The organism is Flavonifractor porci (assembly GCF_037572415.1).
Taxonomy (GTDB): Bacteria; Bacillota; Clostridia; order Oscillospirales; family Oscillospiraceae; genus Flavonifractor; species Flavonifractor porci.
Window position 1 is genome coordinate 1 of the sequence record NZ_JBBHLB010000004.1, and the last position, 54160, is coordinate 54160.

General features: G+C 57.4%; 75 protein-coding genes, 1 tRNA gene and 1 other RNA gene (1 of these 77 cut by a window edge). 67 read left to right on the plus strand and 10 right to left on the minus strand.

Annotation, left to right across the window (positions count from 1 at the left end; translation table 11 throughout):
- Both rsgA and WHJ28_RS03870 read left to right on the plus strand, forming a co-directional pair.
- Window positions 1-495 (plus strand): ribosome small subunit-dependent GTPase A (gene rsgA / locus WHJ28_RS03865; RefSeq protein ID WP_340039839.1); only part of this gene is annotated, 495 nt, incomplete at its 5' end.
- A gap of 4 nt (window positions 496-499) precedes the next feature.
- A complete protein-coding gene (locus WHJ28_RS03870; RefSeq protein ID WP_340039840.1) occupies window positions 500-1189 on the plus strand; it encodes an SAM-dependent methyltransferase in 690 nt (229 codons plus the stop codon).
- Between the two features lie 205 nt (window positions 1190-1394).
- Here WHJ28_RS03870 and WHJ28_RS03875 read toward each other — a convergent pair.
- Window positions 1395-1470: transfer RNA gene (locus tag WHJ28_RS03875), tRNA-Ala, on the minus strand.
- A gap of 444 nt (window positions 1471-1914) precedes the next feature.
- Between WHJ28_RS03875 and WHJ28_RS03880 the strand changes: the two genes are divergently transcribed.
- The 29 genes from WHJ28_RS03880 (at window position 1915) to WHJ28_RS04020 (ending at window position 21678) form a co-directional block, all read left to right on the plus strand.
- Window positions 1915-2175, plus strand: a complete 261-nt coding sequence (locus WHJ28_RS03880; protein WP_340039842.1) for a helix-turn-helix domain-containing protein — start codon at window positions 1915-1917, stop codon at window positions 2173-2175.
- Window positions 2176-2222: 47 nt separating this feature from the next.
- Window positions 2223-2855: a DUF6273 domain-containing protein gene (locus WHJ28_RS03885; RefSeq protein ID WP_340039843.1), complete on the plus strand. Its 633-nt coding sequence runs from the start codon at window positions 2223-2225 to the stop codon at window positions 2853-2855.
- Window positions 2856-2982: 127 nt separating this feature from the next.
- Window positions 2983-3231 (plus strand): hypothetical protein, encoded by a 249-nt coding sequence (locus tag WHJ28_RS03890; protein ID WP_340039844.1) that lies wholly within the window; start codon window positions 2983-2985, stop codon window positions 3229-3231.
- A 30-nt stretch (window positions 3232-3261) separates the two neighbouring features.
- Window positions 3262-3588: a hypothetical protein gene (locus WHJ28_RS03895; RefSeq protein ID WP_340039845.1), complete on the plus strand. Its 327-nt coding sequence runs from the start codon at window positions 3262-3264 to the stop codon at window positions 3586-3588.
- Complete coding sequence (locus WHJ28_RS03900) at window positions 3589-3954, plus strand: hypothetical protein (protein ID WP_340039847.1); 366 nt, start codon at window positions 3589-3591, stop codon at window positions 3952-3954.
- Window positions 3955-4119: 165 nt separating this feature from the next.
- Window positions 4120-4503, plus strand: coding sequence for an MT-A70 family methyltransferase (locus WHJ28_RS03905; RefSeq protein ID WP_425461097.1), 384 nt, complete (start codon window positions 4120-4122; stop codon window positions 4501-4503).
- Between the two features lie 9 nt (window positions 4504-4512).
- Window positions 4513-4758 carry a hypothetical protein gene (locus WHJ28_RS03910; RefSeq protein WP_340039848.1) on the plus strand — a complete coding sequence of 82 codons (246 nt, stop codon included), beginning with the start codon at window positions 4513-4515 and terminating at the stop codon, window positions 4756-4758.
- Window positions 4755-5372, plus strand: coding sequence for an HD domain-containing protein (locus WHJ28_RS03915; RefSeq protein ID WP_340039851.1), 618 nt, complete (start codon window positions 4755-4757; stop codon window positions 5370-5372). Before WHJ28_RS03910 ends, WHJ28_RS03915 begins: the two co-directional genes overlap by 4 nt.
- Window positions 5369-5548 carry a hypothetical protein gene (locus WHJ28_RS03920; RefSeq protein ID WP_340039852.1) on the plus strand — a complete coding sequence of 60 codons (180 nt, stop codon included), beginning with the start codon at window positions 5369-5371 and terminating at the stop codon, window positions 5546-5548. The genes WHJ28_RS03915 and WHJ28_RS03920 overlap by 4 nt, the downstream gene beginning before the upstream one ends.
- Window positions 5545-6471: a transglycosylase SLT domain-containing protein gene (locus WHJ28_RS03925; RefSeq protein WP_340039854.1), complete on the plus strand. Its 927-nt coding sequence runs from the start codon at window positions 5545-5547 to the stop codon at window positions 6469-6471. Before WHJ28_RS03920 ends, WHJ28_RS03925 begins: the two co-directional genes overlap by 4 nt.
- Window positions 6468-6725, plus strand: coding sequence for a hypothetical protein (locus WHJ28_RS03930; protein WP_340039855.1), 258 nt, complete (start codon window positions 6468-6470; stop codon window positions 6723-6725). The genes WHJ28_RS03925 and WHJ28_RS03930 overlap by 4 nt, the downstream gene beginning before the upstream one ends.
- A gap of 16 nt (window positions 6726-6741) precedes the next feature.
- Window positions 6742-7323, plus strand: coding sequence for a hypothetical protein (locus tag WHJ28_RS03935; RefSeq protein ID WP_340039856.1), 582 nt, complete (start codon window positions 6742-6744; stop codon window positions 7321-7323).
- A gap of 4 nt (window positions 7324-7327) precedes the next feature.
- The gene (locus tag WHJ28_RS03940) at window positions 7328-7543 is read left to right on the plus strand and encodes a hypothetical protein (RefSeq protein WP_340039858.1); all 216 of its coding nucleotides are present in this window, start codon (window positions 7328-7330) and stop codon (window positions 7541-7543) included.
- Window positions 7544-7586: 43 nt separating this feature from the next.
- Complete coding sequence (locus WHJ28_RS03945; protein WP_340039859.1) at window positions 7587-8255, plus strand: DUF6273 domain-containing protein; 669 nt, start codon at window positions 7587-7589, stop codon at window positions 8253-8255.
- A 254-nt stretch (window positions 8256-8509) separates the two neighbouring features.
- Window positions 8510-9259, plus strand: coding sequence for a rolling circle replication-associated protein (locus WHJ28_RS03950; protein ID WP_340039860.1), 750 nt, complete (start codon window positions 8510-8512; stop codon window positions 9257-9259).
- A 13-nt stretch (window positions 9260-9272) separates the two neighbouring features.
- Window positions 9273-9575, plus strand: a complete 303-nt coding sequence (locus WHJ28_RS03955; protein WP_340039861.1) for a DUF4406 domain-containing protein — start codon at window positions 9273-9275, stop codon at window positions 9573-9575.
- Complete coding sequence (locus WHJ28_RS03960) at window positions 9572-9949, plus strand: hypothetical protein (protein WP_340039862.1); 378 nt, start codon at window positions 9572-9574, stop codon at window positions 9947-9949. The genes WHJ28_RS03955 and WHJ28_RS03960 overlap by 4 nt, the downstream gene beginning before the upstream one ends.
- The gene (locus tag WHJ28_RS03965; RefSeq protein WP_340039863.1) at window positions 9946-11871 is read left to right on the plus strand and encodes a DNA cytosine methyltransferase; all 1926 of its coding nucleotides are present in this window, start codon (window positions 9946-9948) and stop codon (window positions 11869-11871) included. The genes WHJ28_RS03960 and WHJ28_RS03965 overlap by 4 nt, the downstream gene beginning before the upstream one ends.
- Window positions 11868-12728, plus strand: a complete 861-nt coding sequence (locus WHJ28_RS03970) for a DNA-3-methyladenine glycosylase family protein (RefSeq protein ID WP_340039864.1) — start codon at window positions 11868-11870, stop codon at window positions 12726-12728. The genes WHJ28_RS03965 and WHJ28_RS03970 overlap by 4 nt, the downstream gene beginning before the upstream one ends.
- The gene (locus tag WHJ28_RS03975) at window positions 12709-13503 is read left to right on the plus strand and encodes a DUF5131 family protein (protein ID WP_340039865.1); all 795 of its coding nucleotides are present in this window, start codon (window positions 12709-12711) and stop codon (window positions 13501-13503) included. The genes WHJ28_RS03970 and WHJ28_RS03975 overlap by 20 nt, the downstream gene beginning before the upstream one ends.
- Window position 13504: 1 nt before the next feature.
- A complete protein-coding gene (locus tag WHJ28_RS03980; protein ID WP_340039866.1) occupies window positions 13505-14026 on the plus strand; it encodes a DUF1064 domain-containing protein in 522 nt (173 codons plus the stop codon).
- Between the two features lie 2 nt (window positions 14027-14028).
- Complete coding sequence (locus tag WHJ28_RS03985; RefSeq protein WP_340039867.1) at window positions 14029-14559, plus strand: RNA polymerase sigma factor sigma-70 region 4 domain-containing protein; 531 nt, start codon at window positions 14029-14031, stop codon at window positions 14557-14559.
- A 543-nt stretch (window positions 14560-15102) separates the two neighbouring features.
- The gene (locus WHJ28_RS03990) at window positions 15103-15735 is read left to right on the plus strand and encodes a hypothetical protein (RefSeq protein WP_340039868.1); all 633 of its coding nucleotides are present in this window, start codon (window positions 15103-15105) and stop codon (window positions 15733-15735) included.
- Window positions 15732-17576, plus strand: a complete 1845-nt coding sequence (locus WHJ28_RS03995; RefSeq protein ID WP_340039869.1) for a terminase gpA endonuclease subunit — start codon at window positions 15732-15734, stop codon at window positions 17574-17576. The genes WHJ28_RS03990 and WHJ28_RS03995 overlap by 4 nt, the downstream gene beginning before the upstream one ends.
- A 14-nt stretch (window positions 17577-17590) precedes the next feature.
- Entirely contained in the window at window positions 17591-17818 is a 228-nt protein-coding gene (locus WHJ28_RS04000) for a DUF6148 family protein (protein WP_340039871.1), read from the plus strand.
- Between the two features lie 4 nt (window positions 17819-17822).
- On the plus strand, window positions 17823-19319 hold the full coding sequence (locus WHJ28_RS04005; protein ID WP_340039872.1) for a phage portal protein: 1497 nt from the start codon (window positions 17823-17825) through the stop codon (window positions 19317-19319).
- Entirely contained in the window at window positions 19264-19884 is a 621-nt protein-coding gene (locus WHJ28_RS04010) for an HK97 family phage prohead protease (protein WP_340040438.1), read from the plus strand. The genes WHJ28_RS04005 and WHJ28_RS04010 overlap by 56 nt, the downstream gene beginning before the upstream one ends.
- Window positions 19885-19899: 15 nt before the next feature.
- Window positions 19900-21456, plus strand: coding sequence for a phage major capsid protein (locus WHJ28_RS04015; RefSeq protein ID WP_340039873.1), 1557 nt, complete (start codon window positions 19900-19902; stop codon window positions 21454-21456).
- Window positions 21457-21468: 12 nt separating this feature from the next.
- The gene (locus WHJ28_RS04020) at window positions 21469-21678 is read left to right on the plus strand and encodes a capsid cement protein (RefSeq protein ID WP_340039875.1); all 210 of its coding nucleotides are present in this window, start codon (window positions 21469-21471) and stop codon (window positions 21676-21678) included.
- 18 nt (window positions 21679-21696) lie between these two features.
- Here WHJ28_RS04020 and WHJ28_RS04025 read toward each other — a convergent pair whose 3' ends face one another.
- The 5 genes from WHJ28_RS04025 to WHJ28_RS04045 form a co-directional block, all read right to left on the minus strand.
- Complete coding sequence (locus WHJ28_RS04025) at window positions 21697-23208, minus strand: recombinase family protein (protein WP_002575864.1); 1512 nt, start codon at window positions 23206-23208, stop codon at window positions 21697-21699.
- 94 nt (window positions 23209-23302) lie between these two features.
- Window positions 23303-23494 (minus strand): hypothetical protein, encoded by a 192-nt coding sequence (locus tag WHJ28_RS04030; RefSeq protein WP_321118048.1) that lies wholly within the window; start codon window positions 23492-23494, stop codon window positions 23303-23305.
- A gap of 4 nt (window positions 23495-23498) precedes the next feature.
- Window positions 23499-24443 carry a MobV family relaxase gene (mobV, locus tag WHJ28_RS04035; RefSeq protein WP_002575862.1) on the minus strand — a complete coding sequence of 315 codons (945 nt, stop codon included), beginning with the start codon at window positions 24441-24443 and terminating at the stop codon, window positions 23499-23501.
- Between the two features lie 173 nt (window positions 24444-24616).
- Window positions 24617-25012 (minus strand): replication initiator protein A, encoded by a 396-nt coding sequence (locus WHJ28_RS04040; RefSeq protein WP_340039879.1) that lies wholly within the window; start codon window positions 25010-25012, stop codon window positions 24617-24619.
- Window positions 25013-25123: 111 nt separating this feature from the next.
- Window positions 25124-25537, minus strand: a complete 414-nt coding sequence (locus WHJ28_RS04045) for a cysteine-rich VLP domain-containing protein (RefSeq protein WP_002575860.1) — start codon at window positions 25535-25537, stop codon at window positions 25124-25126.
- A gap of 228 nt (window positions 25538-25765) precedes the next feature.
- Here WHJ28_RS04045 and WHJ28_RS04050 point away from each other — a divergent pair, with 228 nt between their 5' ends.
- Both WHJ28_RS04050 and WHJ28_RS04055 read left to right on the plus strand, forming a co-directional pair.
- Entirely contained in the window at window positions 25766-26029 is a 264-nt protein-coding gene (locus WHJ28_RS04050; RefSeq protein WP_002575859.1) for a hypothetical protein, read from the plus strand.
- Window positions 26030-26107: 78 nt separating this feature from the next.
- Entirely contained in the window at window positions 26108-26908 is an 801-nt protein-coding gene (locus tag WHJ28_RS04055; protein WP_002575858.1) for a helix-turn-helix domain-containing protein, read from the plus strand.
- Window positions 26909-26988: 80 nt separating this feature from the next.
- Here the strand turns inward: WHJ28_RS04055 and WHJ28_RS04060 are convergent, their stop codons facing one another.
- The gene (locus WHJ28_RS04060) at window positions 26989-28209 is read right to left on the minus strand and encodes an MFS transporter (RefSeq protein ID WP_002584949.1); all 1221 of its coding nucleotides are present in this window, start codon (window positions 28207-28209) and stop codon (window positions 26989-26991) included.
- A 1066-nt stretch (window positions 28210-29275) separates the two neighbouring features.
- Between WHJ28_RS04060 and WHJ28_RS16480 the strand changes: the two genes are divergently transcribed.
- The 4 genes from WHJ28_RS16480 to WHJ28_RS04075 are packed head-to-tail and all read left to right on the plus strand — an operon-like array spanning window position 29276 to window position 30870.
- Window positions 29276-29416, plus strand: a complete 141-nt coding sequence (locus WHJ28_RS16480; protein WP_425461101.1) for a capsid cement protein — start codon at window positions 29276-29278, stop codon at window positions 29414-29416.
- Window positions 29417-29432: 16 nt separating this feature from the next.
- Complete coding sequence (locus WHJ28_RS04065; protein WP_340039882.1) at window positions 29433-29936, plus strand: hypothetical protein; 504 nt, start codon at window positions 29433-29435, stop codon at window positions 29934-29936.
- Window positions 29936-30271 carry a hypothetical protein gene (locus WHJ28_RS04070; RefSeq protein ID WP_340039883.1) on the plus strand — a complete coding sequence of 112 codons (336 nt, stop codon included), beginning with the start codon at window positions 29936-29938 and terminating at the stop codon, window positions 30269-30271. The genes WHJ28_RS04065 and WHJ28_RS04070 overlap by 1 nt, the downstream gene beginning before the upstream one ends.
- Window positions 30268-30870 (plus strand): hypothetical protein, encoded by a 603-nt coding sequence (locus tag WHJ28_RS04075; protein ID WP_340039884.1) that lies wholly within the window; start codon window positions 30268-30270, stop codon window positions 30868-30870. Before WHJ28_RS04070 ends, WHJ28_RS04075 begins: the two co-directional genes overlap by 4 nt.
- 34 nt (window positions 30871-30904) lie before the next feature.
- Here the strand turns inward: WHJ28_RS04075 and WHJ28_RS04080 are convergent, their stop codons facing one another.
- Entirely contained in the window at window positions 30905-31564 is a 660-nt protein-coding gene (locus WHJ28_RS04080; protein WP_340039886.1) for an SWIM zinc finger family protein, read from the minus strand.
- Between the two features lie 98 nt (window positions 31565-31662).
- On the opposite strand from WHJ28_RS04080, the gene WHJ28_RS04085 reads away from it, so the two are divergent.
- The 25 genes from WHJ28_RS04085 (at window position 31663) to WHJ28_RS04200 (ending at window position 49874) form a co-directional block, all read left to right on the plus strand.
- Window positions 31663-32142, plus strand: coding sequence for a hypothetical protein (locus WHJ28_RS04085; protein WP_340039888.1), 480 nt, complete (start codon window positions 31663-31665; stop codon window positions 32140-32142).
- Window positions 32142-32399 carry a hypothetical protein gene (locus tag WHJ28_RS04090; RefSeq protein WP_340039890.1) on the plus strand — a complete coding sequence of 86 codons (258 nt, stop codon included), beginning with the start codon at window positions 32142-32144 and terminating at the stop codon, window positions 32397-32399. Before WHJ28_RS04085 ends, WHJ28_RS04090 begins: the two co-directional genes overlap by 1 nt.
- Window positions 32400-32416: 17 nt before the next feature.
- Window positions 32417-33877, plus strand: coding sequence for a phage tail sheath family protein (locus WHJ28_RS04095; protein ID WP_340039892.1), 1461 nt, complete (start codon window positions 32417-32419; stop codon window positions 33875-33877).
- Between the two features lie 2 nt (window positions 33878-33879).
- Window positions 33880-34395, plus strand: coding sequence for a phage major tail tube protein (locus tag WHJ28_RS04100; RefSeq protein WP_340039894.1), 516 nt, complete (start codon window positions 33880-33882; stop codon window positions 34393-34395).
- 1 nt (window position 34396) lies between these two features.
- A complete protein-coding gene (locus tag WHJ28_RS04105) occupies window positions 34397-34804 on the plus strand; it encodes a hypothetical protein (RefSeq protein ID WP_340039897.1) in 408 nt (135 codons plus the stop codon).
- Between the two features lie 11 nt (window positions 34805-34815).
- Window positions 34816-34959 (plus strand): hypothetical protein, encoded by a 144-nt coding sequence (locus tag WHJ28_RS04110; protein ID WP_340039899.1) that lies wholly within the window; start codon window positions 34816-34818, stop codon window positions 34957-34959.
- Window positions 34946-37153 carry a phage tail tape measure protein gene (locus WHJ28_RS04115; protein WP_340039901.1) on the plus strand — a complete coding sequence of 736 codons (2208 nt, stop codon included), beginning with the start codon at window positions 34946-34948 and terminating at the stop codon, window positions 37151-37153. Before WHJ28_RS04110 ends, WHJ28_RS04115 begins: the two co-directional genes overlap by 14 nt.
- A gap of 11 nt (window positions 37154-37164) precedes the next feature.
- Window positions 37165-37377 carry a tail protein X gene (locus WHJ28_RS04120; RefSeq protein ID WP_340039904.1) on the plus strand — a complete coding sequence of 71 codons (213 nt, stop codon included), beginning with the start codon at window positions 37165-37167 and terminating at the stop codon, window positions 37375-37377.
- The gene (locus WHJ28_RS04125; RefSeq protein ID WP_340039906.1) at window positions 37374-38672 is read left to right on the plus strand and encodes a phage late control D family protein; all 1299 of its coding nucleotides are present in this window, start codon (window positions 37374-37376) and stop codon (window positions 38670-38672) included. The genes WHJ28_RS04120 and WHJ28_RS04125 overlap by 4 nt, the downstream gene beginning before the upstream one ends.
- Before the next feature lie 10 nt (window positions 38673-38682).
- Window positions 38683-39186: a hypothetical protein gene (locus tag WHJ28_RS04130; RefSeq protein WP_340039909.1), complete on the plus strand. Its 504-nt coding sequence runs from the start codon at window positions 38683-38685 to the stop codon at window positions 39184-39186.
- 12 nt (window positions 39187-39198) lie between these two features.
- Window positions 39199-39591, plus strand: coding sequence for a phage tail protein (locus tag WHJ28_RS04135; protein ID WP_340039911.1), 393 nt, complete (start codon window positions 39199-39201; stop codon window positions 39589-39591).
- Window positions 39588-39785 carry a hypothetical protein gene (locus tag WHJ28_RS04140; protein WP_340039913.1) on the plus strand — a complete coding sequence of 66 codons (198 nt, stop codon included), beginning with the start codon at window positions 39588-39590 and terminating at the stop codon, window positions 39783-39785. Before WHJ28_RS04135 ends, WHJ28_RS04140 begins: the two co-directional genes overlap by 4 nt.
- 94 nt (window positions 39786-39879) lie before the next feature.
- On the plus strand, window positions 39880-41034 hold the full coding sequence (locus tag WHJ28_RS04145; protein WP_340039915.1) for a baseplate J/gp47 family protein: 1155 nt from the start codon (window positions 39880-39882) through the stop codon (window positions 41032-41034).
- Window positions 41027-41596 carry a phage tail protein I gene (locus WHJ28_RS04150; protein ID WP_340039917.1) on the plus strand — a complete coding sequence of 190 codons (570 nt, stop codon included), beginning with the start codon at window positions 41027-41029 and terminating at the stop codon, window positions 41594-41596. The genes WHJ28_RS04145 and WHJ28_RS04150 overlap by 8 nt, the downstream gene beginning before the upstream one ends.
- Before the next feature lie 17 nt (window positions 41597-41613).
- Window positions 41614-44307, plus strand: coding sequence for a bacterial Ig-like domain-containing protein (locus tag WHJ28_RS04155; protein ID WP_340039919.1), 2694 nt, complete (start codon window positions 41614-41616; stop codon window positions 44305-44307).
- An 87-nt stretch (window positions 44308-44394) separates the two neighbouring features.
- Window positions 44395-44850: a hypothetical protein gene (locus tag WHJ28_RS04160; protein ID WP_340039921.1), complete on the plus strand. Its 456-nt coding sequence runs from the start codon at window positions 44395-44397 to the stop codon at window positions 44848-44850.
- 18 nt (window positions 44851-44868) lie between these two features.
- The gene (locus WHJ28_RS16580) at window positions 44869-45045 is read left to right on the plus strand and encodes a DUF6273 domain-containing protein (protein ID WP_490374918.1); all 177 of its coding nucleotides are present in this window, start codon (window positions 44869-44871) and stop codon (window positions 45043-45045) included.
- A gap of 213 nt (window positions 45046-45258) precedes the next feature.
- Window positions 45259-46398, plus strand: a complete 1140-nt coding sequence (locus tag WHJ28_RS04165) for a reverse transcriptase domain-containing protein (RefSeq protein ID WP_340039923.1) — start codon at window positions 45259-45261, stop codon at window positions 46396-46398.
- A complete protein-coding gene (locus WHJ28_RS04170; RefSeq protein ID WP_340039925.1) occupies window positions 46391-47080 on the plus strand; it encodes a hypothetical protein in 690 nt (229 codons plus the stop codon). Before WHJ28_RS04165 ends, WHJ28_RS04170 begins: the two co-directional genes overlap by 8 nt.
- A 3-nt stretch (window positions 47081-47083) precedes the next feature.
- A complete protein-coding gene (locus WHJ28_RS04175; RefSeq protein ID WP_340039927.1) occupies window positions 47084-47479 on the plus strand; it encodes an isoaspartyl peptidase in 396 nt (131 codons plus the stop codon).
- A 5-nt stretch (window positions 47480-47484) separates the two neighbouring features.
- Window positions 47485-47658 carry a hypothetical protein gene (locus tag WHJ28_RS04180; RefSeq protein ID WP_340039929.1) on the plus strand — a complete coding sequence of 58 codons (174 nt, stop codon included), beginning with the start codon at window positions 47485-47487 and terminating at the stop codon, window positions 47656-47658.
- Window positions 47655-48098 carry a hypothetical protein gene (locus tag WHJ28_RS04185; RefSeq protein WP_340039931.1) on the plus strand — a complete coding sequence of 148 codons (444 nt, stop codon included), beginning with the start codon at window positions 47655-47657 and terminating at the stop codon, window positions 48096-48098. Before WHJ28_RS04180 ends, WHJ28_RS04185 begins: the two co-directional genes overlap by 4 nt.
- A gap of 16 nt (window positions 48099-48114) precedes the next feature.
- Window positions 48115-48522, plus strand: a complete 408-nt coding sequence (locus WHJ28_RS04190) for a hypothetical protein (RefSeq protein WP_340039933.1) — start codon at window positions 48115-48117, stop codon at window positions 48520-48522.
- A 13-nt stretch (window positions 48523-48535) separates the two neighbouring features.
- Window positions 48536-49516 (plus strand): LysM peptidoglycan-binding domain-containing protein, encoded by a 981-nt coding sequence (locus WHJ28_RS04195; protein ID WP_340039936.1) that lies wholly within the window; start codon window positions 48536-48538, stop codon window positions 49514-49516.
- 19 nt (window positions 49517-49535) lie between these two features.
- The gene (locus WHJ28_RS04200) at window positions 49536-49874 is read left to right on the plus strand and encodes a hypothetical protein (RefSeq protein ID WP_340039938.1); all 339 of its coding nucleotides are present in this window, start codon (window positions 49536-49538) and stop codon (window positions 49872-49874) included.
- Between the two features lie 43 nt (window positions 49875-49917).
- Here the strand turns inward: WHJ28_RS04200 and WHJ28_RS04205 are convergent, their stop codons facing one another.
- Together WHJ28_RS04205 and WHJ28_RS04210 are read right to left on the minus strand one after the other, a co-directional pair.
- A complete protein-coding gene (locus WHJ28_RS04205; protein ID WP_340039940.1) occupies window positions 49918-50139 on the minus strand; it encodes a hypothetical protein in 222 nt (73 codons plus the stop codon).
- A gap of 172 nt (window positions 50140-50311) precedes the next feature.
- The gene (locus WHJ28_RS04210) at window positions 50312-50446 is read right to left on the minus strand and encodes a hypothetical protein (RefSeq protein WP_340039941.1); all 135 of its coding nucleotides are present in this window, start codon (window positions 50444-50446) and stop codon (window positions 50312-50314) included.
- Between the two features lie 176 nt (window positions 50447-50622).
- Between WHJ28_RS04210 and WHJ28_RS04215 the strand changes: the two genes are divergently transcribed.
- The 5 genes from WHJ28_RS04215 to dnaX all read left to right on the plus strand — a co-directional run.
- Window positions 50623-50823 (plus strand): helix-turn-helix domain-containing protein, encoded by a 201-nt coding sequence (locus WHJ28_RS04215; RefSeq protein WP_340039943.1) that lies wholly within the window; start codon window positions 50623-50625, stop codon window positions 50821-50823.
- Window positions 50824-50947: 124 nt separating this feature from the next.
- Window positions 50948-51223: a helix-turn-helix domain-containing protein gene (locus WHJ28_RS04220; protein ID WP_340040439.1), complete on the plus strand. Its 276-nt coding sequence runs from the start codon at window positions 50948-50950 to the stop codon at window positions 51221-51223.
- 64 nt (window positions 51224-51287) lie between these two features.
- The gene (locus tag WHJ28_RS04225; RefSeq protein WP_340039945.1) at window positions 51288-52334 is read left to right on the plus strand and encodes an IS30 family transposase; all 1047 of its coding nucleotides are present in this window, start codon (window positions 51288-51290) and stop codon (window positions 52332-52334) included.
- A gap of 143 nt (window positions 52335-52477) precedes the next feature.
- Window positions 52478-52742, plus strand: an RNA gene (gene ffs / locus WHJ28_RS04230) — signal recognition particle sRNA large type.
- A gap of 96 nt (window positions 52743-52838) precedes the next feature.
- Window positions 52839-54160, plus strand: the 5' portion of a protein-coding gene (dnaX, locus tag WHJ28_RS04235) for a DNA polymerase III subunit gamma/tau (RefSeq protein ID WP_340039947.1). Its footprint extends 379 nt past the window's final position; the window shows 1322 of its 1701 coding nt (coding positions 1-1322); its start codon is at window positions 52839-52841; the stop codon falls past the right edge of the window.

Consider the following 54160-nt stretch of genomic DNA (forward strand, 5'->3'; position numbering starts at 1 on the left):
TGCGCGTTTATCGGCTCCTCCGGTGTGGGAAAATCCACCCTGATCAACTGCCTGCTGGGCGCACAAGCCATTTCCACTCAGGTGATTGGCAAGGGCGACAAAGGTCGGCACACCACCACCGGGCGGGAAATGTTCCCCTGCCCGTTGGGCGGCGTGGTGATCGACACTCCTGGTATGCGGGAGATGGGGGCTGAGAGCGCGGACCTCTCCCAGACCTTTGGGGAGATCGAGGACTTGGCCCAACATTGCCGGTTCCGGGACTGCACCCATACCAATGAACCAGGGTGTGCTGTCCTGGCAGCGGTAGAACAGGGACGGTTGGATCAGAGACGGCTGGACAGCTATCGCAAACTGGAGCATGAGAGCAGTTATGACGGACTGAGTAGCAGGGAAGTTGAGGTCAAAAAGGCGGAGCGTATGTTTAAGGAAGTGGGCGGCATAAAGCAGGCCCGGCGGTATGCAAAAGAACAGAACCAGAGGAAAGGAAGGAGATGAGCATATGAAACTGGATAGCTGCTTTTTACAAGAAAATATGATGGGACCAAACGCATGGCGGATCGCAGAAGAGCTCACCAAGAATTTGCCCTTGCGGCCTGGGATGCGCGTACTGGATCTGGGATGCGGCCGAGGGCTGACAACGGTGTTTCTTGCCCAGACCTTCGGTGTGGAGGTGTTTGCGGTCGATCTTTGGACCTCGGCTACAGAAAATTTGGTCCGCTTCCAGCAGGCTGGTGTGTCTCATCTGACTGCTCCTCTGCAGTTTGATGCACTGCAGCTTCCGTTTGCGGAAGAATTTTTTGATGCGGTGGTCAGTGTGGATGCATACCACTACTTTGGGAATAACGATGTATACTTCAAAGATGTACTGAAACCTGTTTTGAAACCGGGCGGAATCGTGGCCATCGCATTTCCTGGGATGAAGTATGAAGTGCAGGAAAAATTACCGGAGGAGATGAAACCTTTCTGGGAGCCTGAGGCACTGGAAATGTGGCACTCCATCAACTGGTGGAGGCCAAAGTTTGAACCATATCTCCATTCATTTCAAATCTCAGAGATGGATTGTTTTGACCAAGCATGGCAGGACTGGCTTTCTTGTGACAACCCATATGCAGTGGAGGATCGAGAGATGATGAAAACAGATCATGGGCGGTTCATGAATTTGATTAAACTTGCCGGGACGGTCAAATAATTAATTTCATGACGAAGGGATTCTGGTGACCAGTTTGTTGTTTCTGGATTAAAACGCGACTCAGGATCTGGGGCGCTGTAAACAAAAAAGACGGGCACTCCCGAAAGGGGGTGCCCGTCAAGTGGTCAAAACAGAAATCCATCTGTGGTATTTCTGTGGTCAAATGAGAAATCGCCGCAGTTTTTACTGCGGCGATTTCCAGTTTTGGTGGACCTAATCGGGATCGAACCGACGACCTTACGGATGCGAACCGTACGCTCTCCCAGCTGAGCTATAGGCCCATATTGACCATTTTTCAATCAAAAAAGTTATGAAAAACGGATTTTTGAGATATTCAATTTTGAGGGGCAAGTCCGGAAAATTGGACTGCTGAATTGGAAGGGAACCTAAGCCGTGGGATGTGGTTTCATATGGATGCGAACCGTACGCTCTCCCAGACTGAGCTACGGGCCCAAATCAATAGTTCTAAAAGCGGAACAGAAGAATAAAGCAATATGAAATTATAGATGTGGCAGTAAACCGAACCCTTTGCGCTCCCAGCTGAGCTATGGGCCCATATTATAAGGTACATTCACTCAACACTCCAGTATTATAGCATAATTCAACTGGATGTAAAGAGGTTTTTGAAAAAAACTAAAAAGTTGAAAATGCTACTAATAAGAGTAACAAAGGGTAATTCCCTTGTTGCTCTTATTTTTTTGCGGAAAGACGGAGGTGAAAGGAACATGAACAACAAATATTTGGGGCCTGCGGAGCGGCGACTGATCGCAGAGAAGTGGGCCGCCTATGCGTCAGTGCGTGAGATTGCGGATCTGGTAGGCGTGGCACCAAAGACCATTTATCAGGAACTGCGGCGCGGCGAAAACGGAAAGCTGGACGAAAACAGCCGCCAAGCGTATGACCCGGATCTGGCCCAGCGTCGTTTCCAGGAAAGCCTCCGACGGCGCGGCAAGCCCCTGAACAGAACGCGGGCGGCCAATGAATGAGTGACCCAACCGCCATGGAGGCGGATAAAACAAAGGAGGAAATGACAATGGCAACCATCATCAAGCAGACGAAAGAGGAAATCAACTGGACGGAGATCGCCGGGGCCAGAGAACTGGGCGCACTGGACAAGCTGCTGGCGGAGCGGGATGTGATCCGCTTCAACCTGCGGAGCGGGTCAGAGGTTGCCATCATGGTGGAAAAGGTAGAACCGAGCCGGGCATGGATGGGATTTGTGGACGGCGTGGCAGAGCGGCCCATGTATAACCGCCTGGCGCGTCCTGTGTCATGGAAAGAGAGCGACGCCCGGAAATGGTGCAACACCGATCTGATCCAGGATCTCCCGGAGGATCTGGTGTCCATCATCACCCCCCGCACCATCCGCCAGACCATCAAGGGCGAGGAGCTGGTGACCACGGATCTGCTGTGGCTGCACAGCGTAACGGAGTTTTTTGGGCGAAAGCCCTGGGCAGATGGGGACGATCCAACGGAGGAGCAACTGCCGGTCTACAAGACCGAGCGGGACCGCGTGAAGATGTGGAACGGGGAAACCTGGCCGCACCACACCCGTTCCGCCCATGCGGGCGACGGCGCCACTTTCTGCCTTGTCAACACGGACGGCGCGCCCACCGCCACCATCGCGGACCTTTCCTGGGCGCTTGCCCCCGGCTTTTGGATCTAATCGGCGGAGCGTATCAACGGAAATCCAGCCCCGCAAGGGGCGGAGAAAGGAACCGGACATGGCAGAGAAAAAGGTAATCAAAGGGCGCGGGATTGCCAGGAAGCTCATAGAGGAGCAGAACGAGAAAATGAGGCGCTTATTGATCAAATTGGAGGCGGAGGAAGCCAAGAGGGCGGCGGCGGACGCCGAAAGGGAGCAAAAAGAAATCCGGGCCGCCGTGGAAGAGGCCAAGGAGTTCCGGGGCAACCTGGAGCGGGCGGGAATTTCATACACCACACTGCTGCACCTTGTAGAATTGCAAGAAAGCGTGAGCGACCTGGCCCATAATATGCTCCTGGGATATGAACAAGGGGAGGGCTGGCCGGATGGGACCTGACGAAAAGGCATGGAGACAATAACGGCCTATGTGGATGGGGAACCAATAGCGGCGGAAGCCGCTATTGGCCCGGAAATCGCGATAGACCTGGAACAGATTGAAAAAGCAACAGCAGACATTCAAGCGGTATGGGAAAGTGTGTGCCGGGTGGCTGATATTGTGACGGAGGCTTTCGGAAAGTGGATCCGTTCAGTGGTAGCGCAGATTGAGGGAAAGCACGAACTGGAAACCGCCCTACGCTGGGCGTCATGCTATTACCGGCCAGCGTTCAACCGATACCGACACACCAAGAAAAAGAGGACCCGCAAGAAGTACGAAAAGAAGATCCTGGCCTGGTATCGGGAGGAGGTCCTGTAAATGTTGCGGCTGACGGCAAGCAAAACCAAGTTATACACACTTGTTCAGAAATATGTGGACAACCTCCCACCCATGCGGAGCGGGACACAGTTCACCAAGTACCCGCGCACCCCGGACTATGCCCTGGACTGGATCACCCCGAAATGGGACAAGGCCCACGCCTTTTTCTCCACCTGCATGGGGCGCCCTCTCCTCTCCATCGAAATCAAGGACGGGGGAACCGGGAAAACGGTGAGCCGGGAGGTCTACAACCTGGACCTGCAGGATCTCCGAGATCGCGGAATGGTAGAGGAATTTGTGACGGCTGCGGAGCGCCGGAGGCTGGAAAGGGGTGGCGACAATGGCGGACTTTCTCCCACTACCTGATCGGCAATACACCGTGATTTATGCGGATCCCCCGTGGGAGTACAGACAGCACGGAACCACGGACAAAAGCCGGGGGAACGCGGCCAAGCATTACCCCACAATGTCCACCGAGGATATATGCAAATTGCCGGTGCAGAAAATTTGCGGGGGGGGGCAGCTTGTTTCATGTGGGCAACTTTCCCAAACATTACCGAGGCCGTCAAGGTTCTGGAGGCGTGGGGGTTCACTTACAAAACCGCGGCTTTCGTGTGGATCAAGAAGAACCGCAAGAACGGCGGAAACTTTTGGGGCATGGGCGCATATACCCGCGCAAATGCGGAGGTTTGCCTGCTGGGCGTTTCCCCTGGATTCCGCGCAAAGGATCGGATCCGTAGTCACCGGGTCCACCAAGTTATTGAGGCACCTTTTGAGGGACACAGCAAAAAGCCGGACGAAACACGCCGGCGGATTGTGGAACTGCTGGGGGACGTGCCCCGGCTGGAAATGTTTGCGCGGGACCGTGCCCCAGGCTGGGACGCCTGGGGAAATGAGGCCCCGCCGGAAGAATAGGAGGACGCTATGCCATACATTCAACGGACTATAAAGGCCGGGCGCACAAAGAAACATTCCACCCGCCTGCAGGTGGGCATGGAGGTAGTCAGAACGCCGCAGACGATTTACGGAACGGACGACGATGGGAAAAACATTCACCGCCCTATGCGGGGAACCGTCGAGTACATCCACCCGCGTGGGAATTTCCATACCGTGGCCTTTGAAGTGCGCGGGAAGATCATCAAAGAAAGTTTTCAGGGGGTAGCAGTATGAACCAGAGAGCAAAAGCGGAGTTTATGAAGACCTGGACCGAGCGGGTCCGGCGGGACTATGCGGACACCATGCTGGAGTGGCTGGAGCGCGAAACGGACTTTTTCGAGGCCCCGGCCTCCACCAAGCACCACGGGGCGCACCCCGGTGGCCTGGTGGAACACTCCTTGAACGTGTACCGCCGCCTACGGAATATCGTTTGCATGGAAACCTATGGGGAAATCACTTCCGTCCTGCTGGCGGAGGACGTGGAGGAAACGGTGGCGATCCTGGGACTGCTGCACGACGTTTGCAAGGTGGGCGTGTATCACGTCGAAACCAAGCGGCGGAAGAACCAGACCACCGGATTTTGGGAGGACTACCAGGTGTATGTGTTCCGGGATCCCCTCCCCCTGGGGCACGGAGAAAAGAGCCTGTACCTGATCCAGCGGCACATGGACCTGGAACCGGAGGAGGCTATGGCCATTCGCTGGCACATGGGAGCCTATGACAGCGCGGTAAAGGGCGGCGCCCGCGACATGGGCACGGCCATGGAAATGTCGCCGTGGGTGTGGCGCCTCCAGGAGGCGGATATGTGTGCCACGTTTGTGGATGAACGGGAGGAACCGGAGGAATGAAAAAGAACCTTTGCAAGCCGTGCGCGGTGGCAACCGCCGCCCGGCGGGATCGTGAGGTCCAGCAGTTGCCGGGCCGGTGCGAAAAGATCACCTGTGACAAGTGCGGGCGGCGGCGGTTTGGCCTGCCTTATGAGGTCAAGCGGAAATTTTTCACGGGAGGAGGCGCCAAAAAGTGAGCCAGAGAAAAGCAAAAGAATACCGCCAGGCCATGGAGCAATACCACGGCGTGGTGGAGGACGTGGACGACCTGAAACGCCGGATCGGGGCCATGGAGGCCAGACACAACCGAGAGGACCAACTGGCCGCCTACCAGCGCCGCAAGGCGCGGCGGGAGTGGGAGGAGTTCCAGGCCCAGCAGGCGGAGCGAGAGGAACGGCAAAAGCGCCGGCGGCAGGAAGAACGCCGCCGCCAGATTGCCCGGCAGCGGATCGCCGTGCTGGCCCTGGCCATCCTGGCCGTGATCGTTATGCTGGCCATGGCCATCAAGGCCACATCCGACGCCAAGGCGGTGGAGTACACCCCCACGGCCACGCCGGTGGTGGATATTCAGCCGGAAACGGTGGCTGTTCTCTCGAACCTGTGGGACGGCGAGGGCGAGGGCGAGGACCCCATGGAGGCGGAGAAAATAGAGGCGGCCCTGTTGGCCCAGGGATACCTTTCTGACGCGGTGCCCCTCCCCTACTACCTCCAGGACATTATGAGGACCGCCTGCCGAGAATACGGTTGCCCCTACCCCCTGGCCCTGGCTGTTGCGGAAGTGGAAAGCCATTTTGACATGGACGCCGTGGGCGCCGCCGGTGAGGTTGGGATCATGCAGTTAAATCCGGGGCCGGAAAATACATACTGGATCAACCTGGAGGCGGAAACAAACCAGGATCCGACCACACCGGCAGGAAACATTATCTGCGGGGTTTACCTGCTGGGGACACACCTGGCGAATTATCAGGACATGGAAAAGGCCATCATGGCCTATAACATGGGGAACGCCGGAGCGGAACAAGCGTGGGAAAACGGTATCACTTCCACAGAATATTCCTCCAATGTGCTGGCCGCCGTTGAGCGGTGGGAATGTACTGTGAACGCATGGGCCGGGGAATGAATACACCCGCGCCAAACTGGACCACCCACGCCTCCGCCGTGGCCCGCTCTAGGAATGAGCGGTGGAACGCGCCGGGGGCTGACAGGGTGGTCCACCCCAGCCGGGGCACCATAGTGGTGCCATGCGGATCTCCATATGCCGCCCTACTATGCGCGGCAGAGGTGTGGGGCTGCGACTGGCTGGACATTCGGGACGCAAAAGTGTGGCGGGCTGAACCTGGGGACCAGGTAGCCACCCGTCCCTACATTATATAAAAAGGAGGCCGAGCAAATGCTGATCAATGAAAACGGCCTTGTGCGGGCCATAAAGAACGCATACAAGGCCGGGGGCTACATCGTAAACAACCTGGGCGACACCATGGCCATTTACACCGACGCATGGTTCATTAAGTGCCACCGCGCCATACTCCCCCGCAAGGCGCTGGCCGTTATCGTGGAACACATGGGCATGATCCCGGAATTGGGTGCCCCGGTTTCTGTACTCAAAGGCGAGGACCCCCAGCAGGTCATGGAGGAGATCGCAAGGACCGATTTGGACGGCTGGTGTACCGGAGAACGTAGCGACGACGTGACCATGGTGCCTGTGATTATGCAGGGGTATCAGATTTTCCAGACTGCCGGCGGCGGCCCGTGCTGGGGCTGCCCCCTGGGGCTGCTGAACATGATCGAGCGGGACGTGGCGGAGCATGGAGGGGCGGACGTCGTGGACAACAACCGCCTGCTATGGACCGGGGACGGTGAGGCCGTCGCCATTTGCACCATCCGAAAGGCCACGTCAAGCTGGGCCAAAGAATGGGAACGGGTTGTGTGGACCGCCCTGGAGGGCGTAGACCTCCACAAAGAGGAGGTTTGACCATATGACTAACTTTGACCGGATCACCGCCTCCCCGGAGGCCCTGGGCGCGTTCCTGGCTTCCCTGCCGTGCCTAGGTGGACCATGGGACGACGCTTTCCACCGCCATTTCTGCGACCATTGCGAGGCGGAGAACTGCGACGGGGAAAACTGCCACCACCCAGCGGAACGGGATAACCCCCTGTGGTGGCTGAAACAGGAGGCCGTTTCGGCCCCGTGATTATGGCGCCCGGTGGGCGTGTGAAATAAAGGAGGACAACCCCATGCTGTATATCAGACACACCGTTGAGAACACCATTACCTGGCCGCAGCTGAAAGCGGCGGTGGAGGCCGGGACCGCCCCGGCGTTGATCAACCCCTTTAATGAGATTGACATTTTACTGGAGGACGGCGAACCTGTGACCCTGGTGGCCGGCGCCCACCTACCCCCGACGGTGGACAAACCTGCCGGCCTCCGCTTCATGTTCAAGGACTGCCTGGCGGAGCCGTACAGGATGAATGACGACTGGACCAACCGGGGCGGCTATCAGGCCAGCAAGGGCCGCCGGCACGTCCTGGAGGACATCTACCCCCGCCTGCCCGCTGACCTCCGCGCCGTGATCCGCCCCCGCAAGATCGTGGAGATTATCGGCGGAAAATCTATGGAATATGAGGATCCCCTGTGGCTGCCCTCTGAAACGGATATGTTTGGCCGCGGCTCGGAAAGTTGGCAGAACGGCGCGGCGGACGGCCCGGATGACTTCCAGCTACCGATCTTCACCACCGAGCGGGACCGCGTGAAACAGCGCCAGGGGTATGGCACCACGCCGTATTGGTGCCGTTCCCCGCATTCCAGCTACTCCAACTATTTCTGCCGTGTCTACACCGACGGCAGCGCCTACGGCAGCAACGCCTACTGGTCTTATGGCGTGGCCCCCGGCTTTGACCTCTAATCTCTATATATCCAGAAATATCCAGCCGCGCAAGCGGCAGAGAAGAACCAAAGTAAAAACAAAACCACCTGCGCCTGGTGCTGACAACACGGCGCAGGTGGCGATATAAGCGACGGGAAAACCGTCCGGGATACTTATATTATACCATCCTCCCGGACGGTGTGCAACACGAAAAACTGACGGGGCCGCGGCCCCGTATAGCGTCGGTAAGACGTATTAGTAGAGTGACCAGCAGACCAAAGGAGGAGTACACCGTGGCCTATGTCCATAGGCGGGTGAAAGCTGGCCGCACCGTCGAACACAGGAAAATGCAGTCTTTCCGTATCCACACCAAGGGGGTACAGAGGGGACCAAACCACGGGACCACATCCGAAAAGCAGGCCAAGATTAACGAGCGCGTGGCAGAGGAACGCCTGCGCTGGGATCTCAACGCCAATTTCGACTATCGGGATCTCCATGCCGTCCTCCACTACTACGTCAAGGACAGCACCTTTGAGGAGGTCCTGGAGGACAAGGCGGCTTTCCTCCGCAACCTGCGGAAACTGTGCCGGCAACGGGGGGTCAAATGCAAAACCGTGGTGGTGATAGAAACCAAGCGCATGACAAACCCCCATATACACGTTATCACCAACCGGATGGACCCGGAGATCATCACCGAGGCATGGGAGAACGTCCCCAGGGGCGGCGGCGGTATCAGCTTCAAGCCGCTGGACCGACGGGGAAACCACGCAAAACTGGCGTCCTACCTGGTCAAGGAAAGCCGCTCCACCATGGAGAAATACCGGGAACTGGGGAAACGTGGCAAGAGGTACACCAAAAGCCAGAACATGGTCAAGCCCGTGGTTACATATGAGCGGGTGGCCGCGTCGTCCTGGCGGAAAGAACCCAAGGCCAGCAAGGGGGCCGTGCTGTATATGTTCGACGACGGCGCCACCAGCAGAAGTGGGTGGCATGAAATCAGCGGATACCCGTATCAAGAATATTTCGAGATTTTCAACGAATAGGAGGGGCAAGCCTATGAAAGTTTACATAGCCGGGAAAATCGCTGGAGATCAGCGGTATAAAGTGAAGTTCAGGGAAGCGGCCAAGGCCCTGGAGGCTGCGGGCCATGTGGTCCTGAACCCGGCCACGTTGCCAGACGGCCTGACCGACGCGGACTATATGCGGATCTGCATGGCCATGGTGGACGTGTCGGACGTGGCCGTGTTCTTGCCGGACTACCGGGAAAGCCGGGGCGCCATGGTGGAATGGGCATATTGTCAGAGGATTGGAAAAGACTGCGCCCTGTACCTGGATATGACGGGAGGGAAAACACGGTGAAAGATTTTGCGGAGGCATACAAAGAGGCCCACGCCAAAGAGTGGGAATACATGGAGGCAAAGCGGGCCGGATGGGCGCAGCCGGGCAAAAGAACGCGAGAAAACCACGCGATCTTGATTCCGCGAAAGGAGGCCGTGGACATGGCGCGGGACCTTGCCACGGCGCTTTACGGGAAAGAGGTTTTCCTGATCCGGGCGCTGAACCTGCAGGGGTTCATGGTGCAACTGGCAACCGGAGAGCATGACGCCGTAACGTGCCCGGAGTGCAGCCGCGTTTTCCGCGCCGGGTGGATGAAAGGACGGTGCCCATATTGCGAGGCGGAACAGGCTGCCGCCAGGTATGTGGACGAAATGAGAAAGGCGGCGAAAAAATGACCGGGGCACAAATCAACATCCTGGAGGAGATCATTGTGGACAACTTTGCCGGCGGCGGTGGCGCCTCTACCGGGATCGAGTTGGCCACGGGCCGGGTGGTAGACATTGCCGTGAACCACGACCCTGACGCCATACTTATGCACCGCACGAACCACCCCCACACCACCCACTACCAGGCCAGCGTGTGGGATGTGGACCCCGTGGAGGTGTGCGGGGGCCGCCCCGTGGGGCTGGCCTGGTTCTCCCCCGACTGTAAGCATTTCAGCAAGGCCAAAGGCGGAAAGCCCGTAGACAAGAACATACGGGGGCTAGCCTGGATCGTCCTGCGGTGGGCCGGTACGGTCCGCCCCCGCGTGATCATCCTGGAGAACGTGGAGGAGTTCCAGACCTGGGGGCCGGTCCGCAAGGGAAAGCCCGTCAAAAAGCTGTCTGGACAGACGTTCCGCAAATGGCTGGCCCAGCTGGAGGCCCTGGGGTACGTCGTAGAATGGCGGGAACTGGTGGCGGCGGACTACGGGGCGCCCACCACCAGAAAGCGGTTTTTCCTGGTGGCCAGGTGCGACGGGCGGCCCATTGTATGGCCGGAGCCGACCCACGCCCCGGCGGACAGCCCGGAGGCGGAGCGGGGCGAGAAACAGCCCTGGAGAAGCGCGGCGGAGATCATCGACTGGACCCTGCCCTGTCCCTCCATCTTCGACACACGGGAGCAGGTGCGGGAAAAGTATGGGTTGAACGCCCAGCGCCCCCTCCGCCCCAACACCATGCGGCGGGTGGCCCGCGGCGTGGACAAGTTCGTGATCAAGTCTGCCAACCCGTTCCTGGTGATCGTCAACCACGCCGGGGAGTTCCGGGGCCAGGGTATGGGTGAACCGCTCCAGACGATCACAGCGAAACACGGCTATGGCGTGGCCTCCCCGGTCATGGCGCCGCTGACCATGCACAACAACGAGAACGCCACGGGCACAGCCATCACGTCCCCAATAAACACCATCACAGGAACCGGCGCCGGCGGACACCAAATGCTGATCACCCCGACCCTGGCGGCCATCGGCCAGACTGGCGGCGGGGATCGGTGCCGGAGCGTGGAAGAACCGACCCACACCCAGGTGTCAAAGGCGGAGGAGTGCGTGGTATGCCCGGCCATGATACAGTATCACACCGAACAGACCGAGCGGGTGCGCGGCCAGGCGGTCACGGATCCAATTATGACCATTGACGCCTCCAACAGATACGGGATCGCCGCGGCCACACTGACCAAGTATTACGGCACGGACCAACACGGCCAGGCCGTCCGCGATCCGCTCCACACCATCACCGCAAAAGATCGGGAGGGCGTAACGGTGGCCAGCCTTTCGGAATTCCATGGAACAAGCGTGGGAACATCCCCCAAAAAACCACTGGGCACGGTGTTAAGCAAAGACCACCAGGCCGTACAGACTGCCCACATGGTAAAGCTGAAAGGAACCAACCTGGGCGGGCCGGTCATGGACCCGGTGCAGACCATCACCGCCGGCGGAGGCCACCATGGCGTCGTCACAACCGAGATCGTGAAAGCGGGAGCGGGTGCGGATCTCCGAAACTGGCCTAAAATCCGGGCAGCCCTAAACGAATTTTGCGGCTACCGACTGGAGGACAACGAGGTGATCCTGTTCCTGATTGGCGGGGCGTGGTATTTCATGTCGGACATTGGCCTGCGTATGTTGACACCCCGCGAACTGTACCGGGCCAACGGGTTCCCGGACGACTACCAGATCGAGCGGGACTACATGGGGCACGTCTACGGCAAAACCAAACAGGTGGCCAGGTGCGGCAACGCCGTCCCGCCTCCGTTTGCCACGGCCCTGGTGCGGGCCAACCTGCCGGAATGGTGCGACCAGGAGATCAGAACAATGGCGGAATTTGAAAAGGCGGTGGCAGTATGAACGGAAAAATTACCACATTCGAGTGGCGGGTGGACCATTTCAGCCTGGACCAGATCGCGGAGAGCGGCCGGACGTTCCGATGGAGGCGGAGAGGGCCGGAAAGCTACGCCATCCCCGCCGGGGATCACTACTGCGTGGCATACATGACCGCGCCGGACCGGCTGGCCGTCCGCTGCCGGGAGGGCCTGGCGGCCTGGTGGCGCTATTACTTCGGACTGGGCGACGAATACCCGGAATACTGGCGGGCCATTGAAACCTGGGCGGAGCGGGACGGCCCGGACGCCTACCTGACCAGGGCGGCGGAGGCCGCCAGCGGAATGGCGATCCTACATCAACCCGCCTGGGAAACCATGGCCAGTTACATGGTGAGCCAAAACAACAACATTCCCCGGATCAAGGCCACCGTGGAAAAACTGTGCCGCAGGTTCGGCAAACATATCACCACGCCTGACGGGGACGAATATTTCACATTCCCGGAGCCGGGGCTATTGTGCGACGTAAACGACCTGCAAGGCCTGGGGCTGGGGTATCGGGACAAGTACCTGGCAGGAATGGCCCAGGCCGTCGCCCACGGTGGCATAGATCCTGCCAACCTGCTGGCCATGGACTACGACAGGGCAAAGGCCGTCCTGAAAGCTGTGCCGGGGATCGGTGAGAAAGTGGCCAACTGCATTTTGCTTTATGGCATGGGACACCTGGAGGCGTTCCCGGTTGACACCTGGATCCGCCGCGTCCTGGATCGAGAGTTCCGGGACGGGTTCCCGGCGGAGAGGTACGCCGGTTTCACTGGACTGGTTCAGCAGATTATTTTCTATTACGAACGGGAGGTAATGAACAATGCACGAAACAAAAATTGACTGGGCCACCATGTCGTGGAACCCTGTGACCGGGTGCCGCCACGGGTGTCCCTATTGCTACGCCCGGAGAACGGCCCACCGCTTCGACGCCGGCATGGAGGACCCCGCGCCGCTGACGGGCGGCCTCCACGTCCTGCCGGAGAAGATCAAGGGGACGCCGTACCCATACGGGTTCGAGCCTACCCTGCACCGCTACCGCCTGAACTTGCCGGAACGCCAGGCGGAGCCGCAGACCGTGTTTGTGTGTTCCATGGCCGATCTTTTCGGGCGGTGGGTGCCAACGGACTGGATCCGGGACGTGCTGGACGCCTGCCGCCGGGCGACCCAGCACCGCTATATTTTCCTGACCAAGAACCCGGCCAGGTATTTGGAATTGGACCACCTGGCCCTCCTCCCGCATGAAAATAATTTCTGGTATGGGTCCACGGTGGCCAATGAGGACGCGGCGGCCATGTACCCCATGCCCTGGGCGAACATCAACAGCTTTTGGTCCATGGAGCCGCTGCTGGGGCCGGTAGATATGAGCGCGGCGGAGGGATTGCCCATGTGGGTGATCCTGGGCGCCGAAACCGGGAACCGGACGGAGAAAGTGGTGCCGCGGCGGGAATGGGTGGACCAGATTGCCGCATTTTGCGAGGAAAACGAGATCCCCGTGTTCTACAAGGATAACCTGCGGGCCTACTTCCCGGATCTCCCTGCCTCCAAATTTCCATGGGATGAACCCACGGAAAAATGGGCCGCGCACTACATGGGGCGGTTTGAGAGGCAGGTATAAAATGGCCATCAATGTCACCGACCTGCCGCCCAAATACCAGCGGCAGGCCATGGAGAAATACATGGCGCAGCAGGCGCGGCGGGGGCCTACACCTCCCGCCGCTGCCGTGCATGATCGGACAAAGGAAAGCAAGTATCACAACACCCCAACCGAGCGGGTGACAGCCAGCGGGGCCGTTCTACACTTCGACAGCCAGAAAGAGGCCCGGCGCTATGACGCCCTGATCCTCCGCCAACAGGCCGGGCAGATCCGGGATCTGCGCCTCCAGGTGGATTTTACCCTGCAAGAAGCATACACAGACCTGGAGGGGCGCCGGGTGAGGGCGATCCGATACAAGGCGGATTTTACATACTATCGTCCGCCGGAGGACGGGAGCCATGCCGCATACTGGGCGGATCGTGCTGGCGCCCCCTGGGTGTTGGTGGTGGAGGACGTGAAAAGCAAGGCAACCCGCACCAAATTGTATCTGACCAAGCGCAAAATGATGAAAGACCGTTTTGGGATCGACATAACCGAGGTGTAACAATGAGCAAAAAGACAACGGGCGCGACCGCCGAGCGCGAGGCCATCAAACGCTACTTGCAACAGTACCGGGTGGCACGGCAGAAAAAGCAAATACTGGAGGAGCGCCACCGCGTACTGGCCAACGAACTGAACGCGCCGGCGCCGGGTTCGGCGTTCCGAACCATGCCGACCTCCCACCCGGCAAAGACCGACGGGGCCGTGTCCGTTGTCTTTCGGATCGCAGAGGTTGAGGAACGAATTGACAAACAGCGGGAGGAAATGGCCGCCGCCGTCCTGCAGGTTATGGACCTGATCGACCTGCTGCCCCAAAATTCCATGGAGCGCACGGTGGTGGAACTGCGGCACATTGACTGCAAATCCTGGGAACGGATAGCAAGCGAATTGTATTTGAGCCGATCCGCCATTTTCAACTACTACAACAACGCCCTGGAAACCCTGCTGGAATATAAGCGCACCCGGAAGTTGGTAGCGGATTTTGTGGCCGGGGAAAAGGCGGGCAGAGAAAATCAACCGCCAAAAGCCGGGGCCTGAAAGTGTGGACACATTTGGACTTTTACCTGTGGTATAGTGATACCATGGAAAGCAAAGGGGCACGGGGAACCGGCCCGACAGAATGAGGGACACCAGGTTAAAGCCTGGTGTCCCCTTGCTTTCCAGGCCATGGCCGGGGGTGTGTTCCACGGGGGGCTTTCCTCCTTTCACCTCCGTTCGCCGCGCTGCTACCCGCGGCGCCCCGGCCCAACCCAGCCATGGGCGGCCAGCAACCAGGCCGCCCATGGCCTCCCGTAACCGACGCGACACCCCCCACCCATTAGGTACTCCCTGCGGATCCAAGGGGTGCGGGGCAAGGAAGGCCCGGCATTTTCGCCTATGAGAAGCGAAAAAAACCGGGCTGTTACGTTACGGATTTAGAAAAACGCCCCGACGTTATACCCCCCTTTAGGGGGTATAAGCCGGACCGAAAGGGAAGCCAAAAAACGAAAACGCCAAGAACCGGGAAAACGAAACCGGCGGGGCCACCCACCGCCTGCCGCGCCTGCAATCCTACGCCCCCAGCGGGCCACGCCGTAGGGCATGGTCAGGGCGGCGGAGATTGGAGCCGCCGGCCAGGAAAAGGGGGTGCTGCCGGTGGCGGGAAAGAGCGGAAAGAAAACCGAAAAGCCGGCGGTCCTGACCGGCACCGTGCCGGAATGGGCCAGCACGGCGGCCATTGCCAAGATCCTGGGCAAAACCGTCCGGCGCGTCCAGCAGTTGACCCAGGAGGGCGTCCTGGAAACCGAGATCCCGCCCGGCGGCGGGGCGCGGAAATATCGCACCTGCGAAACCATCCAAAAGTATATTGCCCACATTGAGCAGAAAGCCCAGGAAACCGGGGAAAACAGCCGCACCGCAGAACTGAACCTGAAAAAGCTGCAGGCAGAGGTTGAACTGAAAGAAAGCCAGGGCCAGCTACACCGTCTGAAAACGGCGATTGCGGAGGGAAAGTATATCCCGGCGGATCAGGCCAGCGACGAACTAGCGGAGTTCATGGCCAATTTTAAGCGGTTCGCCATGAATATCCCCCCGCGTATGGCGGGCGCAATGTCCGGCTACGCCGACGCCCTGACCGTTCGCACCCTGGAAAAAACCATGCGGAAAGAACTGGAGAACCTGCTGGCGGCCTTTACGGACGCCGGCGCCCAGGGAGAACAGGAGAGCGAACCGTGAAAAAATTTACCTGGGAGCCGTACACGGTGCCCCAATGGATCTATAAGGCCGTTCAGGCTTTACGGCCCGTGGAGCGCCTGCCGGTTTCCGTGTGGGCAGAAAAAAAGCGCACATTAACCGGCGGCGCCATGCCAGGCCCCTGGCGAAACAGTGTCACCCCCTACCTGGTGGAAATCATGGACGCCTTTTCCGACGACACGGTGGAGGAAATTATTTTTGTAAAGCCCACCCAGGTGGGCGGCACCACGGCCATGGAGAACATGATCGGGTCCCTGATCGACCAAGACCCAGCACCCACAATGGTGGTGTATCCCTCCGACGATCTGGCAGAGGCAACAGCGGAAACCCGACTGATCCCCATGATCAAGGCCAACAAAGACACCGCCGACAAGTTCCGGGAGAATGAAAGCAAAAAATTACAGCTGAAATTCCTGGATATGTGGATCTTTCTCACCGGCGCCAACAGCCCGGCAGACCTGGCCAGCAAGCCGATCAAAGATCTTTTCATGGATGAAGTGGACAAGTTCCCCGCGGCCTCCAAGCGGGAGGCCGATCCCGTTTCACTGGCGCGGGAACGCACCAAGACATTTTTCAACCGCAAGATCTTCATGGCCTCCACCCCGACCCTGAAAACCGGCCACATTTGGGTGGCAAAGGAAAAGGCGGACGTGGAAAAACACTATTTTGTACCCTGCCCCCATTGCGGGGAGTACATCGAACTTGTTTTTGCACAGATCAAGTGGCCGTCCAAGGAGGACGTGCCGGAGAACACGGACCGGGCCGACATGGCCACCTATGTCTGCCAGAAATGCGGGTGTATCATCACAGATCAGGACAAGGCCAAAATGCTCCAGGCCGGGCGGTGGCAGGTGGTCCGCCAGAAAAGCCAGCACCCCCGGAGCGTGGCGTTTTGGATGAATACCCTGTATTCCCCCTTTACCCGCTTTTCTGATATTGCGCGGGAGTTCATGCGGAGCAAGGACGACCCGGACCTGCTGCACAACTTCACGAATTCATGGCTTGCCGAACCATGGGAGGACACCAAGCTGAAAACCAACGCCGAAATGGTCATGGAGCGGCAGACGGATCTCCCGGAGTTTGCCCTGCCGCCCTGGACCAAACTGCTGACCGGCGGGATCGACGTGCAGGAAAATTGCCTGTACTGGACGATCCGGGCCTGGGGTGACTATATGACCTCCCAAAACATTGCCCACGGCCAGGCCCTTTCCATGGGTGAGGTGGAGCGGATCATGAACATGGAATTTACCATGGACAACGGGGAGCGGGTCATGGTCAACCTGGCCCTGATGGACAGCGGCGACCAGACCGACGCCGTTTATGAGTTCTGCACCATGAATTCGGACTGGGCGCTGCCGTGCAAGGGCGTCAACACCCTGCAAGGCCATTACCGCCTTTCCACTGTGGACAAGGCCGGGAGCCGCGCCAACGGCATGACCCTGGTGCTGGTGGACGGCGGCAAGTACAAGGACCAGATCGCCGCCCGCATGAAAAAACCAAACGGGAACGGATCCTGGATGGTGTATCAGGGGTGCGATCTGGACTACGCCGAACAGGTGACGGCGGAGCATAAAGTAACCGAGCGGGCCGGGGGCAAAGAGGTCCAGCGGTGGGTGCTGAAATCCTCCCACGCGGACAACCATTACCTGGACTGTGAAGTGTACGCGGCGGCAGCTGCCGACGTGCTGGGCGTTCGGTCACTATACCTGCAGAACAAAGTGGACGCCCAAGGAAATGAGATCAAGCAATCGACACCGCCCGCCAAACGCCAGGAACGTCCGGCGGAGGAAAGCTGGATTGCAAAGAACGATAACTGGATCTGATTGGAGGCCATAACATGATTGGAAACACCGAAAGCCCGGCGGAAATGCTGGCCCAGGTCAATGCGGCTATTTCGGCGGTGCTGGCTGGCGGACAGTCCTACAAGCTGGGAAGCCGCCAACTGACCCGCGCCGACCTGCCGACCCTGAACGCCATGCGGTCAAACCTGGAGGCGCAGATCAGCGCCGGCCAGTCTGAACAGTTGCTTGACCGGACGTTCGTGGCATTTTTTGACGGGAGGTAACGCCGTGAACATCTTTGACAGCATGGTAGCCGCGATCTCCCCACGCCGCGCTTGTGAGAGGGAGGCATGGCGGCAACAGCTGGAGATCCTGCGGAACTACGACGCCGCCGGTTATGGGCGCCTGAACGCCGGCTGGCGGGTCCACAACGAAAGCGCAGAAATCACAGACCGCATGAGCCGGGACGTGGTACGGGCGCGGACCCGCGACCTGGAGCGAAACAGCGACATTGCCCAGTCCATCCTCTACGCATACAAGCGCAATGTGGTGGGAAAGGGCTATACCCTGCGGGCCAGAACCGAGGACGAAACCCTGAACAAGCAGATTGAACGGACATGGAAACAATGGTGCAAGGCCCGAAACTGCGACGTGACCGGGGAGCAATCTTTTTCCGAAATGCTACGCATGGCCGTGGAGCGGAAAAAGGTGGACGGCGGGATCCTGTTCCTGTTCCGTTACACCCCCGGCGGTGTGGTGCCGTTCAAACTGCAGGCCATGGAGGTGGACGAACTGGACACCTCCCAAACTACCCCGCGCAACCGGGGCAACCGGGTGGTGGGCGGCATTGAGTACAACGCAGACCGGCGCCCGGTGGGCTACTGGATCCGGCAATATGATCTTGACGGGTGGCAACTGACAAAGCCCGTTTACATCGACGCCAAGGACGTGTATTTCATCAAGGCAAAGCACCGCCCCAGCCAACTGCGGGAAATTTCCGACATGGCGCCCGTGGTAACACGGATCCGCGACACCAACGAATTTATTACCGCCGTTTCCGTCAAGGAACGGATCGCGGCCTGCCTGTCCGTATTCATCAAGCGGGCGATCCCGTCGGGCGGATTCGGGCGCGGCGGTGTCCGCAATGAGAGCGGCGGCGTGGACTATGAGGGCAAGAAATTGGCCCCTGGTATGATCCAAAGCCTGGGCGCCGGCGACGAAATCCAAGTGGTAGATCCCAAAAGCACCGGAAGCGACGCCACCGGATTCTTGAAAATGCAGCAGGGCTTGATTGGAGCGGGACAGGGCCTTTCCTATGAGGCCGTCAGCCGCGATATGAGCAGCGCCACATATTCCTCTGCCCGGCAAAACGCCATCGAGGACGAGGAAACCTACGCAGAGGACATTGAACTGATCACGGATTTTATGTCCGAGGTCTACGAAACTTTTATAATTTCTGGTTATCTCGCCGGACTGTTTAATATGCCCGGTTTTTGGGATAAAAAGGCGGACTACATGGAACATTCCTGGGTCAAATCGCCCAAGAAATGGATTGACCCCGCAAAAGAGAGTACCGCCAACAAAACCGCCTTGCAGTCCGGGCAAAAGACTTTCCCCGACATTTGCGCGGAACAGGGCAAGGACTGGAAAGACGCCGTGGACGAAACGGCGGAGGTCCTGGAGTACGCCAGGGGAAAAGGCATAGAGATGGGAGGTGTAATTTTTGGAAATGGAACGACAGCAGCCCAGCAGAACGCAGGGGCAGCAGGCCGGCCCGAGCAATAAAAGCCAGGGCACCCGGAGCATGGGACGGATCATGTTCCGGGAAGCGGAGGGACAGGACAACCGCAGACGGACGATCAGCTTTTCCAGCGAGGAGCCATACCGACGATATTTCGGCATGGAAATCCTGGACCATGCGGACGGCGCGGTGGACCTGGAACGCCTGAACACCGTGGGCGTCCTGCTGTTCAACCACGACACGGACGAAGTGGTGGGCAAAGTGATCCGCGCCTGGGTAGAAAACCACAGAGGCATGGCAGAAGTGGAATTCGATACAGACGCAGAGGCCGAAAAGATTTTCGGCAAAGTCAAATCCGGCACCCTGAAAACCACGTCTGTCCGCTATTCGGTGGACGCCTGGGAGGAAGTGGTGGCCGGAAAAACCAGCGCCGACGGGAGATTTACCGGCCCTTGCCAGATTGCCAGGAAGTGGACGCCCCTGGAGGTGTCCATTGTGTCTGTGCCGGCAGACGCCACCGTGGGCGTAGGAAGATCTGACGGCGGAAACCTGTGCGCCCCCTTGTCTGTCTATGAACGGCAGATCGAGGCCAACAAAAATTATCTTTAGGAGGCAAGAGAAAAAATGACTATTCAGGAAATGATCGCCCGCCAGCAGGAAATTGTCAGCGGCGCCCGCGCCGCGGGCCGCGACCTGACGGCGGAGGAGCAGCGGGAATTTGATGAACTGCAGCGCAAGATCACCGAGGCCGGAAACCCCGCCGGCGGCGAGGGCGGCCAGCCCGGTGAGGGCAACCGTGGCGCTGGCAATCCCGGACAGGATGAACACCCCGGCGGCGAGGACCCCAGCGACGCCGCCCGCCAGGCCGCCGTACTCCAGGAGCGCCAGCGGATCAGCGATATTGTGTCGCTGTGCCGTCAGACTGGCATGGATCCCGGCCAGTACATCAACAACGGCGCCAGCATGGACACCGTGCGGGCCGCAGCGGTGGACCACATGATCCAGCACGGCGCCCCTGTCCGTGGCCGCATGAACGGCGACCAGGGCGACAACTTCCGCCAGGCCGCCACCGACGTCATGCTTATGCGGGCGGGTGTCCCCGTGGAGAACCCCGACCAGGGCGTGGAGGAAATGCGCGGCCTGTCCCTGCGAGATCTGGCCATTGAGTGCATGGCCCGCGACGGCGAGGGAAGCCAGGCCAGCCTGCTGCGAATGGGCCGGGACGATCTGTGGGCCATGGCCTGCCGTCAGTTCTTCAACCCCACCGCCTCTTTCCCCGCCATCCTGGACAACGCGATCAGAAAAAGCATTGTCCACCGCTACACCCACACCCCCACCACGTTCCAGCTGTGGACTACCAAGGGCAGCGTGCCCGACTTTAAGCCGACCAAGGATCACTCCTACCTGGCCGGCGGCGCCGGTGAGTTTGCCCTGGTGGGTGAGAACGGCGAATTGAAGCACGACACCCCCAAGACCGACCTGCTGCCACAGCGCAAGATTGACACCTATGGCCGCCAGTTCAGCATGAGCCGCCAGGCGTTTATCAACGATGATGTGGGCTTTATCACGGAGATCCCCGGCCTGTATGCGGCCAGCGCCAAGCGTACGATCAACAAGCAGGTCTACAAGATCCTGGTGGATAGCCCCGCCATTTTCGACGGCGTCCCCCTGTTCAACGCCAACCATGGCAACCTGATCACCAGCGGCACCGCCCCCTCCATCGAGAGCCTGCAGGACATGATGTTCAAACTGCTTCTGCAGACCGATCCTTTCGGTGAGGCTATCACCGTACAGCCCCGCTATATCATCGTGCCCGTGGGCTACGGTTTCCTGCTGTCCCAGCTGCTTGAAACCAAGGAGATCGACGTGGAGGGTATCGGCAACCACACCGCCAACGCTCTGTATAACTACCGCAACCAGCTGACCGTGATCGAGGACGGCACCCTGAACGCCCTGGCCGGAGCCTCCAAGCCTGTGCCCTGGTTCATGGTGGGCGACCCGTCCTATGCCAAGAGCCTGCAGGTGGACTATCTGAACGGCCAGGAAACCCCCACCATTCGCCGCAGCGAGGTTCCCGGCCAGTTGGGCTATGTGTGGGACATTTGGCTGGATTGGGGTATTACCGCTGTTGACTTCCGCGGTATTGCCAAGAACCCCGGCGTAGAGATCACCTTGAAGTAAGGAGGAAAGAACATGAACGCGACCTATTGGCAGAAAGGCGATACCCTGGACTACACCCCCACCGCAGAGGTGAAAAACGGCCAGGTGGTGAGCCTGGGCACCCGCGTGGGCGTGGCGGGCACCGATATTCCCGCAAACCAGCCCGGACACCTCCATGTGACTGGTGTGTTTGAAATGAAGAAAAGTACAGTTTACAAGGGACTACACAGGGTAGGTATCTGACGGGAGGGGTGCCGCCAGTCAGATTTTCCATGTGATGTTCAAGCTGTCGCTTGTGGCGGCTATGGTGGTGATCATCAAATCCACCACACGCCGCTTGTCATCAAAAGATACATTCTCCCAGGTATCGAGGTAGCCGGAAATCTGGCTGACCTGTTCCGGGCTGATGGCCTCCACAGTCAACTCCGCTATCCTTGCCAGAAGTTCCTGCTTGCGCCCGTCCAGTTCCGCTATCTTCACATTCACATAGGAGAACAGGACATTGTTTGCCCCCGTCAGACTGTCCACCAGCTTTTCAATCTCGCTGTCTACATGGGCAAGTTCCACTTGCAGGGCGGTGATTTTCGGGTTTGCCTTTGCCGCTTTCTTTTTTCCTGTCAGCGTCTTGTAGCTTGCCAGCTTCTTTACCATCTGCTGATAAACAACCGCTTCCAGTTCCGAAGTGATGATTTTCCCACAGCCAGGACAGCTTTTATTGTCCAGCCGTTTCGTGCAGCGGAGATACTGTTTGCCGGAGGGATTGTAGATACTCATAAGAGCATACCCGCAATTCCCGCACTTGATTTTTCCTGCCAGCCATGTGTGGGTGGCTTTCCGGGCAGACTGGATTTTCATGTTGTTCATCAGCTTCTTGCGGCAGGTCAGCCAGGTGTCGGAGGGGACGATACCCTCATGGGGAGCCAGTACCAGCATTTGGTCTTTTAAGTCGTTTTTCTTGCTGGCCTTTACATCTCGCCCTTGATACAGATAGCAGCCGTTCATGCCCGTAAAATCGGCAACGTCATTGACAATGACTGTACCTTGACTTTTGAAAAATTCGTACACATCAAGGTCTGCCTGCACATAGACAGGATTGCGTAACATCTGCGCCAGCGTGGGGCGTATCAGCTCTTTGCCATGGAACAAAATCCCCTGTTCGGCAAAGTACCGGGTAATGTCCCCGTAGGAAGTTGTGGGCTGGGCGTACATCTCAAACATCAGCCGGATATTGGCCGCTTCCTCCGGGTTTACCACCAGCTTCTTTGTGTTGATACCGTCCATCTTGATAGGCTCCGTATGGAAGCCGTAAGGGGCTTTCCCGCCCATCTTAAAGCCCCGCTGACTGCGGGAGTAGTAAGCGTCCGTTACCCGCTTCTGTATCGTTTCCCGTTCAAGCTGGGCGAACACGATACAGATATTCAGCATGGCCCGTCCCATCGGCGTGGAGGTATCAAACTTTTCCGTAGAGGACACAAACTCCACATTGTACTGCTGGAACAGCTCCATCATGTTGGCAAAGTCCAGAATGGAACGGCTGATACGGTCGAGCTTGTAAACCACGACCTTTGCAATCAAGCCCCGCTTGATGTCCCGCACCAGTTCTTGAAACTTCGGACGGTCTGTGTTCTTGCCGCTGTACCCTTTGTCTGTGTATTCCTTGCAGTTACCGCCTTTCAACTCGTATTTGCAAAATTCAATCTGGCTTTCAATGGAAATGCTGTCCTTTTTGTCTACCGATTGTCTTGCATAGATTGCGTCTATCCGATTGTTCATATTGTCGCTCCTTTTCTTAAAAAAGAAACGGAGCTGCTGACAGTTCTATTATACCGCCAGCAGCCCCGCAAATCAATGATGGGTTTGGAAAACCTTATGTCCCGGCTTCCTCACTCTCCCGCTTGTCGGCGTACTTGCGGAACACCTCATAAAGCTGCTGTTCCAGTTCCCGGCGTTTGGCTGCTTCCTGTTCCGGCGTGAACACCGGGGAGAGATTTTCCAGTGTGATTTCCTTTCCCTGAAAAGTCACGATTTCGATTTCCTTTTTGTATCTGATATTACTTATAAGATCACCTTTCCTTTCCATGCTGCCGCTGTTGCCGTTTCAGTTCCGCTAAAATCTCCGGCGGGATACGGTCAACCAGCCGCCGCATATCGTCCAGTTCGCTTTTTAACTTCGCCCGTTCCATCGTGTCATTCATCTTGCCTTTTTCGCTGGCCTTTGCCCTGACTTCCAGCTTTTCATTTTCCGCTAACAAGTCATTGATTGTGACCTTGTATTTTTTCAGTTGCCCGGAGAAGTTCTCCATCTGCGGAAACCACTTTTTCAGCATGGAGAGGGCTTCCTCTTTCTTCTTTCCGGCGTTCAGCGGGGTAATGCCGGAGAGAACCGCTTCAATGGCCCTCGCCTGTTTGGAGAGGTTGACCGCCTGTTTGAACAGCCGGGTGGGGATATGCTTCCGGCCCGTCTTGCTGGCGCTTTCCCCACGCTCCAGGTCGGGGTACTGCTCCACCATACAGGCGTGAAAATCGTCCTGCCACTTCGTCAGATTGGCCCGGTTGCCGATAATTTCTTTGGCGCACAGGCGGTTGTCCTTTGTCAGCGGCACAAAGACCAAGTGCAGATGGGGCGTTTTTTCATCCATGTGTACCATAGCCGAAACGATGTTCTCCCGGCCCACCCGGTCAATGAGGAAGTCCGCCGCCCTCTGGAAGTAGGCCGCTATCTCCTTTGGGGACTTGCCCTTGAAAAACTCCGGGCTGGCGGTAATCAGCGTGTCCACAAACCGAGTGCTGTCCTTGCGGGTGCGGCATCTGGCCTGCTCGATGCGGCTCTGAATGAAATGGTAGTAGCGGCCATCCGGCTTGACGATGTGGAAATTGTACTTGCTCCGGCTGGTGTCAATGTCCGGGTTGCTGGCGTACTGCTCCTTTTTCCGTTCATGGTGGGCTTCCAGCGGCCCCGCCGGGTGGCCCTTGTGCTTCTCAAATCGCAAAATTGCGTGTTGTGCCATTGAACTCCTTTCCCCATTCCATTCCTTTCCGGCGGGTTTTCCCGCCGAAAATATCTCTGATAGGATTGGAATGGAATGAATGTAAATAGATGGTTTTAATCTCTGTATTTCTATATACCGTCAGATTTCCGTACTTCAAGAGGATTGATTTTCGTACTCGCCAAGTACGGTTTTCAGCCCTCCGGCGTACCATAACCGGATTTCTTGAAGTCGGTGTTTGGAACCGCTTCATAGGATTTCGGGTAAATGCGGTTGGGTTTTCCACAGCCCTGTTTCTGGATTTCCACCAGCCCCGCATACTGCAACTCCTGCAGGGTGTTGACCGCTTTCTGCCGCCCGCAGCGGAGCAAAGCGACCACCTCGCAGATGGGGTAGTACAGGTAGACCCGCCCGTACTCGTCCGCCCAGCCGTTCTTCCGGGACAACTCCGCCCGGCGCAGGACAAAGGCATACAGCACCTTCGCTTCGTTGCTCAAGGGCTGGAATGTGGGTGCTTCAAAAAGGAAATTGGGGAGCCGGGTGAAACTGAACGCCTTTTCCGGCTGGTGAATATAAATCGTGTTTGTCATAGCGTGTTTTGTGGACGGTTAGAGGCCCGTTTTCCGGGGCGAATGATAAATGATACCAGCCGCCCCGGTTGAGGGCTTGCGGAGCCTTGCAAATCAAGGCTTTTCCCGCTCTTAACTGTCCACAGCAGACCTCCTTTTCCGTTCACTTTCTGTTTTCTGCCGCCTGTGAACTCTGGCGGCGCAGTCCGGGCAGTATTTGCCCCGGTTGGACTTCGGGACGAACACACCGCCGCACTCCGCACAGCGTTTCAAGTCCCTGTCCCGGTAAATCTCCGCTTCCAGCGTCCTGTCCAGCGGCAAGACCGCCCAGCGGAACCACTTGCAGCAGACGGAGAACGAAATCATCTGCGGACAGGCGCAGGTGTCGCCATCGTCCAGCGCAAGGCAGTTTCCGTCCTCGCAGTTGCAGCACTCCCGGCGTATCAGGCCGCTGGCTCGTCTCTTCTGGGGCGGGGTTATGCGGTAGGGGGAGCCGTCCGGCCTGTGTTCCAGCGGCGGCAGGTGTTGATAGGGTCTTTTGCTCATGCGTCCCTCCGTTTTCTTTGGCGTGTTCTGTTTCCAAGGTGCTTGTCCATCGATGAACTATCCCAAGTCTACACCTTTTTGACCGCCTGTGCCGTATATCCAAGAGGTAGGAAATCAGCCTGAAAAACTCCCTATTTCCACGCTCTCGGATTTGTGATATAATCAAAAAAAGATAAAAGACAAATTCAGGTTTCTGGTCTTCTTGCACAAAATAAAGGAGGAGCTATTATGCAAATTGTTTATATTCCAAGCGAATCAATGTCTGTTCAAGGTAAAAAAGATGAAATCTATAAAAGATATGGGAAAGACTGGAATATTAGAGAACAGGGAGGAGGTAACGGAAATTGGTTGTTGACCAGAAAAAGTGATGTGCTTGTAGATGGAAAAAGTTATCGTACTTTTGTACTTGAACACTACGGTAAATCCAAGCTGACAGCGAAGCTTGTTGATAAATTTCGTGAAGATGTAGCAAATGGTAAAATAAAACTGTAAATGCCTATGCCGTTATGCTATGAGCATAGTACATAGCATAACGGCTTCTCTTTCGTTGAGCTAGCAAGGAGGGTGAATATGTCTTTATCCATACAAGAGCGATTAAAAGACCTACGTGTGGAGCGTGGCTTGACGCTGGGGCAGCTTGCGGAGCAGACCGGGCTTTCCAAGTCTGCGCTGGGCAGTTACGAAACGGAAGACTTCAAGGACATCAGCCACTATGCCCTTATCCGGCTGGCGAAGTTTTACGGTGTGACCGCTGATTATCTGCTGGGGCTGTCTGAAATGAAAAATCACCCAAACGCCGATCTTGCAGACCTGCGTTTGAGTGATGAAATGATTGACCTGCTGAAAAGCGGGAGGATAGACAATACCCTGCTGTGTGAGCTGGCGGCGCACCCGGATTTCCCCCGGCTGATGGCTGACCTTGAAATCTATGTGAACGGAACGGCACTGAAACAGGCGCAGGGTGCAAACGCCATAGTGGACACGATGAGCGCAACTGTTATAAAAAAGCATAATCCTGGCATGAGTGATACGCAGTTAAGACAGCTTATCACCGCCCATATTGATGAGGACGAGTTTTGCCGCTATGTGATACAACGGGACATAAACGGGATTGCCCTTGCTCTGCGGGAAACACACAAGGACGATTTTTTCAGCGTCCCAGAGGATAACCCGCTAAAAGAAATGCTGGAAACTGCTGGTGAAATCGTCAGCCAGGACAGCGACACGGAACAAGCGTACTTGGCGTTTATCTGCAAACGGCTCAAGCTGAATTTTAGGAAGCTGTCAGTAGAAGAACGGAAGTGGCTGAAAAAGATTGCGGAAAAATCCGACTTGCTGAAGAATCCAAAACCGCAGAGAGGACGAAGATAAAAAATGCCTGAACGGCGGTTCTGGTTTTTCAGAACCACCATCCAGGCATTTTGTTTAGTAATAGAAAAAGGTGCAGTTGATTATTGCGTATTGTCAATCTCTCTCAAACCGGGTAGTAAAAATACGGCAAGCGCAACGATGATAATGCCAATTCCGCAAATGACAAACCATTTCTCAACTCCCAGCCGCTCCGCCAGAGGCCCGGAAATGACAAGGCCAAACGGCATGGCGAGGGAAGCGGCGCTTGTCAGTAGAGAAAAAACTCTCCCCAGATATTCTGGTTTGACCGTTTCTTGAAAAATCGCATTTTGCACACCGTAAAATGGAGCGGAAATTCCCATAACAGTACAGCACACAACAAAGACAAGAAATGCGTCTGGCGGCAAAAGCCCGGAGAGCATATTGCTAACGCCCATCAGGAGAACGGAAAGACCGATGGTGTACCGCCGTTTCTTAAAACCGCCCCAAATGCTCAGAATGACTCCGCCAAGCAGCATACCAACCGCAAAAGCAATTTCAGCGGCAGAGGCATGGGCCGGTGTTCCTTTGAAGTATGACATACAGATGAGAGGAAAAAGCGTACTGATTGGCATATAAAAGAACATATAAATTACACCAATCCAGAGCAGAGCAAAGAGGCCCCTGTTTTGCTTTAATACCACATACCCCTCTTTCATATCCTGTAAAAACTGTTGTCTTTTCGTTTCTGGACATAGTTCAGGCGTTGGTATGGACGAAATCGCAACAGTCACACAGGCAAGGATTGCACCCACAATATCTAACAATATAATTGCATTAAGAGGCCAAACAGCATATAAAAACGCTGCGGCAGCTGGACTGATAATCGCACTTACTGCTTGCATGGTCTGCGTGTAACCAGCGCATTTTGTAAGTTCCTCTTTTGGCACAATCATAGGTGTTGCTGCGCTGAATGCTGGAGAATGAAAAGCAGTTCCCGCACTTCGGATTAACAGGACAACCATAATAGACCATACGGGCAATTCCATGTAAAACGCCACCAGCGCCAGAATACCGCCAGCGGCGGCAATTATCAAATCCGCACCAATCATTACGCTTTTACGGCTGTGCCGGTCAACAAAAGCACCTGCAAACGGGCCTAAACAGGCTTGCGGCAAAAATCCAATCAGTGTTGCCGCCGTCAATATGATTGCAGAATTAGTTTTCGCAACCAAATAAAAGATAATGGCCATTTGCAAAATACCGCTGCTAATAAAGGATATTGCTTGTCCGGCAAGAAGTGTAAAATAAGTTTTTCTCCATGAATTGTTGTTTTGGGTCATAATGCGAACCTCCTTTTTTATTGCATTGTTCCTTTGTTTCTGCAATAAAAAGCAGGCGTTGTCCCACAGAGAGGGCAGACGCCTGCATAACAACAAAGCACGAAAAAACACCACGATACAGTTCAAAGACTGCTCGTGTCAAACCTACGTGTTCCTTTGCATACGCACGCAAAAAAAGCCCACCATCATGTGGAAAGGTACTTCTACTTTTTATTGCTTATTAGCGTACACAAATTAACACACGTAAGCCTCCTTCCAATCTCAAACTGTCGCACAGTATAACACACATCCGATAGACTTGTCAACCATTTTTAACCTTGTTTTCCATCTTGTTTTTCCATCTCTTACGGGCAGTAGCAAAGCCAGGCGAGCCAGTCAACGGTCAAGATGAACGGCGCTTTCAGCGCCGCCGTTGACAGTCTCGCCCGTCTTTGCTAATGGGTAATCAAGGCGGGAAAGCCATTTTAGGGCTTTCCCGCCCATTTCAATTTTGGGAGAAGAAAGGCCCCAAAATGAACGAGTGCGGCCAAACACTTTTAGGGATTGGCCACCTTGTCCACCCATCCAGCGGGGCGGCGGGGAACGGTCAAGGCCGGGCGTCAGCCCATTCATTTCAGCCTTGACGGTTTCCTGCCGTCCTGCTACTTTTCCCGGAGTGTGGCCACACATCTGGTCACGGTGTCCAGAGCTTTGGGACTTTTTGTCCCATAGGCCGGGGGCGGAGGACGAGGGACGGGGGCTTTCATAATACGCCCTGTCTGCTGCTGAAATCAGCCCTTTGTTTCCGGCTTACCAGCCCCAAACAAAGCCCTGCTTTCCTGCCGCGTCAAATGCCCTTGCCCTCCCCGGCGGCAACGGTATTTTCAGGGCAACGCCGACAGAGCGTATAACACACTACACTTTGCTCCGCAAAGTCGTGTGCCAAATGGGGCGCTGCCCCCTTTGGAAACCCCCGCAACAAACAGGTGCTATGCACCCAGCCGGGAGCATAGCGCCGTTTGTTGTCAGCAGCCCGTTTCACGGTCTGCGTGTAGTTCCTTGTAAACTGACCTAAGCCGCAGGTGAAATCACACAGGGCGCCGCCGTCTACTACGACGCAAGCGCCGACAATATCACCACTACGGCGGAGGGCAAAGTGCCTGCCGGATATGCGGCGGCACCCGCCAAGAACGAGGACACCACCGTCCTGGTCAAACTGTTGGGTTGATCGCGGGAGGTGCGCCATGGTAAAGCTGACAGCAAGACGCCCTATTCTCTACCAGGGGCGTATGTATGAGCCGGGCGACCCCCTCCCCGCCCATGACGGACGCATGGTGTCTGCCTGGCTGGACGCGAAATCCGCGGAGTGGACCGGAGAGAAGCCGGCCACTGATACGGCGGAGAACGCCGCCCACGCGGGCACCGCAGAAAGCGCCGGAAACGGCCTGGAGGCCGCCCAGGAGAGCCAGGACGGCAAGGACACCGCCCAGGGCGCCCAGGAGGACCAGGACGGCAAGGACGCCGCCCAGGGCACACAGGAGGGCCAGGACGACGACCAGGACACCGTAAACATGGTGGAGGGCCATCTGGACGCAAACGACCTGGAGGCCATGAAAAAGGATGACCTGGAACGTCTGGCCGATGACATGGGCGTAAAGTTGCCCAGGGGCGCAACCAAAGCCTTGATCGTAAAACTGTTGGCAGAGGAGCCGGTGCAGGCACCCGCCAGCGGCGGGGGTGCCCAGTAATGGGCGCCCCCACGTTCAAGGAGTGCCTGGCGGCTGATTTACCCACATTTCTGAACCCTGACGAATTCGCAGACATCCACACCATCAACGGCAAGGAAATGACCGTTATGGTAGACGAAAACGAACTGCTGGAGCGGGACAAATCAAAACTACTGGGGGCACCGACTGGCGGGCTTTATAAGTCCAGACGCCTAATCTATGTTTCCAGGCTGGAGTTTGGACCGCGCCCGGCCAATGGCACAATGCTGAACCTGGACGGGCGGCAGTTCAAGATCGTGCAAAGCACCGAGGAGGCCGGGATCCTTGCTATTGAGTTAGAGGCGGTGAGATCGTGAGCGATACAGGGGCCATTCTTCAGGTTGACGTAGAGGCCGAACTTGAAAAAATCATACGCCAGTTGAACACCATACCAGAGAAAATTGCCGCCCCTAACATCTTGAAAAACGCGATTAACGCCACGTCACGCAAGGTTCGGAAACAGCTGATAAAGGGCGCAAAGGATGAATATGCCATTAAGGACACAAAGGGGCTAAAAGACGAGAGCCTGGGCGCCCCCAAAATCCTGGAGGCCAGCACCTCGAACATGACGGCGGCAATCAGGTCTAGAGGCCCAATGCAGGACATTATGGCATTTATGACCCGCCCGAACGTCGGGACCAGCGCGGCGGCGGCCCAGGTCCTAAATGCCGGAACCATGAAGCCGCTGGAAGTTGACGGCCTAAAAGCGTTTGTTGCGAGGTTTGCCAGCGGGCACACCGCAATAGTACAGCGCAGAGGCCCGGAGCGACTGCCAATTAAAAAGCTACTGTCCCCAGCCGTTCCCCATTTGTTGGGTAACGAGCGGGTGAGAGAGGCGGCGGAGGCCATGGCATACGAAACCATGCAAGAGGAGATCCAAAAGCGGATAGACAAGGTTTTAGGGAACATGGCATAAAAAACGTGGCGGCATATGCCGCCACGTTGGAAAGTCATTTATCTGTTTCGCAACAGGATTTACAAGGGCGCAAGCCCTTGTATTCAGCCAAGGCCACCGTGGTACGACGCGGGAAACGGTTTCGCAGGCCGCGGCAATCGGGACAACTGTGGTAAACGCGGCAGCTATCCGCGTACCACACAACGTCAGATCTTGCAGAATAGAAATCATCCGCGGAATATCCGGCGGACATTGCAACCTTGTAAATATGCTTGCACGGCAGCCCACGCCGCTGGAAATCTTCACAAGTGCAAGCGTCAAGTGTTGTCTGGTATGTATCACCGTGAGTTCCCCGGACTGTGGCCACGCCCGTCCTTTCGTCATAGGACAGGATGGAAATTCGCTGGAACAACGCCCGGTCAAAGCGCACGTCCTGACCGTCTGCCCCGTGTACGGAAATATCCCAAGAGCCAAACGAGCCGGCGCCCCCGGAAATATGGGGAATAGCCACCGGCGCAGGCGGCACAACTTGCGAGGGCGCGGGATCTGCTGGAACCGCGGAAACGTCCGCCCCTTTTCGCCCCGGACGCCGCACCAGCAAAAAGCCGACAACCAAGCAGATCACGCCGGGGATTGGGGAGTGAAACAGCCCGTAGACGCCGGAGGCAATAAACAGCCACCCCAAAACGCGAGAAAAACCACCTATCCTTTTCATGCCATATCCTCCGTTTCTTATTTTTACCACAAATTGCTGACTATTAGCACATTCGATTATAAGTAACAAAAGGAAACTTGACAAGGGGGCGCAACCATGTGACACAAGAAAATTTATTGGACGCAGTTGTGGAGGATCTAAAGCGACTTTTCGAGCCGTACAGGCTGGTAAATTCAGTTGGGGCGGAGCGTTCAGTAAACATCTACCCACAGGACACGCCGTTCCGGGCGGGGGATGATGAAACAACCGCGTCAGACGCACCGCCGGAACCGTACATAATCGTGCGCCTACCGTCGGGAGAATTGCCGGCACAGGATTCCGCACAGACCATCACCGTAGTGGTGACGGCTTGCGTATATGACCCGGACCCAAACCGCCAGGGATACCGTGACGCCCTCCACATTGTCAACACGGTTATGACCCACTACGGATCCAATGGGGTGGTGGGCAAACGCTATGTTGTGCAGTACCCGATCAGATGGGCCACACAAGAGGAGGACACCCACCCCTATTATTTCGCGGCTGTGGCGCTGACGTTTGAGGCCCCGGCCATCTTTAAGGAGGTACCAGAAACATAATGGCAAAGACGACCAAAAAGCCCGGCCAGAGCGCGGGCACCGTGGTTTACTGTGGACCGACTATCCCCGGCACAGCCACACAATTCACGTTTTACACCAACGGGATCCCCAGGCCACTGGCGGAGGCCATCCAGGCCAACCCGGCCATGGCTGGCCTTGTGATCCCCCTGGACCAGCTGCCGGAGGCTATGAAGAAGCTGCGCGGCGGCTATGGACACATTTACCGCCTGTTCCGCCTGGTACAGGCGAAACGCTAAAGAGGAGGGAATAAACCATGGCATACTTTCACGGCGTCTACAACACCGAACAGGACACCAGCCTGACCGTTCCTATTCAGGGGAGCGCCGGCCTGCAGGTCATTTTCGGCGTGGCACCCATTCACCTGTCGGCTGACCCAGCCAAAGCGGCCAACACTCCCAAGCTGTGTTACAGTTTCAAGGAGTGTCAGCAGGCCGTTGGCTACTGTGACGACTTTGCACATTTTTCCCTGTGCCAGTCCATTGACGCCTGCTTTCGCGTGTTCAACGTGGCCCCCATTATCCTGATCAACGTACTGGACCCTGCCAAAGAAGAGCATACCACCAAGAATGAGGCGGAGGACTGTGACGTAGTAGACGGCACGGTGCTGTATAACAAAGAATATGTCATGCTGGACAGTCTGGTGGTAAAAAACAGCGACGCCACCCTGGTGCCCGGCAGCGACTATGTGGCCACACATGACGACACCGGCAACGTGGTGATCACCCTGATCTCCGAGGCCGCCAAGGAGGCCGAAACCCTGAACGTAGCCAGCACATCCATCAAGCCGGACGGTGTAACCGCTGCTGACATTGTGGGCGGTGTGGACGTGGCAACCGGCAAGGAAACCGGCCTGGAACTGGTGCGCCAGATCTACCCCAAACTGGGAATGACCCCCGGCCTGTTGCTGGCCCCCGAATGGAGCCACGACGCGGTGGTGGCCGCAGCCCTCCAGGCAAAAACCGAGGCCATCAATGGCGTTTTCGATTGCTTTGCCTATCTGGATATTGCGGCGGATAGCACCGGCGCGGAGGTCTACACCGAGGTAAAGACGGCAAAGGAGGCTATGGGCGCCAGCGGCACCCACGCAGCTGCCTTTTGGCCCAAGGTGGCCGTGGGTGATAAGGTCTATTGTATGTCTGCTATGGCGGCGGCCCTGACGGCCTACAACGACGCCGAAAACGGCGACGTACCCTACGAAAGCCCGTCCAACAAGGATCTGCGGATCACCGCCACCGTACTGGCTGACGGCACCGAGGTCATGCTGGATCAGCAGCAGGCCAACGATATGCTGAACGCAAACGGCATTATTACCGCGATCAATGCCAACGGGTTCAAGCTGTGGGGCAACAACACCGCGGCCTATCCCTCTACCTCCGACCCCAAGGATCGGTGGTTGGCGGTGCGTCGGTTCTTCGACTGGGACGGTAACAACTTCATTCGCACCTATTTCCAGAAAGTAGACAAGCCCGGCAACAAGCGCCTGATCCAGTCTATTGTGGACAGCCAGAACATTGTGGGCAACGGCTATGTGGCCCGCGACTATTGCGCCGGCTATCGCCTGGAGTTTGTCAGCGAGGAGAACCCCGTAACCAATCTGTTGAACGGGCACTTGACCACACACACCTATATGGCGCCCTACATCCCGGCGGAGTTTATCGAGAATATCCGGGAGTATGACGTGGCGGCCCTGGAAGCGTCTTTCGGAGGTGAATAAACATGAACACGATCCCCACTAAAATCAACCGTTATAACGTGTATAGCGCCGGCAATCGGCTTTTGGGCGTGGGCGACGAAATGACCCTGCCCGACTTTGAGCCGTCCAGCGACACCGTGACCGGCGCCGGGATCCTGGGCGAGATCGACGATCCCACCATTGGCTACTTTGCCAACCAGGAAATCGAGGTGCCGTTCAGAGTTCTGGACCGGGAGGCCGTGGACATGATGGACATGACCCGCGCTGTTCCGCTGGAGATCCGCGGCGCCCAGCAGACCACCAACAGCGAGGGGGATATTGAGTTCCGACCCATGCGCGTGGTGGTCCGTGGCCGCAGCGGCAAGTTGGCCATGGGCAAGGTCAAGGCCGGCAGCACCATGGACACCAAGATCACCCTGACCGTGCTTTATATCCTGATCGAGTTGGAGGGCAAGCCGGTCCTGGAACTGGACAAGATGAACGAGGTCTACAAGGTCAACGGCAAGGACGTTTTGGCCAAAGTAAAGGAGATGTGCTGACATGGACACTATGAAAAACGAGGAGTTTCTGGAGGAAGCCGCCGAGCGGGAGGACGCTATGGAGCGGGAAACTGCTGCGGATCGGGATGACGTCGAGGAGGAAGTGGACTTGCTGGTAAAGTTCCGCAAGCCCTACATTTTCGAGGATCGGGAATATACCGAGATCGACCTGCACGGCCTGGAGGATATTACCGCGGGCCAGCTGGAGGCGGTGGGCCGTATGCTTATGAAAAAGCGGAACACCATGAACCCCGCCACCCTGGAAATGACCATGGACTACGCCAACATGGTGGCCATGAAAGTCACCGGAAAGCCCCTGGAATTCTTTGAAAGGCTGCCCGGCAGAGAGGGCATGAAAATCAAGACCACCGTGGTGGGTTTTCTCTACGGCGGGGGTTCGGAGGACTGACCCCTGCCGTCTTGACTAAAGCGGTTACCGGGCTGTCCATTCAGCTGCGGACAGGGTTGGATTATCTTTCGGCCCTGTCCGTCAGCGAATTGGCCGAAATTGCGGACACCGTAAACGACTATATGGAGGAGGTGCTAAAGCGTGGCAAAAAGTAAAACCTATGAACTAATGCTGAAAATTGCGGGCAGGACCGACAGTTCCCTGAAAAAAGCCTGCATGGCAGCGGACAAGGATTTAGCCGCGCTGGGCACCTCCGCAAAAAAGGTTGGGAAAGTGCTTGCTGGTGCGTCGCTTGCAGCGGCCACCGCGGTGGGCACCATCGGGGTGGCCGCGATCAATGCGGGCCAACAGTATGAAGCACAGCTGGCCAATGTTTCCACCCTGCTGACCGGAACGGAAGCGGAGATCGCCGCCAGAACGTCGCAGATTGGACAGGAAATTCTGGACGTTTCAGACCGAACTGGCGTGGCAACCGATAACCTAACGGATGGAATGTACCAGGTTATTTCCGCTTTTGGTGACAGCGCAGACGCGGCCAAGATCCTGGAAACTGCCGCGAAATCCGCGGCGGCAGGAAACGCCACCACCACCGACAGCGTGAACCTACTTTCTGCCGTGACCAAGGGCTACAACGACACGTCGGCGGAGGCCGTGCAAAAGGCGGCGGACCTGTCCTTTGCAACGGTGCGGCTGGGCCAGACCTCTTTCCCGGAACTGGCGGCAAGCATGGGCAAGGTGATCCCGCTGGCCAGCACCCTGGGCGTGGAGCAAGAACAGCTTTTCGGCGCCATGGCCACTCTGACAGGCGTTACAGGATCCACGGCGGAGGTTACAACGCAGTTAAAGGCAACCATGCAAGGGTTTTTGTCACCGTCCAAAAACATGGCCGCGGCCCTGGAAAAAATGGGATACGAGAGCGGCCAAGCCCTTTTGGAGAGTAAAGGCCTGCAAGGATCGTTGGAGGCATTAAAGGGCGCTGTGAACGGCGACGAATTGGCCTTTGCGGGGCTGTTTTCTTCTGTCGAGGCGCAAACCGCAGTCCTGGCCATGGCAGGAAGCCAGGCGGAAAACCTCACCGATAAGACCGCGGCAATGTATGAAGCCACGGGAGCGGCAAATGCAGCGTTTGAAAGACAAACCGACACCCTGGCCTATGACATTCAAATGATCAAAAACCTGGGCAAAAACTTCCTGACGGAATTGGGCATGAATATCCTGCCATACGTCCGGGAACTTGCGGAGGCGGCGCTGCCTGTCGTGCAAAAAGGCTTGTCAACCGTTGGGAACTACATGACCGGCACCATCATCCCAACATTAAAGAAAACCGCCAAATGGGTTATGGACAACCGAGAGGCGATCCTAACCGCTGCCGGCGCGGTTTTAACTGCTGTTGCCAGCTTTAAGGCCCTGAAAACCGCAGGCACGGCGGTTTCCGCAGTAAAGAATGTGGGAATAGTCTTTGCTGCGGGAGCCAAACAGGGCGGCGTCCTGGGCACCGTGGTCAAATTGTTGGGCGGAAAATTCACTGTGATCATTGCCATTATTGCGGCGGTGGCCGCTGCTTTTGTTGTTCTATGGAACAAAAGCGAACGGTTTAGAAACGCCGTACAGGGAATTTTACAGCAGGCACAGCCACTACTCCAGGCCATGGGAAACCTGGCCAGCATGGTGGCCTCCACCCTAGCCCCTGTCCTTTCAAATCTGGCCAACGTGGTCATTAACGGGCTGGAAGTGGCATTTGTGTCCCTGGCACCGTACATCAATAGCGCGATCTCGATTTTGACAAATCTGATCGAGTTTGTGACCAATGTATTTTCCGGCAACTGGTCCGCTGCATGGCAAAACGTGGTCAATATCTTCGGGAACGTATTCGGCATGATCGTGAACCTGGCAAAGGTGCCGATCAACGCAGTCATTTCCGCTATTAACTGGGTGCTGGAGAAAATCAACAGCATTTCCGTGACGATCCCTGACTGGATCCCTGGCGTAGGCGGCGCCACGCTGGGCTTTAATATTCCGACAATCCCGCAACTGGCCGCCGGCGGCATTGCCACGGCGCCCACCCTGGCCATGATCGGAGAGGGCGGAGAGCCGGAGGCGGTCATGCCCTTGTCCAAACTGGCCGCCCTGTTGGACGAATGGACCAAGAAACCCAAGCCCGGCGGCGGAGGAAACCGCGGCGGAGGCGGCGGGGACACCATTGTATGGTCCCCTGTATTCAATTTCTACGGCGGCCAGCCATCCCGCCAGGAGGCGGAGGAAGTGGGCCGAATCAGTTTTGCAGAATTCAAACGGCTATATGACCGCATGAAAGCCGACGAGCGGCGCAAGCAGTTCAACCCGGCGTAAAGGAGGAAACCATGGCCAACACCTACACCACAAATCAGGGGGACGCCTGGGACGCCATTGCTTTCCGTGTCTACGGGGACGAAAAGCTGGCTGGGTGGCTTATGCAAAACAATTTTCCACACCTGGACACATTCGTTTTCGACGCGGGGGTGGTTCTCCAGACACCACCCCCGCCGGAGGACGCGCAGGGGACCAACGCACCGATCTGGAGGAGTGAAACATGAACACACGGCGGGCAGAAGTGGAGATCACCTATAACGGCGCCGCCGTCACCAGTAAAATGGCGGACTACAAGGGCGAGATCACCTATACCGATCCGGCCACCGGAGAGGCGGACAGCCTGGATATTGCAATCAATGACCGCAACCGGAAATGGACCACGGCATGGGTCCCCACTACGGGGGACACAATGACCGCCACCATCAAGGTCCGCGACTGGGAGCGGGAGGGCGACAACCGGGTGCTGTCGTGTGGATTCTTCATCCTTGATAATTTCGAGTTTGCGGGCTGGCCTGTGACAGGGACCATTTCCGGGGTATCCGTTCCGGCAGACGGTAGTTTCATGGCCACCGAGCGGACGCGGACCTGGGAAAACGTCACGATCCAGGAGATCGGAAAAGAGATAGCAGCCCGCGCCGGCATTGCCCTGGCCTGGGATGTGGAGGGCACCCCGTTCACCATCAAGAGCGTGGAGCAATCGGAAGAAACGGACTGCGACTTTTACGCCTCTCTTTGCGATACCTACGGGCTGGCCATGAAAGTCTACGCCCAAAAGATCGTGGTGTATGACCGAGAGGCCTACAAGAAAAAAGACCCGGTGGCCACCATCAACGAAACCGCCTTGAAATCCTGGAGTTGGTCCAAGAACATGGCCGGCACCTATACCGGCGGAGAATACGCCTACACGGACCCGACCACAGAGAAAGAGATCAAGGCCACCGTGGGCACGGGCACCCGGATCCTGAAACAGTCCGGCAAGGCTGACAGCAAGGCCGACGCGGAGCGCAAGATCGCCGCGGCGGTCAATAAGGCGAACCACGGCGCCAGCAAATTGTCCGTCACCATCACGGGCAACGCCGCCCTGGTGGCCTCCCAATGTATCACCGTGGTGGGCCTGGGCAAACTGTCCGGCAAATACTTCATTGACAGCATTGCCCACCACGTTGGAGGATCCGGTGGATACACCATGGACATGGAACTGTCCCTGGTGGAAACCATGACCGAGGAAGTGATCAAAGACGCCTGCCAACGCCTGTTCGCCGTGGGCGTCATGGCCTCCCCAGAATACTGGGTGGGAACCTATAAGAACCTGAACAACCTTGACGGCCTGCTGCTGAACATGGCCACCCGGATCAAGGTAAACCTGCACGGCACCAGCGTAACCACCGTAGAGCAGGCCCTAGTGGTGCTGACCAATACCGGGGTGATCAATTCACCGGAATACTGGGCCAGTAAGTACACGGCAATAGCCTGGCTGGACGTGCTGCTGATCAGCGCGGCCAACGCCCTGGCGGGATAAGGAGGCAAGCATGGGAAATGAGATCCGGCTGGGCAAAGTGTCCGCCATCGACTACGCCACCGGCATGGTGCGCGTAGTGTATCACGAAAAAGACGACAGCGTGACCCGCCCGGTGCCCCTGATCTCCGACGAATACCAAATGCCGGAAATTGGGGATCAGGTGCTTGTCCTCCACCTGTCCAACGGAAGCGAGGCCGGGGTGGTGTTGGGGCGCCCCTGGAGCGAAAAGAACAAGCCCCCGGAGGGGGCGGCGGGGCTATACCGCAAGGATATGGCCCGCGCCCCTGGGGAGGCTATGATCCGCTACAAGGGCGGCACAATGACCATCAAGGCCGGATCTGTTGTGGTAGACGGAAACCTGACCGTGAAAGGAAACCTGACTGTAACCGGGGCCGTCACAGCCAAAGAGGTGACGGCGGAGGTGGATGTGGTGGGCGGCGGAATATCCCTGGTCAACCACACCCATGACTGCAGCTGTGCATTGTCCAGCGGCAGCACCACCCCGCCCAAATAAGGAGGCAGGCCTATGATTGGAACACTGGGAAAGAACATCATTTTTACTGTCAGCGACGATATGGTTTTGACGTTCAATGAAATGACCCGCGAGATCGCAGGGCGCTGGGCAGAGCATGAAACAGCGGGGGTAAAACCCAAGCCGGAATACCTGGGACCGGCCAACCAGACAATTTCCTTGCCTATCACCCTTTCTGCCGCCTTGGGTGTCAAACCCAGGGCCGTTTTGGAAGCCGTAGAGGCCATGGTGGAAAGCGGCACGGCGGAATACCTGGTGATTGGACACCGAACGGTGGGCAAAAACCCGTTCCGACTGCTGGGATCCAGCGAAACGTGGGGCGTGGTTTACAACCGGGGCGAACTTGCCAAGGCGTCCCTGACCATTTCGCTGGGGGAATATACATGACAGAAATATATGACTTTCAACTGGAATACACCTTTTCCGGCCAATGGCTGGAGGAGTTAGACCGCCAGCTTGCCCTCCTGCTGTCCACACGGGCGGGCACCATGCCCCTGGATCGAGAATTCGGCCTTGACATGGATTTTGTGGATATGCCGCCGGAGGCCGCCAAGAGCCTATACACGGCGGAAGTCACCTGAAAGGTGGCAAAATTTATCCCCACCGTTCGGGTCCAGGAAATCACCTGGGGCCGGGCGGAAAGCGGAAAACTTGTTCCCAAGGTGGTGATCACAAATGCCTGATTTTTCTGCAATCGACAACACCCCGGACATTTCTTTCATTGACGGGAAAACCATTGACGACGTGCGGGCGGAAATGGTGGCCGATTTTGAGGACGCCATGACCAAGGCCACCGGCCAAACCGTGACCCTGGAGCGGGCCAGCGTCCACCGCATGATCCTGTATTCGGCGGCGGCGCAGATTTACCAGGGGTTCCAGTTCGTAGATCGAGCGGGCAAACAAAACCTGCTGAAATACAGCTATTCAGAATTTCTGGACAACCTGGGCCTGCTGAAAGGCGTTACCAGAGCGCCGGCCACCGCTGCCACCACAACCCTGCGCTTTACCCTGTCCGCCGTGCGCCCCACCGCCACGGCCATTCCACAGGGCACCAGGGTTTCCACAAGCGGGTCCATCTACTTCCAAACTGTGGAGTATGCGGAAGTACCGGCGGGCAGCACCACGGTGGACGTGCCTGCCATCTGCACCGTATCCGGCACGGACGGCAACGGCCTGGCCGCGGGAGAACTGACCACCATGGTGGATCCCCTCCCGTATGTGGAAAGCGTCACCAACACCACAGGCACCGAGGGCGGCGCGGAGATTGAAAGCGACGACGATCTGGCAGAGCGGATTTTTTTGGCCCCCAGCGCCTACACCGCGGCAATTACCGAGGACGGCTATATTTACAAGGCCAAAGAGTACAGCGCCTCTATTGGGGACGTGCGCGTGACCAGCGACCAGGCGGCGGGCACCGTGGACATTGTTTTCATTATGGCCGACGGCACCAGCCCCGGCCCCGAAATGATCAGCGGCCTGGAGGGATACCTGAACGGCAAGAGCGCCCGCGCCATGAACGACAAGATCACGGTGGCGGCGCCGGCGGAAGTGTCCTATACCATCAATCTGACCTACTACATCAACCGCAGCGACAGCGCCAGGGCGGTGGCCATCCAGGCCGCTGTGGAGGCTGCCGTGGCCAATTATGTGACCTGGCAACGGACCATTGGGCGGGACATTAACCCGTCCCAACTGACGGCCATGGTCATGGCTGCCGGTGCCAAACGGGTGACGGTGACTGCCCCGGCCTACACTACCGTGGAGGCCACAAAGATCTCCGCCTTGTCCGGGTCCGCACAGATCAGTTATGGAGGGCTGGAGGATGATTGACCTAAAAGGCAGCAGGTTCACGGACATTATGCCCGACAACCTGAAAAACCAGCCGGAGGTCCAGGCCCTTGCCTATGCGGTAGGGCGCCAGATCGAAAAACTTTGCACCTACGCGGAAAATTCCCGCACCTATGCCGCCATTGCCACCATGCCGGAGAACGTCCTGGACTACCTGGCCGTGGAATTACGCACCCCGGCCTATGATGAAACCTATTCGATCAGCACCAAACGGGCGCTGATCCAGGACACGCTCCTTTTCTATACGCAAATGGGCACCCCGGTGGCGGTCAATCGGATCATAGAAATTATTTTCAGCGCCGGATATATCACGGAATGGTGGGAATACGGCGGGGATCCCCACCATTTTAAGGCGCACACCACAAACCCCGGCATTACAGAGGACGACGTGGAGGAATTCCGGCGGGTGCTGGCGTCCGTGAAACGTCTGTCCTCCTGGCTGGATGAAATTATTCTGGATCTGTCCACCCCGGCGGCGGAGGTCTACACAGGACACTGGATCCATACGGGCGACTTCATCCGGCTGCAACTTGCGACATTGTAAGGAGGGAAACGCTAACTATGGCATTTCAGGCCCCAAAGCTGACCAACGCCGGAAAGGCGCTTTACTACGAAAATATGGCCGGCGCACAACTCACAATTACCACCATCAAAATGGGAAGCGGCACACTTGCCGGGTCTATCGCCAATTTGACAGACCTGGTGGAGCCGGTAGTGGTCATTGACGCCTATGCCGCCGTTCGGGAGGGCTATGTGGACGTGTCTGGCACGTTCTCCAACGCCGACCTGGAACAGGGCTTTTACTGGCGGGAGATCGGCGTGTTTGCCGCCAACCCGGACGACCCGGAGAACCGGGAAGCGGATATTCTCTACTGCTACCAAAACGCCTATGATACGGCGGACTATATCCCCGTGGCCAGTGTGGAAACGGTGGAAAAAAATATTGCGGTGCCCATCATTGTGGGCGACGCGGCGGCGGTATCCTGCACCCTGGACCGTTCCCTGGTGCTGGCTACCCTGAAAGACCTGCAGGACCACGACAACGACCCCGACGCCCACAAGGCCCTTTTGCAGAATATCAATAAGACCCTGGAGGGCAAACAGGACAAGATCAAGGAAACCGGCCTGCTGAAAGGCACAGGGGCAAAGGTGATCCCCGCTGTACCGGGCACGGACTACCAGCCCCCCACCCAAGAACTGAGCAACAGCGACGAAATGGCCCTGACGGACACGGTGCCCTTTTTCTCCAGCGCCGCAGGCCAAAACCGAAAGGTGTCATTGGCGGTTCTAAAGGCCGCCCTGGGCGTCCAAAGCGCCAGCATTAACGTGACCACCTGCGCGGGGGCGTCCGTGGTTTGCACAGACGGAAAAACCACCCTGAACGGCGTAGGATCCACCAAGTTCTCCCTGCCGGATAACACAGGAGAATGGACCGTGACGGCCACCCTGGGCGGAGAGTCCGCCACCAGACAAGTGGAAGTCACCGGCGCCCTGCAGTACAACGTGGACCTGATGATCACCACCGGCGTAGCGGTGACGCACCCGCCCACCAATACCGCCTATGACGTGGGGGACAAATTCGACACCACGGGCCTGGTGGTAACGGCGACGTTTGCGGACAGCACCACCGAGGACGTGACCCAGGATTGCAAGTTCTCCCCGGAAACCATGGAGGCCGACACCAAGACAGTCACAATCACCTACGAGCGGGCAGGGCGCACCCTGTCCACCACCCAGGCCGTGACCGTGCGGCAACTGTCCGGCATTTCGGTGATCACACCCCCTAATAAAAAGTCCTATTACATCGGGGAGAATTTCGACCCCGCAGGCACCGTGATCCAGGCGTCTATGTCGGACGGCAGCACCAAAACCGTGACCGGGTGGACCTACTCCCCCACGGGGGCGCTGGCCGCAGGAAATACCACGATCACCTTTTCCTATACGGAAAACAGCGTGACCAAGACCTGCACATATACCATCACCATCCGGGCGCTGACGTCCATTGCGGTGACGACCCCACCCAGCAAGACCACCTACAACTACGGGGAGAAATTCGCCTCCGCGGGCATGGTGATCACCGCCACCTACAACGACGGCGCCACCCGCGTGGTATCTGGATGGACATATAGCCCCACCGGCAACCTGAACCTGTCCAACACCACAATTACCATTTCCTACGCGGAGGGCGGCACCACCAAGACCTGCACCCAGGCCATCACCGTCAAAAACACCCTGACCAGCATTTCCGTGGCCACCCCGCCCAGCAAAACAAGCTATTTCGCCGGGGAAAGTTTCAGCACAGCCGGAATGGTGATCAAAGCCACCTATGGCGACGGCAGCACCGGGAACGTGAGCGGGTACACCTATTCCCCCACCGGCCCCCTGGCGGCCTCCAATAAGCAAATCACCATTTCCTACACATACAACGGCGCCACCAAGACCTGCACCCAGGCCATCACCGTCACCGAGATCAGCACCACGTTGAATTCCAACAGCTGGGCCACCATCCGGGCCGTTTCTGACGCCAGCAAGGGCGCCAATTACTGGAGTACAGGCGCCACCAAGACCATCACCATCAACGGCAAGGTGGGCAACACCACATTTTCCAATCTGTCCATTGATGTTTTCATTTTGGGCTTTAACCACAATGCCAGCCGGGAGGGCGCCAACAGGATCCATTTCAAGATCGGAAAGATCGGCGGCGCCCATGTGGCCCTAGTGGATAGCAACTACAACAACAACAGTTCCTCCGCGGCCAACTTCCAAATGAACGCCAGCAACACCAACAGCGGCGGGTGGAGTGGATCCAGTATGAGAAAAACCCTGCTGGGCAACAACGGAAACCCCACCAGTCCCCCGGCCAACAGCCTGCTGGCGGCCTTGCCTGCGGACCTCCGCGCCGTTATGAAGTCATGCACCAAGTACACCGACAACACCGGCGGCGGCAATGATAACGCCGGATATGTCACCAGCACCACCGACTATCTGTTCCTGTTGGCAGAATTCGAGTTCCACGGCGCCCGGACCTACGCAAACAGCGCGGAAAAGAATTATCAGGCCCAATATGACTATTACAAGGCGGGAAACAGCAAGGTGCATTACAAGCACAACGCCACCGGCACGGCGGCCTATGCGTGGTGCCGTTCCCCGTATTCCGGCACCTCCGACACTTTCTGCCGTGTCGGCACCGACGGCAGCGCCGGCACCGGCACCGCCGACTGGTCGCGTGGCGTGGCCCCCGGCTTTTGCGCCTAATCGCCGCAGCAGATCCGGCTATATCCCGCCCGCGGAAGCGGGCGGGAGAACCCCCAAGCACCAGACAAACGAAAGGAGGCGGGCGCCATGTCCGTCCTAAAAGAAAAGCGCACCGTCAGCAAGGCGGAATTTGTCAACACCGCAAACCAGATCTATGTTGAAACCATCGGCTTTCTGACACGCCTTTCCGCCAGATACTCCCGGCTGCTGGCGGAGGGCGTGGCCACCCTGGCGGGTGAGGTCATGGACCACGCCGAAAAGGCCAATAAGATCTACCCATCCGACGAACAGCGGAAAGGACTGCGGCGGGAACACTTACTGGAGGCCCTGGCCTCCCTCTCCGCCCTGGACGTGCGGTTGACCCATTGCTACCTGATTATGGGCCAGAACCCACAGGGCTGTTTTGCCGACGGCAAGGGAAAGAGCCTGCCGCCGGCGGAGGCCACCAGAAAACTGGACAACATGGCGGAAAGCCTGGGGAACCTGATCAACCAGGAGGAAACCCTGCTGCGGAACATCATGGACAGCGACAGAAAACGGTAAACGGTCATATGCGGGTGTATTTCTGAAAACGCGCCGGGTGGCAGGGCGGCCTTTCGGACGGCGGCCAATGCGTGGTGCCGTTCCCCGAATTCCAGCAACTCCAACAATTTCTGCCTTGTCAACACCGACGGCAGCGCCAACAACAACAACGCCAACTGGTCTAATGGCGTGGCCCCCGGATTTCGCACCCCTTAACGGGGCGGGTCAAATGCAGTAACCGAAAGGTGAAACGGACCCGTGCGAAAGGAGAAATACTGCCCAGGCAAAAGCCTAAAACTGCACCTTGACGGCCTTGCACGGACGCTGCTTGCATGGCGGGGTATTGCGCTAACCCGTTTCATGTGCCGGGCCAAAGTAGTTTAGACGCGCACCCACAACCCAACTATGCGAGGAGCGAATAAAAATTATATGACCAGCGAGGAGCGCCGGGAGGCGCGATACAAACGCCGCCGGAACCGGCGGCAGGCCAAACGACAGGCCCGGAGCGACGCCCTGGGCGGGATCAAAACCGTGTTCAGTTTTCGCAACCTGTTTTATTACGGGCGGAAGTGCTGCAACGGCGTCCGCTGGAAACGGTCAACCCAAAATTTTGAACTGCACCTGTTTTCCGGCACGGCGGCCCGCCGGAAGAAAATTCTTTCTGGAAAGTGGAAGCCAGGGAAAACGGCACATTTCATCCTACGGGAGCGGGGCAAGGTTCGCCCCATAGACGCGCCCCACATTGTAGACCGACAGATCTACAAGGTCCTAACCAAGGAGGTTTTGGCCCCACTGTATGCCCCTAGTATGATATACGACAATGGAGCCAGCCAAAAGGGAAAGGGCCTGCATTTCCATTACAAGCGCCTGGGGGACCAACTGCGGCGGCACTACCGCCTCCACGGCCTCCAGGGTGCGGTCCTACTTATGGACTTCCACCATTTCTTTCCCAGCGCCCCACACGCGGCGATCTATGAACGCCACCGGCGGCTGATCCTGGATCCAGACCTGCGGGCCATTGCGGACACGGTGGTGGCGGCGGTGCCCGGCGGTGTGGGTATGCCTCTAGGAGTGGAGCCAAGCCAACAGGAAATGGTGTCCCTGCCGTCCTCCATTGACAACTGGCTGAAATGCCAAATGTCCCTACCTGCTGCCGGCCATTACATGGACGACTACAACGCAACGCTGGAAACAAGGGAAAAGGCGGTGGCCATCTGTAAGGGCACGATTGCCAGGGCGGAGGCCATGGGGCTGGAGATCAACCCAGCAAAATGCAAGATCGTGGACGCCTCCAGGCCGTTCCGTTTCTGCAAAGCCAAATTCCAACTACTGCCAAACGGGCGGGTGATCGTCCATGGGTGCCGGGACGGCATGAAGCGGGCACGGCGGAAACTTCGCCACTTCAAGAAAAAGGTGGACGCCGGAAAAATGACCGTGAAGCAAGTGGAGGAGTGGCTGCAAGGCCCTATTGCCTATTATAAAAACTTTGACGACCATGGCCGGGTCATGCACCTGCGCCGGCTATTCTATGCGATTTTCATTCAAGGAGGTTTGCCCAGCAATGTTTAAGATCACAAAGGACGGGGCCACCCTGGCCATGACCGAGGCCCCAAACTACATCAAGCGGGCGGAAAACGGGCGCTTTATCCTGTGCGGGGCCGAGGAAGCGGAGGGCGTCGCCTGTAACGGCACCCCCTACCACCTTTTGGGGCGCCCGGACATGGACGGCCTGGACACCGTGCTGCTGGAAGAGGTAGACGCCGGGGCGGAGATCTACGCCACCCAGGAAACCACCAACGCCACGGCCAACGTGGCCACCCAGGCCGCTGTGGCCGCCCAAGTGTATGTGAGGGCGTCCACCACTATCCCGGACGCCTCCGCCCTGCTTATGCCGGATCTGTTCACCACCTGGGCGGAAGTCATGGCAGCCGCCCAACACGGCGAGGGACACCTTGACCAGGGCGCGATTATCAACAAAGACGGGAACCTTTTCCGCGTGGTGCCCCCTGGAGGCGTGGACCCGCTGGAAAGCCAGCTGCCCGAAGGGGAGGGTATGCTGGCGGTTTACCGCCCCATTGTACCCGATCACGCCGGAACCCTGGAGGACCCGATCCCGTATGTCTACGGGATGGACTGCCACGCCGGCCTGTATTATTCCTATGAGGGCAAAACATGGCTGTGCAAGGCGGATATGATCCCATGCACCTGGGCGCCCGGCACTCCTGGCGTGTGGCAATGGGAGGAGGCGTAAACAGTGGAATACATAGCGACACGGCGGGCGCGGATCCTGGCCATCTGCGGCCCCGTGAACATCCCGTGGGGCACCGCGGTGGAGGCTGTGGACGGCTTTCTGGTGCGGGACGGCCTGCAACTATGTGCCGTTACCAGCCAGAACGCCCACGACTATTTCAGCCGAAACGACGACGGAAACGGCCCGGAGCGGGGGCACCTGGTCCATGCCATTATGAACAAGCTGGCCAAACGGGACAAAGACCATCAAAAACGGTGGGATCACGTTTGGGAGGATCCCGTGTGCCAGAAATACAAACAGCCGGATCCCGTGGACTTCTGGCTGTGGGACCATTCCTTTTTTGAGGCGCCGGTGGACGACCTGCGCCACATTGCCGCCCTGATCGGCGCGAGGGGGTAACGGCCATGGACTACACCAAATTGATCACGGATCTGTGTTCCGTCATAGACAGCATGAATGTGATTATACAGGCCCAGGCCGTGGAACTGGCCCAACTGGGCGCCCTCCACTATGAGGAGGAGATCGCCGCCGTCCGGCGGCGGTACGCTGCGGCAATCGGTGAGGGGGTGGGACCTTGAATCTGGAGGAAATTCTGCTGGGCGGCGGGGGCACCATGCTGGTGGCCATGACACTGATCCAGATCTCACCCATCAAACTGGATCCCTGGTCCGCCATTGCGCGGGCCATTGGGAGGGCCATCAACAAGGAAGTGCTGGCCAAACTGGGGGAAATGGAAGAAACCCAGGCCGACACCCGGCGAATTTTAGACGACCACATAAAGGTGGACGACGAAAGAGCCGCGGACACCCACCGGACCAGGATCCTGCAATTCAACAATGAATTGTTGCGGGATATTCCGCACACGCGGGAGGAGTTCATAGAGATTCTGGCAGAAATCGACTATTACGAGCGGTTTAGCAAAGCACACCCGGACTACCAGAACAACCGCGCCACCCATGCGGTGGCCAATATCAGCCGCGTATATGACGACCGGCTGATCAAGCATGATTTTTTGTAAGGAGGCCGCCGGAAATATGAAACTGCCGATTATGGCCGCCCTGGCCATGTCTGTGGGCACGATCCTGGGGTTTCTTCTGTGCTGTGCCACCGTGGGCAGACTGCGGCAGCAGGGACACACACCCCGAAAAAGCGCCCGAGCAAGGGACAAGCCCACAAAAATGGGCGTCATGGATAAAGTGCTGATCCTGGAGGCTGTGATCCTGGTGGCCTACACTGTGGCCGCCCTGGCCGTGTTTTGGCACACCGGAAACGAACCTGCCACCCTGACCGCCTGCGTGTTTGGCGTCTGCGGACTGGAAAACGGTGTCATGGGCTGGATCAAGACCAACAAGGACAAGGCGGCGGACGCCGCCAGAATGAGCGGAGGCGTTCCGAACGGGCCGGAGCCTGAACGGAAAGAACCGCCGGACGTTGGAATATAGGAGGGAAACAGGTATGACAGAAAACCAACTGCGGCAGAAAGTGGCCGACATTATCAACGCATGGGTGGGGGCGACCAAAGGGAGCGCCAAACACCTGGAGATCCTGGCGATTTACAACGGCCACAAGCCGCTGGCCAGAGGATATAAGGTGAAAACAACGGACGCCTATTGCGCCACCACCGTCAGCGCGGCATACATCAAGGCAGGGATCGCGGAATTCACCGGGACCGAGTGCGGCGTTGAGAAATACACCGTAGTGGCCAAAGGCAAAGGCATTTGGGTGGAAAACGACGCGCACACCCCCAAGATCGGGGACGCCTGTGTGTATGACTGGGACGACACCGGAAAGGGCGATTGCACCGGATCCGGGGATCACATCGGAATTGTCACCCAACTGGGCGGCGGCACCTTTATAGTGACAGAGGGGAACATGACCGGTGGCAAGGTAGGCAAGCGCACCATGGCGATCAACGGGAAGTATATTCGCGGGTTTATCTGCCCGGACTTTGCCGCCATTGCCAAGAAAATGGGCGGAGCGTCCGGCGGAACTACAACGGGAGGCCAGACCATCCACACGGTAAAAGCCGGCGACACCCTTTCCAAGATTGCCAGCGCATACAAAACCACTGTTGACGCACTGGTGGAAATCAACGCCATTAAAAATAAAAATCTGATCCGGGTGGGCCAGGTTCTTATGCTCCAGGACACACCGCAAGCCGCCGCGGATAAACTGGAGGCCCTGGGCGTGATCAATTCCCCGGACTACTGGGCGGGAGCCGCGGAGGCCGGAAAGGTGAAATATCTGGATCTGCTGCTGAAAGCGGCGGCGCAGGCAATCACCAAAGCAGGGCCGCGCACCAACACGCCGGAGGAGGGCGTGGACGCCCTGGCGGCTGCCGGCGTCATTAACTCCCCGGACTACTGGCGGAGCATTTACGGCACATTCCCCTCCCTGGACCTGCTGCTGTGCGCCCTGGGCGGGGCTGTGAAATAAAATTGAGGAGGACATACACATGGAAACCATTATGCAGTACATTCCCCTGGCGGTGTCCGCCGTCCTGCTGGCGGCCCTGATCCTGACCGTGATCACCAACATCATCACCCAGGTGATCAAGAAAGTTACCTGGGACAAGATCCCCACCAACATCCTGGCGGTGGTGGTGGCCATGGCTGTGACCCTTGTGGCGTTCTTCACCCTGTGCCAGATTATGGGGTGGGCCGTCACCTGGTACATGGTGGCCGGGTCCGTGGCCCTGGGGCTGTTCGTGGCCTATGCGGCTATGTTCGGATTTGACAAGCTGCGGGAGGCCCTGGAACAGATCACCGACTGGAACAAAGACGAAACGGAGTAAAGAGAACCCCCGGCACTTGAGCGGTGCCGGGGGTTCTCTGTATTCACGCGATTGCCTCCAGTTCCATATCCTCAATTTCGGCCCAGGTAAACCCCAGGCGGTGCATATCGTCCCCAACATTGGAGAGAACCACACTAGCCTCCATGGTGAGGTCCGCATAACACCGTGCGGCGAACATCTTATAGACTTCCACAGCACGTTCTATGGTAAAAACCCGGATATTACCAACCGTGGCCCCATACTTCCCGTTTTGCTTAATCAGCATGATTTTTACCACCTTTCAAGATTCTATGGAACAACCGGCGGAGCGGGACAAACACCGCAATAAATATCACAAGAGAAATTAGAAACTTCATTGCTTGTCCTCCTATTGACAAAACCTGATGATTTGTTTTATATTTGGGGTGCGGAGGTTCGGGCCTCCGCACCCCTGGCCTTTACCAGTCCAGCAATTTTTGAATTGCCAGAACTATGAGGCCAGAAATTGTACCAGCCAGAACGTCAGCCGCTAACTGCTTTCTGGCCTGCGTCGTCGGTTTATTCCGGCGGCGCTTTTTCTTTTGTCTACCCATCGGACCGTCCTCCTTTCCGTCAGAGGTTGTCCCCTGAACTGTTTATATTATAGTCCTTTTATGGTGCATAATCAAGTGGTAATATGCACGAAATAGGGTGCCTTTATTTGTGTACTTTATGCACTTTACGGAGTGCATAAAGGGTGGTACAATGTTACCACAAGGAGGTGGAGGGAATGGCGATCAGCTACCAAGGAGCATTTGAAGAAATGAAAAAAGCCGGGATCACCACATACCGGATCAGAAAAGAAAATATCTTGTCCCAAAGCACCCTACAAAAATTAAGGGAGGGAAAGCCGGTTACGACCGAAACCATAGAAAAGCTGTGCCTGCTGCTGGACTGCACACCAAACGACATTATGAAGATCACCCGATGACGGTGGGCCATAGGATCGGAACCGCCGCCCCACAATGAACACCCATGCGCCAAAGGGCCTATAATTTTCTTGTGCTGAATATTACCACGGGTTTTGACGCCGGCCTGTGTTAATATCAAGAAAAATGTGGGCCATATCCACGACGGAGGGGCGCCGGGTGAAATTTTACGAGATCAACGGGAAAAGAAACCTATGCGGGGACCGGATCCGCGAGGCACGGCAGAAAAAGAGGCTTTCACAGTCGGACCTATCAAAGCTCCTGCAACTGCGGGGGATCATGGTGGAACGGGATGTGATCAGCCGCATGGAGAGCGGGGCAAGGATTGTGACGGACTTCGAGGCCGTGGCCATTGCGGAGGCGCTGGAGGTCCCTGTGCTGTGGCTGCTGGACAAAGAATAGGCCGGCGTGGTAGAAAGAACCACGCTGGCCTATTGCCATATTACAAAGAAAGAGAGGCCGCCCCATGAAAGGATATAAGCACCTGAGCGCGCACGACCGAAACAAAATGGCAAAAATGCGGAAAGAGGGCGCAACCATGCGCCAGATCGGCGCAGCCCTCCATGTGAGTGCGGCAACCGTCTGTCGAGAGCTGAAACGCGGCACATACACCTACATGAACGCGGATTACATCGAGGTGACCGAATACATACCGGAGCGGTCACATCAGAGATACCGCGCAAACATGGCCGCAAAGGGTCCGGGCCTGAAAATTGGAAATCATAGGGCCTATGCGGAAACGCTGGAGGACCTGATTGTAAACCAGAATTTCAGCCCTGCCGCAGCAATCCATGAAATTGAGAACCACCCGGAGAAATACGGGGAGTTCGGAGTGCGGATCTGCCGTCAAACACTGTATTCCTATGTGGGGAAAGGAATATTTCTGCACCTGACCACAAAGGACCTGCCATTCAGGGGATCGCGCCAGAAAAAGAAAACCCAGCACATCCACCGCATGAAATCCACATCGAGCGGAGACAGCATTGAAAAGCGCCCGGAAAAGGTGAACCGCCGGGAGGAGTTCGGCCACTGGGAAATGGATCTGGTGGTGTCCTGCCGAGGCGGGAAAAAGTGTCTGCTGGTCCTGACGGAAAGGACCGCGCCACAGGAAATTATGATATTGATACCAGACAAAACACGGGAAAGCGTAGTGCAGGCATTAGACCGCCTGGAGCGCCGCTACGGGAAAATGTTTCCTGTCATATTCAAGACCATCACTGTGGATAATGGCGGGGAGTTTTCGGACTGCGAGGGCATGGAGCGATCCGTGTTCAAGTCCAGAGGGCGCCGCACCAAAATATACTATTGTCACCCGTATTGCAGCAGCGAGCGGGGCAGCAACGAAAAGCAAAACCAGATGATCCGCAGAAAGTTTCCCAAAGGAACAAATTTTGATAAAGTATCACAAAAAGAAGTGAAAGTGGTGGAGGAATGGCTGAATAGCTACCCACGAAAAAGCCTGGGGTGGAAAAGCGCAAACGATGTTTTCCAAGAGCTGATCGCGGCCATCTGAAAAATTTTTACTTTTTGTTACGCTTACCTATTGACATTTGCGAAAAAACTAAAAAGTAATATTGATAAATGGGCGCAAATGATGTATGATATCAAGTACAGCCTTCCAGCGGACGGCGCTGATGCGTCCGGTCCGAGGCAAGGCCGCACTAGTCGGGGAGTTAGCGGTGCCCTGTACCTGCAACCCGCTACAGCAGGGATGAATCCCGGCCCCCGGATCTGCGTTGTGTCGTCTGACCCCGGTAAGTAGTGATGATGGATCGGTCCCGCGCAAGGTCGCCCCGTGAACCGTGTCAGGCGGGGAACCGAGCAGCACTAAGCGGACCGTGATCTGTGCCGCGGGGTTTCCGCTCCTGAGCCGGCTGCCAGGGTAACGGACATAGCGCTGATTCCAAAGGCCGGTGTGCGGTCTTGCCATGAACCGGATGCTCAAGGGAGGGGCGAAGCGACGCGGCTTTCCGCATCCTCCGCCCCTCTTTTTCATTTTTATGTCGAGGTGACCGGCGTGTATCAGGCTCTATACCGAAAATGGCGGCCCCGTACGTTTGACGACGTGGTGGGTCAGGCCCATATCACCGACACGTTGAAGCGGCAAGTGGAGACCGGACGGCTCTCCCACGCCTATTTGTTCACGGGTACCCGGGGTACGGGCAAGACCACCTGCGCCAAAATTCTGTCCCGGGCGGTCAACTGCGAACACCCGGTCAACGGGAACCCCTGCAACCAGTGCCCCTCCTGTCTGGGCATTGAGAACGGCTCTATTCTGGATGTGCTGGAGTTGGATGCGGCCTCCAACAACGGTGTGGATCAGGTCCGCGCCCTCCGGGATGAGGCGGTGTACACCCCGGCGGCGGTCCGGAAACGGGTCTATATCGTGGACGAGGTCCATATGCTCTCCACTGCGGCTTTCAATGCCCTGTTGAAGATCCTGGAGGAACCGCCCGCCCACCTGATGTTTATCTTGGCCACCACGGAGCTGCACAAGGTGCCGGCTACGATTAAATCCCGCTGTCAGCAGTTTTCCTTCAAGCGCATTCTTCCGGGAGAGATTGCCGCCCGGCTGGCCTATGTCGCGCGCCAGGAGGGCCTGGAGCTGAGAGGTGAGGGGGCGGAGCTGTTGGCCCGGCTGGCTGACGGCGGTATGCGGGATGCTCTGTCCCTGCTGGATCAGTGCGCCATCCCAGACGGACCCATCGGTGTACAGGAAGTGCTGGACGCGTTGGGGCTGGCTGGGAACCTGGAGACCGCTCGCTTGATGGAACAGATTGGCGGGGGAGACACTGCGGCTGCCCTGGAGAGCTTGGCCGGCCTTTATGGTGCGGGTAAGGAAGTAGGAAGCCTGCTGAGTGAGCTGTCTGCCCTGACCCGGGACCTTTTGGTGCGGAAGACGGCTCCCAAAGGTGGAGCAGCTCTGCTTACCGGTGGCTATGATGAGAATACCATGCGGCGGCTGTCTAACCTGTTTCAAACGCCCCGGCTGGCTCAGATGCTGGGTGTGCTCCAGTCCACCATCGCCGACCTGTCCCGCAGTGGCAACCGCCGCACAGATGCCGAACTCTGTCTGATCCGTCTCTGTGATCCGGTACTGGATGAGAGTATGGCGGGAATCAATGCCCGTCTGTCCAGGGTAGAGGAACTGTTGGCGGGTGGGATACCTACTGCCTGTGCGATACCGCCTGCACCGCAGAAAAAGGTGCCGGAGCGCCAGGGCAGGCAGAAGGATACCCCCCCCTGGGAGGAGGAGTGCCCCCCGCTGCCGGATGAGCCGGGAGAACGGGTGGCCTACGAAGCGGAAGCCATCCCGCAGAAGCCTTCTCCAATGGAGAA

Coding starts and splice junctions, on each gene's coding strand:
- WHJ28_RS04050 (WP_002575859.1), top strand. CDS start 25,766: ATGCAAATTGTTTATATTCCAAGCGAATCAATGTCTGTTCAAGGTAAA.
- WHJ28_RS04020 (WP_340039875.1), top strand. CDS start 21,469: ATGAACGCGACCTATTGGCAGAAAGGCGATACCCTGGACTACACCCCC.
- WHJ28_RS04225 (WP_340039945.1), top strand. CDS start 51,288: ATGAAAGGATATAAGCACCTGAGCGCGCACGACCGAAACAAAATGGCA.
- WHJ28_RS04215 (WP_340039943.1), top strand. CDS start 50,623: ATGGCGATCAGCTACCAAGGAGCATTTGAAGAAATGAAAAAAGCCGGG.
- WHJ28_RS04125 (WP_340039906.1), top strand. CDS start 37,374: ATGAACACACGGCGGGCAGAAGTGGAGATCACCTATAACGGCGCCGCC.
- WHJ28_RS04045 (WP_002575860.1), bottom strand. CDS start 25,537: ATGAGCAAAAGACCCTATCAACACCTGCCGCCGCTGGAACACAGGCCG.
- WHJ28_RS04140 (WP_340039913.1), top strand. CDS start 39,588: ATGACAGAAATATATGACTTTCAACTGGAATACACCTTTTCCGGCCAA.
- WHJ28_RS04220 (WP_340040439.1), top strand. CDS start 50,948: ATGTGGGCCATATCCACGACGGAGGGGCGCCGGGTGAAATTTTACGAG.
- WHJ28_RS04200 (WP_340039938.1), top strand. CDS start 49,536: ATGGAAACCATTATGCAGTACATTCCCCTGGCGGTGTCCGCCGTCCTG.
- WHJ28_RS04155 (WP_340039919.1), top strand. CDS start 41,614: ATGGCATTTCAGGCCCCAAAGCTGACCAACGCCGGAAAGGCGCTTTAC.
- WHJ28_RS04160 (WP_340039921.1), top strand. CDS start 44,395: ATGTCCGTCCTAAAAGAAAAGCGCACCGTCAGCAAGGCGGAATTTGTC.
- WHJ28_RS03985 (WP_340039867.1), top strand. CDS start 14,029: ATGAGCAAAAAGACAACGGGCGCGACCGCCGAGCGCGAGGCCATCAAA.
- WHJ28_RS04070 (WP_340039883.1), top strand. CDS start 29,936: ATGGGCGCCCCCACGTTCAAGGAGTGCCTGGCGGCTGATTTACCCACA.
- WHJ28_RS03955 (WP_340039861.1), top strand. CDS start 9,273: ATGAAAGTTTACATAGCCGGGAAAATCGCTGGAGATCAGCGGTATAAA.
- WHJ28_RS03935 (WP_340039856.1), top strand. CDS start 6,742: ATGCTGATCAATGAAAACGGCCTTGTGCGGGCCATAAAGAACGCATAC.
- WHJ28_RS04095 (WP_340039892.1), top strand. CDS start 32,417: ATGGCATACTTTCACGGCGTCTACAACACCGAACAGGACACCAGCCTG.
- WHJ28_RS03980 (WP_340039866.1), top strand. CDS start 13,505: ATGGCCATCAATGTCACCGACCTGCCGCCCAAATACCAGCGGCAGGCC.
- WHJ28_RS04150 (WP_340039917.1), top strand. CDS start 41,027: ATGATTGACCTAAAAGGCAGCAGGTTCACGGACATTATGCCCGACAAC.
- WHJ28_RS04010 (WP_340040438.1), top strand. CDS start 19,264: ATGGAACGACAGCAGCCCAGCAGAACGCAGGGGCAGCAGGCCGGCCCG.
- WHJ28_RS03965 (WP_340039863.1), top strand. CDS start 9,946: ATGACCGGGGCACAAATCAACATCCTGGAGGAGATCATTGTGGACAAC.
- WHJ28_RS04080 (WP_340039886.1), bottom strand. CDS start 31,564: ATGAAAAGGATAGGTGGTTTTTCTCGCGTTTTGGGGTGGCTGTTTATT.
- WHJ28_RS03920 (WP_340039852.1), top strand. CDS start 5,369: ATGAAAAAGAACCTTTGCAAGCCGTGCGCGGTGGCAACCGCCGCCCGG.
- WHJ28_RS04105 (WP_340039897.1), top strand. CDS start 34,397: ATGGACACTATGAAAAACGAGGAGTTTCTGGAGGAAGCCGCCGAGCGG.
- WHJ28_RS04025 (WP_002575864.1), bottom strand. CDS start 23,208: ATGAACAATCGGATAGACGCAATCTATGCAAGACAATCGGTAGACAAA.
- WHJ28_RS04210 (WP_340039941.1), bottom strand. CDS start 50,446: ATGGGTAGACAAAAGAAAAAGCGCCGCCGGAATAAACCGACGACGCAG.
- WHJ28_RS04205 (WP_340039940.1), bottom strand. CDS start 50,139: ATGCTGATTAAGCAAAACGGGAAGTATGGGGCCACGGTTGGTAATATC.
- WHJ28_RS04060 (WP_002584949.1), bottom strand. CDS start 28,209: ATGACCCAAAACAACAATTCATGGAGAAAAACTTATTTTACACTTCTT.
- WHJ28_RS03990 (WP_340039868.1), top strand. CDS start 15,103: ATGGTCAGGGCGGCGGAGATTGGAGCCGCCGGCCAGGAAAAGGGGGTG.
- WHJ28_RS03870 (WP_340039840.1), top strand. CDS start 500: ATGAAACTGGATAGCTGCTTTTTACAAGAAAATATGATGGGACCAAAC.
- WHJ28_RS04120 (WP_340039904.1), top strand. CDS start 37,165: ATGGCCAACACCTACACCACAAATCAGGGGGACGCCTGGGACGCCATT.
- WHJ28_RS03885 (WP_340039843.1), top strand. CDS start 2,223: ATGGCAACCATCATCAAGCAGACGAAAGAGGAAATCAACTGGACGGAG.
- WHJ28_RS03915 (WP_340039851.1), top strand. CDS start 4,755: ATGAACCAGAGAGCAAAAGCGGAGTTTATGAAGACCTGGACCGAGCGG.
- WHJ28_RS03940 (WP_340039858.1), top strand. CDS start 7,328: ATGACTAACTTTGACCGGATCACCGCCTCCCCGGAGGCCCTGGGCGCG.
- WHJ28_RS03970 (WP_340039864.1), top strand. CDS start 11,868: ATGAACGGAAAAATTACCACATTCGAGTGGCGGGTGGACCATTTCAGC.
- WHJ28_RS04065 (WP_340039882.1), top strand. CDS start 29,433: ATGGTAAAGCTGACAGCAAGACGCCCTATTCTCTACCAGGGGCGTATG.
- WHJ28_RS04130 (WP_340039909.1), top strand. CDS start 38,683: ATGGGAAATGAGATCCGGCTGGGCAAAGTGTCCGCCATCGACTACGCC.
- WHJ28_RS04190 (WP_340039933.1), top strand. CDS start 48,115: ATGAAACTGCCGATTATGGCCGCCCTGGCCATGTCTGTGGGCACGATC.
- WHJ28_RS04055 (WP_002575858.1), top strand. CDS start 26,108: ATGTCTTTATCCATACAAGAGCGATTAAAAGACCTACGTGTGGAGCGT.
- WHJ28_RS03945 (WP_340039859.1), top strand. CDS start 7,587: ATGCTGTATATCAGACACACCGTTGAGAACACCATTACCTGGCCGCAG.
- WHJ28_RS04000 (WP_340039871.1), top strand. CDS start 17,591: ATGATTGGAAACACCGAAAGCCCGGCGGAAATGCTGGCCCAGGTCAAT.
- WHJ28_RS04090 (WP_340039890.1), top strand. CDS start 32,142: ATGGCAAAGACGACCAAAAAGCCCGGCCAGAGCGCGGGCACCGTGGTT.
- WHJ28_RS04180 (WP_340039929.1), top strand. CDS start 47,485: ATGGACTACACCAAATTGATCACGGATCTGTGTTCCGTCATAGACAGC.
- WHJ28_RS03905 (WP_425461097.1), top strand. CDS start 4,120: ATGTGGGCAACTTTCCCAAACATTACCGAGGCCGTCAAGGTTCTGGAG.
- WHJ28_RS04195 (WP_340039936.1), top strand. CDS start 48,536: ATGACAGAAAACCAACTGCGGCAGAAAGTGGCCGACATTATCAACGCA.
- WHJ28_RS03910 (WP_340039848.1), top strand. CDS start 4,513: ATGCCATACATTCAACGGACTATAAAGGCCGGGCGCACAAAGAAACAT.
- WHJ28_RS03900 (WP_340039847.1), top strand. CDS start 3,589: ATGTTGCGGCTGACGGCAAGCAAAACCAAGTTATACACACTTGTTCAG.
- WHJ28_RS03930 (WP_340039855.1), top strand. CDS start 6,468: ATGAATACACCCGCGCCAAACTGGACCACCCACGCCTCCGCCGTGGCC.
- mobV (WP_002575862.1), bottom strand. CDS start 24,443: ATGGCACAACACGCAATTTTGCGATTTGAGAAGCACAAGGGCCACCCG.
- WHJ28_RS04170 (WP_340039925.1), top strand. CDS start 46,391: ATGTTTAAGATCACAAAGGACGGGGCCACCCTGGCCATGACCGAGGCC.
- WHJ28_RS04135 (WP_340039911.1), top strand. CDS start 39,199: ATGATTGGAACACTGGGAAAGAACATCATTTTTACTGTCAGCGACGAT.
- WHJ28_RS04145 (WP_340039915.1), top strand. CDS start 39,880: ATGCCTGATTTTTCTGCAATCGACAACACCCCGGACATTTCTTTCATT.
- WHJ28_RS04015 (WP_340039873.1), top strand. CDS start 19,900: ATGACTATTCAGGAAATGATCGCCCGCCAGCAGGAAATTGTCAGCGGC.
- WHJ28_RS04100 (WP_340039894.1), top strand. CDS start 33,880: ATGAACACGATCCCCACTAAAATCAACCGTTATAACGTGTATAGCGCC.
- WHJ28_RS03975 (WP_340039865.1), top strand. CDS start 12,709: ATGCACGAAACAAAAATTGACTGGGCCACCATGTCGTGGAACCCTGTG.
- WHJ28_RS03880 (WP_340039842.1), top strand. CDS start 1,915: ATGAACAACAAATATTTGGGGCCTGCGGAGCGGCGACTGATCGCAGAG.
- WHJ28_RS03890 (WP_340039844.1), top strand. CDS start 2,983: ATGAGGCGCTTATTGATCAAATTGGAGGCGGAGGAAGCCAAGAGGGCG.
- WHJ28_RS04165 (WP_340039923.1), top strand. CDS start 45,259: ATGACCAGCGAGGAGCGCCGGGAGGCGCGATACAAACGCCGCCGGAAC.
- WHJ28_RS04040 (WP_340039879.1), bottom strand. CDS start 25,012: ATGACAAACACGATTTATATTCACCAGCCGGAAAAGGCGTTCAGTTTC.